The sequence below is a fragment of the Novosphingobium sp. ZW T3_23 genome (assembly GCF_044987305.1).
In the GTDB taxonomy this organism is placed as follows: domain Bacteria; phylum Pseudomonadota; class Alphaproteobacteria; order Sphingomonadales; family Sphingomonadaceae; genus Novosphingobium.
This window is the reverse complement of record NZ_JBJDRF010000039.1, coordinates 1-46983: the sequence shown is the minus strand read 5'-3', so window position 1 is coordinate 46983 and position 46983 is coordinate 1. Positions and strand designations below refer to the sequence as shown.

Annotated in this window: 39 protein-coding genes and 1 pseudogene; 17 read left to right on the top strand and 23 right to left on the bottom strand. The window is 65.2% G+C overall.

The annotated features are described in order from the left end of the window. The 6 genes from glsA to smpB all read right to left on the bottom strand — a co-directional run. Positions 1 to 666, bottom strand: a 666-nt coding sequence (gene glsA, locus ACI3K3_RS18080) for a glutaminase A (RefSeq protein WP_404916149.1), incomplete at its 3' end; no start/stop codon positions are given. Between the two features lie 141 nt (positions 667 to 807). Further along, positions 808 to 3468 carry an alanine--tRNA ligase gene (gene alaS, locus ACI3K3_RS18075; RefSeq protein WP_404916147.1) on the bottom strand — a complete coding sequence of 887 codons (2661 nt, stop codon included), beginning with the start codon at positions 3466 to 3468 and terminating at the stop codon, positions 808 to 810. Between the two features lie 342 nt (positions 3469 to 3810). Beyond that, positions 3811 to 4887 carry a recombinase RecA gene (gene recA / locus ACI3K3_RS18070; protein WP_404916145.1) on the bottom strand — a complete coding sequence of 359 codons (1077 nt, stop codon included), beginning with the start codon at positions 4885 to 4887 and terminating at the stop codon, positions 3811 to 3813. A gap of 96 nt (positions 4888 to 4983) precedes the next feature. Beyond that, the gene (locus ACI3K3_RS18065; RefSeq protein ID WP_404916143.1) at positions 4984 to 7470 is read right to left on the bottom strand and encodes an ATP-binding protein; all 2487 of its coding nucleotides are present in this window, start codon (positions 7468 to 7470) and stop codon (positions 4984 to 4986) included. After that, entirely contained in the window at positions 7467 to 8084 is a 618-nt protein-coding gene (locus ACI3K3_RS18060; protein WP_404916141.1) for a DUF2062 domain-containing protein, read from the bottom strand. Before ACI3K3_RS18060 ends, ACI3K3_RS18065 begins: the two co-directional genes overlap by 4 nt. Continuing rightward, positions 8081 to 8563, bottom strand: coding sequence for an SsrA-binding protein SmpB (gene smpB, locus ACI3K3_RS18055; protein ID WP_313443336.1), 483 nt, complete (start codon positions 8561 to 8563; stop codon positions 8081 to 8083). The genes ACI3K3_RS18060 and smpB overlap by 4 nt, the downstream gene beginning before the upstream one ends. Before the next feature lie 234 nt (positions 8564 to 8797). On the opposite strand from smpB, the gene ACI3K3_RS18050 reads away from it, so the two are divergent. Next, positions 8798 to 10759 (top strand): prolyl oligopeptidase family serine peptidase, encoded by a 1962-nt coding sequence (locus tag ACI3K3_RS18050; RefSeq protein ID WP_404916139.1) that lies wholly within the window; start codon positions 8798 to 8800, stop codon positions 10757 to 10759. Between the two features lie 290 nt (positions 10760 to 11049). Here the strand turns inward: ACI3K3_RS18050 and dapA are convergent, their stop codons facing one another. Next, positions 11050 to 11940, bottom strand: a complete 891-nt coding sequence (dapA, locus tag ACI3K3_RS18045) for a 4-hydroxy-tetrahydrodipicolinate synthase (protein ID WP_404916137.1) — start codon at positions 11938 to 11940, stop codon at positions 11050 to 11052. Positions 11941 to 12020: 80 nt separating this feature from the next. On the opposite strand from dapA, the gene ACI3K3_RS18040 reads away from it, so the two are divergent. Next, positions 12021 to 13997, top strand: coding sequence for a lytic transglycosylase domain-containing protein (locus ACI3K3_RS18040; protein WP_404916135.1), 1977 nt, complete (start codon positions 12021 to 12023; stop codon positions 13995 to 13997). 198 nt (positions 13998 to 14195) lie between these two features. Here the strand turns inward: ACI3K3_RS18040 and ACI3K3_RS18035 are convergent, their stop codons facing one another. Continuing rightward, positions 14196 to 15581 (bottom strand): glycoside hydrolase family 27 protein, encoded by a 1386-nt coding sequence (locus ACI3K3_RS18035; protein ID WP_404916133.1) that lies wholly within the window; start codon positions 15579 to 15581, stop codon positions 14196 to 14198. Positions 15582 to 15705: 124 nt separating this feature from the next. Here ACI3K3_RS18035 and greB point away from each other — a divergent pair, with 124 nt between their 5' ends. Continuing rightward, a complete protein-coding gene (gene greB / locus ACI3K3_RS18030; protein WP_404916159.1) occupies positions 15706 to 16191 on the top strand; it encodes a transcription elongation factor GreB in 486 nt (161 codons plus the stop codon). Then, positions 16155 to 16709 carry a hypothetical protein gene (locus ACI3K3_RS18025; RefSeq protein WP_404916131.1) on the top strand — a complete coding sequence of 185 codons (555 nt, stop codon included), beginning with the start codon at positions 16155 to 16157 and terminating at the stop codon, positions 16707 to 16709. The genes greB and ACI3K3_RS18025 overlap by 37 nt, the downstream gene beginning before the upstream one ends. Before the next feature lie 69 nt (positions 16710 to 16778). On the opposite strand, the gene ACI3K3_RS18020 is transcribed toward ACI3K3_RS18025, so the two are convergent. After that, positions 16779 to 17447, bottom strand: coding sequence for an outer membrane protein (locus ACI3K3_RS18020; protein ID WP_404916129.1), 669 nt, complete (start codon positions 17445 to 17447; stop codon positions 16779 to 16781). Positions 17448 to 17778: 331 nt separating this feature from the next. On the opposite strand from ACI3K3_RS18020, the gene rlmN reads away from it, so the two are divergent. Further along, the gene (rlmN, locus tag ACI3K3_RS18015; RefSeq protein WP_404916157.1) at positions 17779 to 19062 is read left to right on the top strand and encodes a 23S rRNA (adenine(2503)-C(2))-methyltransferase RlmN; all 1284 of its coding nucleotides are present in this window, start codon (positions 17779 to 17781) and stop codon (positions 19060 to 19062) included. A gap of 152 nt (positions 19063 to 19214) precedes the next feature. Continuing rightward, positions 19215 to 20135 carry a formylglycine-generating enzyme family protein gene (locus ACI3K3_RS18010; protein WP_404916155.1) on the top strand — a complete coding sequence of 307 codons (921 nt, stop codon included), beginning with the start codon at positions 19215 to 19217 and terminating at the stop codon, positions 20133 to 20135. 61 nt (positions 20136 to 20196) lie between these two features. Here ACI3K3_RS18010 and ACI3K3_RS18005 read toward each other — a convergent pair whose 3' ends face one another. From ACI3K3_RS18005 to ACI3K3_RS17990, 4 genes are all read right to left on the bottom strand, one after another. Further along, on the bottom strand, positions 20197 to 20937 hold the full coding sequence (locus ACI3K3_RS18005) for a LuxR C-terminal-related transcriptional regulator (protein ID WP_404916127.1): 741 nt from the start codon (positions 20935 to 20937) through the stop codon (positions 20197 to 20199). A 1087-nt stretch (positions 20938 to 22024) separates the two neighbouring features. Continuing rightward, entirely contained in the window at positions 22025 to 22708 is a 684-nt protein-coding gene (locus ACI3K3_RS18000) for a PIG-L deacetylase family protein (protein WP_404916125.1), read from the bottom strand. Positions 22709 to 22710: 2 nt separating this feature from the next. After that, positions 22711 to 23616, bottom strand: a complete 906-nt coding sequence (locus tag ACI3K3_RS17995; RefSeq protein ID WP_404916123.1) for a methionyl-tRNA formyltransferase — start codon at positions 23614 to 23616, stop codon at positions 22711 to 22713. Positions 23617 to 23634: 18 nt separating this feature from the next. Beyond that, positions 23635 to 24879 (bottom strand): glycosyltransferase family 4 protein, encoded by a 1245-nt coding sequence (locus ACI3K3_RS17990; protein ID WP_404916121.1) that lies wholly within the window; start codon positions 24877 to 24879, stop codon positions 23635 to 23637. A 540-nt stretch (positions 24880 to 25419) separates the two neighbouring features. Between ACI3K3_RS17990 and ACI3K3_RS17985 the strand changes: the two genes are divergently transcribed. The 3 genes from ACI3K3_RS17985 to ACI3K3_RS17975 are packed head-to-tail and all read left to right on the top strand — an operon-like array spanning position 25420 to position 29696. Further along, positions 25420 to 27519, top strand: coding sequence for a polysaccharide biosynthesis protein (locus ACI3K3_RS17985; protein WP_404916119.1), 2100 nt, complete (start codon positions 25420 to 25422; stop codon positions 27517 to 27519). A gap of 36 nt (positions 27520 to 27555) precedes the next feature. Beyond that, on the top strand, positions 27556 to 28851 hold the full coding sequence (locus tag ACI3K3_RS17980; protein WP_404916117.1) for a DegT/DnrJ/EryC1/StrS family aminotransferase: 1296 nt from the start codon (positions 27556 to 27558) through the stop codon (positions 28849 to 28851). Continuing rightward, complete coding sequence (locus ACI3K3_RS17975; protein ID WP_404916115.1) at positions 28848 to 29696, top strand: sulfotransferase family protein; 849 nt, start codon at positions 28848 to 28850, stop codon at positions 29694 to 29696. Before ACI3K3_RS17980 ends, ACI3K3_RS17975 begins: the two co-directional genes overlap by 4 nt. A 157-nt stretch (positions 29697 to 29853) precedes the next feature. Here ACI3K3_RS17975 and ACI3K3_RS17970 read toward each other — a convergent pair whose 3' ends face one another. The 3 genes from ACI3K3_RS17970 to ACI3K3_RS17960 form a co-directional block, all read right to left on the bottom strand. Next, positions 29854 to 31224 carry an SRPBCC family protein gene (locus ACI3K3_RS17970; protein WP_404916153.1) on the bottom strand — a complete coding sequence of 457 codons (1371 nt, stop codon included), beginning with the start codon at positions 31222 to 31224 and terminating at the stop codon, positions 29854 to 29856. 251 nt (positions 31225 to 31475) lie between these two features. After that, complete coding sequence (locus ACI3K3_RS17965; RefSeq protein ID WP_404916113.1) at positions 31476 to 33944, bottom strand: alkaline phosphatase PhoX; 2469 nt, start codon at positions 33942 to 33944, stop codon at positions 31476 to 31478. A gap of 306 nt (positions 33945 to 34250) precedes the next feature. After that, the gene (locus ACI3K3_RS17960; protein WP_404916111.1) at positions 34251 to 34979 is read right to left on the bottom strand and encodes a Crp/Fnr family transcriptional regulator; all 729 of its coding nucleotides are present in this window, start codon (positions 34977 to 34979) and stop codon (positions 34251 to 34253) included. Between the two features lie 265 nt (positions 34980 to 35244). On the opposite strand from ACI3K3_RS17960, the gene ACI3K3_RS17955 reads away from it, so the two are divergent. From ACI3K3_RS17955 to ACI3K3_RS17940, 4 genes are all read left to right on the top strand, one after another. Continuing rightward, on the top strand, positions 35245 to 35376 hold the full coding sequence (locus tag ACI3K3_RS17955) for a hypothetical protein (protein WP_404916109.1): 132 nt from the start codon (positions 35245 to 35247) through the stop codon (positions 35374 to 35376). Further along, positions 35373 to 37934 (top strand): HWE histidine kinase domain-containing protein, encoded by a 2562-nt coding sequence (locus ACI3K3_RS17950; protein ID WP_404916107.1) that lies wholly within the window; start codon positions 35373 to 35375, stop codon positions 37932 to 37934. Before ACI3K3_RS17955 ends, ACI3K3_RS17950 begins: the two co-directional genes overlap by 4 nt. A 79-nt stretch (positions 37935 to 38013) precedes the next feature. Then, positions 38014 to 38496, top strand: coding sequence for a hemerythrin domain-containing protein (locus ACI3K3_RS17945; protein WP_404916105.1), 483 nt, complete (start codon positions 38014 to 38016; stop codon positions 38494 to 38496). A gap of 94 nt (positions 38497 to 38590) precedes the next feature. Next, positions 38591 to 39055: a pyridoxamine 5'-phosphate oxidase family protein gene (locus ACI3K3_RS17940; protein ID WP_404916103.1), complete on the top strand. Its 465-nt coding sequence runs from the start codon at positions 38591 to 38593 to the stop codon at positions 39053 to 39055. Positions 39056 to 39149: 94 nt separating this feature from the next. Here ACI3K3_RS17940 and ACI3K3_RS17935 read toward each other — a convergent pair whose 3' ends face one another. From ACI3K3_RS17935 to ACI3K3_RS17925, 3 genes are all read right to left on the bottom strand, one after another. Continuing rightward, on the bottom strand, positions 39150 to 39542 hold the full coding sequence (locus tag ACI3K3_RS17935; protein ID WP_404916101.1) for a DUF2501 domain-containing protein: 393 nt from the start codon (positions 39540 to 39542) through the stop codon (positions 39150 to 39152). Positions 39543 to 39629: 87 nt separating this feature from the next. Then, a complete protein-coding gene (locus tag ACI3K3_RS17930; protein ID WP_404916099.1) occupies positions 39630 to 40034 on the bottom strand; it encodes a response regulator in 405 nt (134 codons plus the stop codon). A gap of 63 nt (positions 40035 to 40097) precedes the next feature. Further along, on the bottom strand, positions 40098 to 40721 hold the full coding sequence (locus tag ACI3K3_RS17925) for a sigma-70 family RNA polymerase sigma factor (RefSeq protein ID WP_404916151.1): 624 nt from the start codon (positions 40719 to 40721) through the stop codon (positions 40098 to 40100). A gap of 524 nt (positions 40722 to 41245) precedes the next feature. Here ACI3K3_RS17925 and ACI3K3_RS17920 point away from each other — a divergent pair. Next, positions 41246 to 42040: a response regulator gene (locus tag ACI3K3_RS17920; RefSeq protein ID WP_404916098.1), complete on the top strand. Its 795-nt coding sequence runs from the start codon at positions 41246 to 41248 to the stop codon at positions 42038 to 42040. 96 nt (positions 42041 to 42136) lie between these two features. Here ACI3K3_RS17920 and ACI3K3_RS17915 read toward each other — a convergent pair whose 3' ends face one another. Next, positions 42137 to 43798, bottom strand: coding sequence for a CHASE domain-containing protein (locus tag ACI3K3_RS17915; protein ID WP_404916096.1), 1662 nt, complete (start codon positions 43796 to 43798; stop codon positions 42137 to 42139). Between the two features lie 271 nt (positions 43799 to 44069). Here ACI3K3_RS17915 and ACI3K3_RS17910 point away from each other — a divergent pair, with 271 nt between their 5' ends. Together ACI3K3_RS17910 and ACI3K3_RS17905 are read left to right on the top strand one after the other, a co-directional pair. Then, positions 44070 to 44282, top strand: a complete 213-nt coding sequence (locus ACI3K3_RS17910) for a NepR family anti-sigma factor (protein ID WP_313439128.1) — start codon at positions 44070 to 44072, stop codon at positions 44280 to 44282. Further along, entirely contained in the window at positions 44275 to 44865 is a 591-nt protein-coding gene (locus tag ACI3K3_RS17905; RefSeq protein ID WP_404916093.1) for a sigma-70 family RNA polymerase sigma factor, read from the top strand. The genes ACI3K3_RS17910 and ACI3K3_RS17905 overlap by 8 nt, the downstream gene beginning before the upstream one ends. Before the next feature lie 123 nt (positions 44866 to 44988). Here the strand turns inward: ACI3K3_RS17905 and ACI3K3_RS17900 are convergent, their stop codons facing one another. The 3 genes from ACI3K3_RS17900 to ACI3K3_RS17890 all read right to left on the bottom strand — a co-directional run bounded on the left by ACI3K3_RS17900 (position 44989) and on the right by ACI3K3_RS17890 (position 46588). Further along, a complete protein-coding gene (locus tag ACI3K3_RS17900) occupies positions 44989 to 45591 on the bottom strand; it encodes a superoxide dismutase (RefSeq protein ID WP_313439122.1) in 603 nt (200 codons plus the stop codon). 241 nt (positions 45592 to 45832) lie between these two features. Continuing rightward, the gene (locus ACI3K3_RS17895; protein ID WP_404916091.1) at positions 45833 to 46264 is read right to left on the bottom strand and encodes a hypothetical protein; all 432 of its coding nucleotides are present in this window, start codon (positions 46262 to 46264) and stop codon (positions 45833 to 45835) included. A 54-nt stretch (positions 46265 to 46318) separates the two neighbouring features. Further along, positions 46319 to 46588 carry a GlsB/YeaQ/YmgE family stress response membrane protein gene (locus ACI3K3_RS17890; RefSeq protein ID WP_313439116.1) on the bottom strand — a complete coding sequence of 90 codons (270 nt, stop codon included), beginning with the start codon at positions 46586 to 46588 and terminating at the stop codon, positions 46319 to 46321. Between the two features lie 210 nt (positions 46589 to 46798). On the opposite strand from ACI3K3_RS17890, the pseudogene ACI3K3_RS17885 reads away from it, so the two are divergent. Next, positions 46799 to 46983 (top strand): annotated as a pseudogene (locus tag ACI3K3_RS17885) (energy transducer TonB); the annotation flags it as partial.

The following is a 46983-nucleotide window of genomic DNA, read 5'->3' as shown; positions in this document are numbered from 1 at the left end:
TGCCCCGCCTCCCCCGGAACGCCCGCCGTCCATCAAATAGCGTCCCGCGAGCGCCAGTTGGCGGCAGCTCATGGCGAGCGCGCAGAAGTGGAAATAAGTGCCCAGCACCAGTTCGACATCGCCGTGGATGGTACCGAAGGCACGCATGTAGTTGGCGAGCGCGCGGTTGCGAAAGCCCGTCTCGCGCTCGGCGGCGGCGACGGTTTCGTCGATTACGATGCTGTCGTCACCCGCCAGTTCGCGCACGAAACGCAGCATCTGCCCGATTGCCTCGCGCGGTTGCAGGCGTCCGAGCAGGACATCGGTCACGACGATGGCGCCGGCGTTGATAAAGGGATTGCGAGGGATCCCGTGCTCGGTTTCCAGCTGGACGATCGAGTTGAACGCGCTTCCCGAAGGCTCGCGCCCCACGCGGGTCCACAACTGGTCGCCCACCGCGCCCAGCGCCAAAGTCAGCGCGAAGACCTTCGAGATCGACTGGATCGAAAACGCTTCGTCCGCGTCACCCGCCGTGTGCACCGCGCCGTCCGCCATGACCACCGCCAGCCCGAACTTGTCGAGCGGCACCTGGGCCAGCGGCGCGATGTAGTCGGCAACCTTGCCCCGGCTGCCGACTTCGCGCATTTCCTCGGCCACTTCGGCGACGATGACGGCAATCGACGACATTGACGGTGCCCCTTCGTCGTCCCGGACTTGATCCGGGACCGCTGGCCGTGAACAGCCCACCTAGCGGCAACGCGCCCTGCCTCAAGCTATCGCCTAAAGAATTGTCAGCGGTCCCGGATCAAGTCCGGGACGACGGACAACTCACCCCGCCAGAACCGCCTTCACCGCCGCGATGGCTTCCGCCGCCTTGTCACCATCAGGACCGCCGCCCTGGGCCATGTCAGCCCGGCCGCCGCCGCCCTTGCCGCCCAGCGTTTCCACGCCCTTGCGAACGAGATCGACGGCGCTGATCGTGCCGGTGAGATCCTCGGTCACGGCCGCCGCGATGGAGGCCTTGCCCTCGTTCACCGCGACGATCGCGGCCACGCCCGAGCCCATCCGCTGCTTGGCCTGATCGAGCAATCCGCGCAGTTCCTTGGGATCGAGCCCCTCGAGAACCTGACCGGAGAACTTCACGCCGTTCACGTCCTCGTCGGCGCTCTCGGCCTTGGCGCCACCGCCGCCGAGGGCAAGCGCCTTCTTGGCTTCGGCCAGTTCGCGTTCCAGCTTGCGGCGCTCTTCGAGCAGCGCGGCAACGCGCGCCTCGACATCTTCCGGGGTGGTGCGCAGCGCGCTGGCCGCACCCTTGAGTGCTTCCTCGCGGGCCACGAGCCACTGGCGCGCACCTTCGCCGGTCAGCGCCTCGATGCGGCGAACGCCCGAGGACACCGCGCTTTCCGAAACGATGCGGAACACGCCGATGTCGCCGGTGGCACGGACGTGGGTGCCGCCGCACAGTTCGACCGAGTAGTTGCGCTCGCCCGCGTCCGTCTTGGCGCTGCGGCCCATCGAGAGCACGCGCACTTCATCGCCGTACTTCTCGCCGAACAGCGCCATGGCGCCCGCTTCGATGGCATCGTCGGGCGTCATCAGGCGGGTAAGCACCGGATCGTTGGCGCGGATTTCCGCGTTAACCTCGGCTTCGATGGCCGCGATGTCCTCGGCGTCGAGCGCCTTGGGATGCGAGAAGTCGAAGCGCAGGCGCTCGGCGGCGACCAGCGAACCCTTCTGGGTGACGTGATCGCCCAGGCGATTGCGCAGCGCCGCGTGCAGCAGGTGCGTGGCCGAGTGGTTGGCGCGAACCGCGTCGCGGCGTTCGACATCGACCGTGAGGTTGACGGCATCGCCGACCTTGATCGTACCGGCTTCGACCGTGCCGCTCATGGCATGAAGGCGGCCAAGCGGCTTGGAGGTGTCGGTGACGACGATCTTCAGGCCGTTGGCGCCGGAAATCGCGCCGCGATCGCCTTCCTGCCCGCCCGATTCGCCGTAGAACGGCGTCTGGTTGGTCAGCACCACGACGTCTTCGCCGGCCGTGGCGGACTCGACTTCCTTGCCGTCCTTCACCAGGGCCACGACCTGGCCTTCGCCGGTGGTCGAGGCATAGCCGGTGAACTCGCTGGCGCCTTCGCGCTCGGCGATGTCGAACCAGACTTCGCTGTCGGCGGCCTGGCCCGAGCCCTTCCACGCGGCGCGCGCGGCTGCCTTCTGCTGGGCCATGGCGGCGTCGAAGCCCGCGCGGTCCACGGCGATGCCGCGCGAACGCAGCGCGTCTTCGGTCAGGTCGTAGGGGAAGCCGAAGGTGTCGTAGAGCTTGAACGCGGTCTCGCCGGGAAGCTCTCCGCCCTCGCCCATGTCGCCCGTCGCTTCGTCGAGCAGCTTGAGGCCATTGGCAAGGGTGCGACGGAACTGCACTTCCTCGCGCTCCAGCGTTTCCTCGATCAGCGGCTGGGCGCGGCCGAGTTCGGGATAGGCCTGGCCCATTTCGGCCACGAGTGCGGGCACCAAGCGGTGCATCAACGGATCGCGCGCGCCCAGCAGATGCGCATGGCGCATGGCGCGGCGCATGATGCGACGCAGGACGTAGCCGCGGCCTTCGTTCGAAGGGAGCACGCCGTCGGCCAGCAGGAAGCTCGTCGAGCGCAAGTGATCCGCGATCACGCGGTGGCTGGCGCGCTGCTCGCCTTCGGCGGCAACGCCGGTCAGGCTTTCAGACGCCGAGATCAGCGCCTTGAAGGTGTCGATATCGTAGTTATCGTGCACGCCCTGCATGACCGCCGAGATGCGCTCGAGGCCCATGCCGGTGTCGATCGAGGGCTTCGGCAGGTTGCCGACGATTTCGCCCGCCGACTGCTCGAACTGCATGAACACGAGGTTCCAGATCTCGATGAAGCGGTCGCCGTCCTCTTCCGGCGATCCCGGAGGGCCGCCCCAGATGTGGTCGCCGTGGTCGAAGAAGATTTCCGAACACGGACCGCAGGGGCCCTCGTCGCCCATGGCCCAGAAGTTGTCCTTCGTGGGGATGCGGATGATCTTCGATTCCGGCAGGCCGGCGATCTTCTTCCAGAGATCGAAGGCCTCGTCATCGGTATGATAGACGGTGACGAGCAGCTTTTCGACCGGAAGGCCCCATTCCTTCGTCAGCAGGGTCCAGGCGTGAGTGATCGCCTGTTCCTTGAAATAATCGCCGAAGGAGAAATTCCCCAGCATTTCGAAGAAGGTGTGGTGCCGCGCGGTGTAGCCGACGTTGTCGAGATCGTTGTGCTTGCCGCCGGCGCGAACGCACTTCTGCGAGGACGTGGCGCGCGGCGCGAAAGGCGTTTCAAGACCGGTGAACACGTTCTTGAACGGCACCATGCCGGCATTCACGAACATCAGCGTCGGGTCGTTGTAAGGAACGAGCGGCGCAGACTGAACGGCCTCGTGACCATTGCTGGCGAAATAGTCGAGGAAGGACCGGCGGATTTCGTTGGTCGTGTGCATAGTCCGCGCCGATAATCCAGCGACGCGGCGGCGGCAAGCGGCTTGCTACAGTCAGACTGTTCGGTTTTCGCGATAAGCGCAGCCGATATGGCTGTGTTGCATGTCTGCCACGGGTTTTGGCTGCGCGCGTCGTCCCGGACTTGATCCGGGACCGCTGGCAGTTCTTTAGGCGCGAACTAGCGGAGGGGGGCCTTGCCTTGAGGTGGGTTGTTCACGGCCAGCGGTCCCGGATCAAGTCCGGGACGACGGGTTTTTCACGTCGCGGCTTGAAACAAAAACCCCGGCGCGATGGCCGGGGTTTTCTTCGTTCTGCGGGGACACGCAGACTTATTCGGCCCAGTCTTACTCTGCGTCGTCTTCCGCCGAGGGGCCGACCATCATTTCTTCGGCAAGGCCAGCGGTCTGCGCGCGGATGGCCTTTTCGAGGCGGTCGGCGATTTCGACGTTTTCCTTCAGGTAGTTCTTGGCGTTCTCGCGGCCCTGACCGATGCGGATCGAATCGTAGCTGAACCAGGCACCGGACTTCTCGACGATGCCGGCCTTGACGCCGAGATCGAGGATTTCACCGATCTTGGAGATACCTTCGCCGTACATGATGTCGAATTCGACCTGCTTGAACGGCGGCGCGACCTTGTTCTTCACCACCTTCACGCGGGTGGCGTTGCCGACGATATCATCGCGGTCCTTGATCTGGCCGGTGCGGCGGATGTCGAGGCGGACCGAGGCGTAGAACTTCAGCGCGTTGCCGCCCGTGGTCGTTTCCGGGTTACCGTACATGACGCCGATCTTCATGCGCAGCTGGTTGATGAAGATCACCATGCAGCGCGAGCGGCTGATCGAGCCGGTCAGCTTGCGGAGCGACTGGCTCATCAGGCGGGCCTGGAGGCCGACGTGGCTGTCGCCCATCTCGCCTTCGATTTCGGCGCGGGGCACCAGCGCGGCGACCGAGTCCACCACCAGCACGTCGATCGCGTTCGACCGTACCAACGTGTCGGTGATCTCGAGCGCCTGCTCGCCGGTATCGGGCTGCGAGACGATCAGTTCATCGATGTTGACGCCCAGCTTCTTGGCATAGACGGGATCGAGCGCGTGTTCGGCGTCGATGAAGGCGGCGGTGCCGCCGGACTTCTGCGCTTCAGCGATGACGTGGAGGGCGAGCGTGGTCTTGCCCGAGCTTTCCGGCCCGTAGACTTCGATCACGCGGCCGCGCGGAAGACCACCGACCCCCAGCGCGATGTCGAGCCCGAGCGAACCGGTGGAGATCGCCTCCACCTGCATCGCTTCCTTGGAACCCAGCTTCATCGCGGAGCCCTTGCCGAACGCCTTGTCGATCTGCGCAAGCGCGGCTTCGAGCGCCTTCTGACGGTCCATGTTGTCCTTTTCCTTGCCTTCCTGGATCAGCTTGAGCTGAGCAGCCATGTCTCTTCCCCTTGCTACCGGCCTGACCGGAAAGGTCAACGTCGCGGGGATCTATGTATCGCCTTTGTTCTTATGGAACAAGAGGGGAACAGTGCTTTATTTCCTATTTTTAACGCCGCTGGCGGTGCGGGCCAGAACATCCCCGACTTTTTCCGAGAGCTGCTGCACCGAAAACGGCTTGGGCATGAACCAGGCGTTGGCGATGCCGATTTCCTTGCGCAGCTGCTCCTCGGCATAGCCGGACATGAACAGCACCGGCAGGTCCGGCGCGATACGGCGGATCTCCCGCGCCATCGCCGGTCCGTCCAGCGACGGCATCACCACGTCGGAGACGACCAGATCGAACCGCCCGCCCTCTTCCACGAGTTCGAGGCCTTCCTCGCCGTCGCGCGCGCAGGTGACGACATAGCCCTGCCGCGTGAGCGCGCGTTCGGCGACGATGCGCACGGGATCCTCGTCCTCCACGAGCAGGATCGCGCCGCCGCCCGCCCACTGGCTGGGCTCGGCCTCGGGCTCCTCGACGGGAGGGGGTTCGGGCGCGCTGCCGGGGGCGACGTGATGGACCGGCAGGTAGACGACGAAGCGCGTACCTTTGCCGGCCTCGCTTTCGGCGAAGATGAAACCGCCGGACTGCTTGACGATGCCGTAGACGGTGGAAAGACCGAGGCCGGTGCCCTTGCCCTGTTCCTTGGTGGTGAAGAACGGCTCGAAGATCTTGCCGAGGTGTTCGGAGGGAATGCCGCCGCCGGTGTCTTCCACGATCAGCGCGGTATAGTCTCCCGCCGGGATGATCTCGCTGCGCATGGCCCGCACGTCGGTATTGCTGATGCGACGGGTGGCGAGCGTGAGAATGCCCGCGCCATCGCCTTTCATCTGCATGGCGTCGCGCGCGTTCACGGCGAGGTTGACGATCACCTGCTCCAACTGCGTCGGGTCGGCGCGGACCGGGCCGAGATCGCGGTCGTGGCTGACCACCAGCTGGATCTTCTCACCGATCAGGCGGCGCAGCATCTGCGAAACGTCAGCCACCACGTCGGGAAGCTGGAGCACTTCGGGCCGCAGCGTCTGCTGGCGCGAGAAGGCCAGAAGCTGGCGGGTCAGCGAGGCCGCGCGGTTGGAATTGGCGCGGATCTGCTGGATGTCGTCATAGTCCGAATCGCCCGGCGTGTGGCGCATCAGCATGAGGTCGCAAGTGCCCAGGATCGCCGTCAGCACATTGTTGAAATCATGCGCGACACCGCCTGCAAGTTGGCCCACGGCCTGCATCTTGGTGGCCTGCGCGACCTGGCGCTTGAGGCGGGTTTCCTCGGAATTGTCGGTGAGGCCCAGCAGCACCGCCGCCTCGCCCAGGCCGCGCACGCCCGCGAGGCTCAGCGAAACCGGATCGTCGGGCTGCGAGGTCAGGCGCACCGCGATATCGCCGGCAGCGGCAGGCCCCTGCGCAAAACGCCGGATCGCCTCGGACAGGGCGCGCTTGTCATCGCGGACCACGAGGTCGGTCGGGTAGCTTGGCGGGTGTTGGCCCTCCTGTCCCGCAGCCCGCATGAAGGCGGGATTGGCGAACAGCAGCCGCCCGTCGCGATCAGCCATGGCGAGGCCGAGCGGCAACTGGCTGAGCAGCGCCTCCAGATGCGGCGCGGCGGTTCCGCCGCCACCACCGGCGCCGATGCCCTGCCCCGCTTCCACCACCAGCATCAGCGAAGGGGTGAGGTTGGGATCGGGCTCAGTAGGCGAATCGGGGTCGGCGATGGGAACGTGATAGAGCACGAGCGGCCCGCCGCGACCGGCGTCACGCGCCCAGCCGATGCGCTCGCCTTCTTCCTGGCTGATCAGCGCCACGAAATCGAGGCCGGTCATATCGGCCAAGCCGTCGCCGGTGGCGCGCTGGGCAAAGCCGGCGCTGGCCGCGCGGATCATGCCGTCGGGATCGACCACCGCGGCCGAAATCCCCGCGCGAGCGAGCCCCTTCCCCAGCTTTCCGTCGACCTGCCGCACCAGTTCCCCGACGATATCGACCGAGTTGACCGGCCGAATTCGCCAGACCAGAAAATCGTCCCCGCGCCCCGAACGCTGGATCTCGACCCGCCAATCCAGCGCCATCTCGCCTTCGGTCCGCACTTCCGCGCGGGCGTGACCGTCGCGCCAGGCAGAGCGGACGGCATCGGTGAGCCGCTCTAGCGCGGCATCGTCCACCGGCAGGCGCGGCGGGGGGCTGGCGGTGCCGAACCACTGTTCGAAACTGCCGTTGGCGCAGGCGAGGCGCCCCGCCCGGTCGGTGACGGCAATGGCGATATCGGTGCGATCGATCGCCGCCACCGTCACGGACCAGTCGGGCTGGGCGAATTCCACGTCAGCGGCTTCGGGGCGGCGGTTGGCGAGCATCCAGGCAAGGCCGCCGAAAACCATCAGCGTGCCCGTGAGTATCGCCACGAGCAGGCCATCGCCGCTCACCAGCCAGACAAGCGCGGCGCTGGCCACGAGGGCGAGCGCGACGATCGTCGTGTCCGAAAGCCCCGCTATGCGAATCTGGCTCTGCGGCCCATCGGCCCCTTTCCCAGCAGCCCCCTGCCCGCCTGCCTTCATGCAATTCCTTCCGTGTCGCCCGTTTTCACTGGAGGCTGCCCGGCCTCGCTTTCGGCATGGCGGAACAGGCTGCGATGACGGCGGGCACGATGCTTGCGGCCGATCCAGTAGCGCCAGAACCACATGGTGAGAAAATAGCTGACGAAGGCCGCGACCACCGACTGGATGAACAGGCCGATCAGCACCGCCGGCGCCGTGTCGGACAGTAGCCAGCCTCGCCACTGCGCCAGGCCCGCGCCTTCGCGCACCATCGCTTCCACGGTGGCGATATCGGCGTGATAGCCGAAGCTGTTGCCGATCGCGACCGCCACGGGAAGGATGATGAGCAGCGTCGTCACCGGATTGCTGATGAAGGTGACGGCGGCAGCCAGCGGAATGTTTCCGCGAAACGGCACGCACATCAGCGCCGCGCCGACGATCTGGACGCCGGGGATCAGCGCGAAGATGCCGATGAACATGCCCACGGCCACGCCGCGCGGCACCGATCGGCGGGTGAAGCGGAACAGTTCCGGCCGCCGCGTGAAAGGCGCGGTGAAGCGATTCGCCTCAAGCTGCGCATGCGTGGGCATCTGGCCGTGCAGCCAGGCGCCCAGGCGGTGCAGCAGGTCGCTCACTTGTGCTCGCGCAGGATGCGGCCCTGCTCCCGCTTCCAGTCGCGTTCCTTGATCGTATGGCGCTTGTCGGCGGCGTTCTTGCCCTTGGCCAGCGCGAGTTCGACTTTGGCGCGGCCCCGGCCGTTGAAGTAGATCGAGAGCGGCACCAGGGTCATGCCCTTGCGCTCCACCGAGCCTTGCAGGCGGGAGAGTTCGCGCTCATGCAGCAGCAGCTTGCGCGGGCGCTTGGGCACATGGTTGTAGCGATTGCCGTGGCTGAATTCCGGGACGTTGGAATTCACCAGCCAGCATTCGCCGTTCTTGATCTCTGCGTAGGATTCCGCGATCGACCCTTCGCCGAACCGCAGCGATTTCACCTCGGTGCCGGTCAGCGCGATGCCGGCCTCGAAGGTTTCCTCGATGTAGTACTCGAAGCGGGCCTTGCGGTTTTCCGCGACGCTTTTGTGCTTGTCGAATGTCGGGTGCTGCGGACGTGCCATGATGACCCGGCATGTAGGGATTCGCGCGCGAAAAGGAAACGTCTCCTTTGCGTGATTTCGTCATCCCGTGATCGACGGACGGTCCGGCCGTGGGAGCGCGCCTTCTGGACGACTTGTCGGGCTGGCGACAACCCGCGTCCGATGAAGGAAAATTAACCGCGCCTGCGCTGAAGATGGCCCTTGCCATCAGCGCCGACAATTTGAATACCCTGGAACAAACGGGGGTAATTCAACGTGCGCACCATATTTCGGTCGGCCCTGCCGGCTGCCTTGCTTATTGCCGGCTCTACATCGTCCCTTGCCCTGGCGGCCGCGCCTCCCGCATCGAACCAGCCCCCTCCGCTCGATGCCTATGGCGAACTGCCGCAAATGGAGGATGCCGCTCTCTCTCCGGACGGCACATCGATCGCCAGCGTGGTGCATACCAACGGCGTCCGCCGGGTCGTCGTGCTCAAGAACGGCGAAGTGCTGTTCAACGGCTCTTCGGGGGACACCAAGGTCCGTTCCATCGAATGGGCTGACAACGACACCATTCTCCTGACCAACAGCGCAACCGTGCCGATGTTCGGCTTCGCCGCCGCCAAGTACGAGATGAGCGGCACGATCATCCTGCCGCTGCGGCCGGGCAACGAATCGGGTTTGGTGTTCGGCAAGACCAAGGGAATCGCGAAGACGACGCGGGGCCGCTACGGCATCCGCACCATCGACGGGCGCACGGTCGGCTATTTCGGCGGCATCGCCCTGGAGGTCGATGGCTTCAACACCCGCTGGCGCCATGGCCGCACGACGCTCTACGCGGTGGACATCGCCACCAACCGCCCCCGCATCGTGGCCCAGCCGGCATCGGAGGACCATTACCGAGACTGGCTGATCGACCGCGCCGGCAACGTGGCGGTCTTCCTCGACGTCTCGAGAAACAATGGAGTCTGGAAGATCACGTCTCCCAAGGGCGCGGAGCTTGCCCGCGGCGTCGATCCCACCGGCGACGTCAGCCTGGTCTCGTTCGCCAAGGATGGCTCGACCGTGGTCTACGCGATCGAGGACGAGGACGGCACCTCGCACTGGTACGAAGCGCCGCTGGCAGGCGGCGAGACCAGGGAAATCATGAACGAGGTCGGCATCGAGCGTCTGTTTGTGGACCGCAACAGCGGTGACATGATCGGCTACCGGACCCAGGGCGAAACGCCCAGGACGATCATGGACAATCCCACCTACCAGAGCGCGATCACCCGCATCTTCAAGGCCTTCGCGGGCCGCGAAGCGCATCTGATCGACTGGACGCCGGACTTCTCGAACGTGCTGGTGCGCACCACCGGCAACAAGGACAGCGGCACCTGGTACCTCGTGGACGTGCGCGCCAAGCGGGCCGATCCGATCGGCAACGAGCGCCCCGCCATCGCGCCGGAACAGGTCGGCGCCATTTCCACCGTGGACTACAAGGCGCAGGACGGCCTCGACATGGACGGCGTCCTCACCCTGCCGCCTGGTCGCGAGGCCCGGAACCTGCCCGTGATCCTGCTGCCGCACGGTGGCCCGGCCGCGCACGACAAGGCCCAGTTCGACTGGTGGGCCCAGGCTTTCGCCTCGCGCGGTTATGCGGTGTTCCAACCCAACTTCCGGGGCTCGACCGGCCGCAGCGATGCCTTCCGCCACGCCGGGAACGGCCAGTGGGGCCGCACGATGCAGACCGACATCTCCGACGGACTGGCCGAACTGGCAAAGCGCGGACTTGTCGATCCCAAGCGGGCCTGCATCGTCGGCGCCAGCTACGGCGGCTATGCGGCGCTTGCGGGCGTCACCCTGCAACAGGGGCTCTATCGCTGCGCCGTGTCGGTGGCGGGCGTCGCCGACCTCAAGCTGATGTATGCCACCGATATCCGCGAGAGCGGCGATTCGAAGATGCTCACCAAATCCCTGCGCGAACAGCTCGGCGATCCCAGGCTCTACGACGAAGTATCACCCCGCCGCTTCGCCGCGCGGGCCGATGCGCCGGTCATGCTGATCCACGGCAAGGACGATACCGTGGTCGGCTACAAGCAGAGCCAGGTCATGGCCGATGCCCTGAAGGATGCAGGAAAGCCCTACGAACTCGTCACCCTGCCGGGCGAAGACCACTGGCTCTCGCGCGAGGAAACGCGCAAGAAAATGCTCTCGGAAGCCGTGCGCTTCGTGCAGAAGCACAATCCGGCGGATTGATGCCTTTGGGCTGAGGGGGAGAGAATCGGCCATAGTGAGGAAGAAAACCTCGTCGTCCCGGACTTGATCCGGGACCGCTGGCCATGAACAGCCCACCTGACGGCGGGGCCCCCTGCCGCCTGGCTGCCACGGCGAGAGCACGCGCCTAAAGAACTGACAGCGGTCCCGGATCAAGTCCGGGACGACGCTACCTTTCTGGCGCTACCTTTCTGGCGCTACCTTTCCGGCGCTACCGTTCCTACACTATCCTCAACGCTATCCGCTGCTTGGCGCCGTCTTCAAAGCGACCCTCAGGCCGCCTTGACGAGCCCCGCATGAACCAGCGCCTCGTCCACGGCCGTGCGGGCCTTGTCGCTGCACGGGACGAGCGGCAGGCGCAGTTCGTTCTCGATCCAGCCATGCACCTGAGCCAGCGCGTACTTGCACGGCCCCGGCGAGCTGTCCTCGAACATGGCGTAGTGCAGCGGATAGAGCAGGTCGTTGAGGCGGCGCGCTTCTTCCAGGTCGTTGGCCGCGCAGGCCGCCTGGAACTCGGCGCAGAGCTTCGGCGCCACGTTCGCCGTCACCGAGATGCAGCCCACGCCGCCCGCAGCGTTGAACGGCAGCGCCAGTTCGTCGTCACCGCAGAGCTGCACGAAGTGCTTGCCGATGCCCATGCGGTGGTCGGTCACGCGGCTGAGATCGCCGCTGGCGTCCTTGATGGCGATGAAGCGATCCGGGAACCGGCGCGCCAGTTCGCAGACGGTTTCCGGCAGCAGATCGGTGACGGTCCGACCGGGCACGTTGTAGAGCACGATCGGCAGGTCGTTGTTTTCCGCCAGATAGGTGAAGTGCGCCAGCAACCCTTCCTGGCTGGGGCGGTTGTAGTACGGCGCCACCAGCAGCGCCGCAGAGGCACCGCACTTCTTGGAGAAATTCATGTGCAGCAGCGCGTTCATCGTATCGTTGCTGCCGCAACCGGCGATCACCGGCACCCGGCCCGCCGCCTGTTCGACGCAAAGCTCGATGACGCGGTGGTGCTCGGCGTTCGAAAGCGTCGAATTTTCGCCGGTCGTGCCGCAGGGAACGAGCGCCGAGGAGCCCGATTCGATCTGCCAGTCCACGAGTCGCCGAAAGGCCTGTTCATCGAACGCTCCGTCGCGAAACGGTGTAACAAGCGCAGGAATGGAACCCGAGAACATGGACTTTACCTCACCTGATGTTCATTGATCGGAACCGACGGACCCGATGTTCAGCGCCTGATAAGGAGCCTTTTCCCAAAATGTCCAGCATGCAGCGTGTCGCCCCCCTCGTCTTGCTTGCTTCGACCGCCCTGTTCGGTATCGCAATCGGCAGCCCCGCCGCCGCGCAGGACGGCCGTGAATGGGATCTCGCCAAGGCCCGCGCGATGCAGTCGCACGACATGGCCGTCCATCAGTCGATCGATCGCTGGCGCCAGCTCGTCGCGTCCGACAGCTTCGACTTCGGCAGCTATTCCTCCTTCCTGCTGACGTATCCGGGCTACCCCCAGGCCGACAAGATTCGCGCCTCGGCGGAACGGGCGCTGGTCAACCAGTCTCCCGACGCCAATTCGCTGGTCGCGTTCTTCACCCGCTATCCGCCGCTGTCGAACCAGGCCGCCGGGCGCTATGCGGTAGCGCTGACCACCCTGCGCCGCCCCGATGCCCAGCAGCGCGCCCTTGCCGCCTGGCGCGGCGGCTCCCTGGCGCAGAGCGACGAGGCGCTGATCCTCGCCACTTATCGCGGCGCGCTGACCACCGCCGATCATGACGCGCGCATGGACCGCCTGCTCTGGCAGAGCGAGACGTCGCAGGCCGAGCGGCAGATCTCCTTCGTCTCCGCCGAGCGCCGCGCCCTGTTCATGGAGCGGCTCACCATGCTGCAAGGCTCGCCCCCCGGTTCGCTGGGGCTGGTGCTGACGCCGCAGATGAACGCCGACGCCGGCTATATCTATGCCCGCGCCGTGCAGGCCCGAAAGAGCGGCAACCTGCCCGGCGAGATCGCCCTGCTGGCCAATCGCCCCACCCTGACGGCCCCGGTGCCGGAGCCTGAAAAATGGGTGCGCGAACTGCTCACCGCCGCAAAGGGCGCGGGCGCGGATTCGGCGGTACGCATCGCCGGCAGCATCGACGACGCCTTCGCACCGGGCACCGACATCAGCCAGCAATCCTACCGCCTGCGCGACGACTACACCTCGCTGGTCTGGCTGGGCGGCACCAAGGCGCTGTGGCAACTGGGCGACGCCCGCCGGGCCGCGCCGCTGTTCTACCGCTACGGCGCCGCTGCGCAGACGCCGGGCACGCGCTCCAAGGGCTTCTACTGGGCAGGCCGCGCACTGGCCCGCGCCGGGGACGCGACCGGCGCCAACCGCTATTTCCAGATGGCCGCCGCCTATCCGCACTACTTCTACGGCCAGCTGGCGCTTGAACGGCTGGGCCGCCCCCTGCCCGATCTCGACAGCCGCCCCCGCGCCGTGCCAACCCAGGCCGAGCGCAGCGCCTTCCTGGCCAAGCCGCTGACCGCCGCCGTGCGCGACGTGGCCCGCGACGCCGACTGGCGCACCGGCGTGCAGTTCTTCCGCGAGATATCGGACCAGGCCCAGAGCGAAGCGGACCACGTGCTCGTCGCCGAACTCGCCCGCGACATCGGCCGCCGCGACCTTGCCGTGATCCTGGGCCAGAGCGCCCATGGCGACGGCTACCAGGACTTCGGCCAGATCGCCTATCCGCTGATCCCGATGCCGCCCGGTGCGAACTTCGCCATGGTCCACGCCCTCACCCGGCAGGAGAGCCAGTTCGCGCAGAACGCGCTCAGCCACGCCGGTGCGCGCGGCCTGATGCAGCTCATGCCCGCCACGGCGCGGGAGCAGGCAGGCAAGCTCGGCATGGCCTACGACCAGAACCAGCTTGTCAGCGACGCCAGCTACAACATCCGCCTTGGCGATGCCTACTTCGCGCGGATGACGGACTACTTCAGCGGCTCGCTGCCGCTGGCTGTCGGAGCCTACAACGCGGGCGCGGGCAACGTGAACAAGTGGCTGCGCGCCAACGGCGACCCCCGCACCGGCGCGGTAGACTGGATCGACTGGCTGGAGCAGATCCCGATCTACGAGACCAAGAACTACATCCAGCGCGTGCTGGAAAACGCGGTGGTCTATGAGTCGATGTACCCGAAGGAGTCGGGCTATCGAGGGAATACGCCGCTTACGCAGCTGATCGGGAAGCGGACGCCGGGGTGAAAGAACAAGGGGAATAAGCAGGGGCCATCGCCCCTGCACCCCACAACTGTCCAGGTCACGCGGGCTAACCTCGTCGTGTGCCCACGGCTGCGTCGGGAGACTTAATGGCTGCGCCGCAGGGGGCGCACTACGGATAAGTGGCGCGCGGCGCCGACATTCCGAGGGTCCGGGGGATCATCCCCCGGGTCTTCCTCTTTCTCAAATGCCCTTAACCCTGAACAACCCCGCCCCGTGCGAAGCAAGCCGCGCCGAAACGCGCGCTTCGACCGCGCCGAGATCCTTGCCCTCCCACAAGTCCTGCACCGAAGCCTTCGCGCCCAAACCAAGCAGCGAAAGCGGCACGCTCACCTCCCGCTCCTTGTCCGACACGTTGAACAGCGCCACGTAGCGATTCTCGCCACCCTCGGCGCGCGCGGTCCAGACCTTGGTACCGTCGTCGAGGAACAGCGGCGTGTTGTCGGTGCTCGCCTGGTTCACCGCCAGCACCTCGCGGTTGGTGAGCAGCGCCAGCGTCGGCGCGTCGAGGTGGCGCAAGTCGCCGCCCATGATCAGCGGCGAGCGGGCGATCGACCAGAGCGTCATCAGTGTGCGCTGCTCGTCGGGCGTAAAGCGGGTGTCGCGGTCGCCCAGGGCGAGGCGGCCGAGCGGCAGCATGTCGGCGTCCGGCCAGGAGCCGGGGCCGCGGAACGGCGTCCAGTTTTCGAGGCGGGTGAACTGCGCGTAGAGCTGCGCCCATTCGTCCCAGAAGTCGTCGGAGATGCGCCACATCTGGGCATGCTGGCGAACGTGGGCGCCGCGCAGGACGGGGGTTTCGCCGGGCGAGAGGCTGAGCACCATGGGGCGGCCGCAGCGGGCGATCGCCTTGGCGGCGGCCTCGATCTCGGGCGCGTGGGCGTCGTAGGGGCGGCTCATGTCGTCCATCTTGACGAAATCGACGCCCCACGAGGCATAGAGCTTGAAAATACTGTCGTAGTATTCCTGGGCGCCGGGCTTGCTCATGTCGACGCCGTACATGTCGGGGTTCCAGGAGCAGATGCTGGAGGTGTCGGCAATGTCCTGCGCGCGCAATTTGGTGCCGAGCACCGGGAGGTTGAGCTTCACGGCGTGGCGCGGGATGCCGCGCATGACGTGGATGCCGAACTTCATGCCCATGGCGTGGACCTTGGCGGCGAGCGGCGCGAAGCCCTTTCCGCCCTTGGACGAGGGGAAGCGGTTGGGTGCGGGGATCATCCGGCCGTTGGCGTCCAGCGCCGGCACCGGGTTGGCGTTGTAGGTGTAGCTCTTGGCATCCGGCTCATACCACTGGATGTCGACGGTGAAGACGTCGTAGCCGAAGGGCAGCAGCTTCTCGCGCATGATCGCGGCGGTTTCGAGGGCCTGGGCCTCGGTGATGGTACCGGCGAAGCTGTTCCAGCTGTTCCAGCCCATCGGCGGGCGCGGGGCGAGCGCGGCGCCGGGCGCGGCAGGCAGCGCTGCGGAATTGGCGCCGACAGGAGCGATCGTCTGGGCACCGGCCCTGGCGGCAAGCCCGGCCAGCGGTGCGGAAGCGGCGGCGAGCAGCGCGGTGCGGCGTGAAATATCCATGATGATCCTCAAATCCCGTTAGATCTTGGCCGCTCTTTTGTCGGACTAATAGGCAGTGCGCAAGCCGGTGACGAAGCGGATCGGGGACTTGGCCGGATCGGCAATGCTTTATAAGGGTCTCGTCATGAAACCCGCCGGTCCTCCGATCTCGCCTTCAGGCATGGCCGCGCTGCGCGCCCGCTACGACCACCTGCTCGGCAAGGAGCGGCCAGAGATCGTCGAGATCGTCTCCTGGGCGGCGGGCAACGGCGACCGCTCGGAAAACGGCGACTACCTCTATGGCCGCAAACGCATGCGCGAGATCGACCGCGAACTCGGCTATCTGGCGCGCCGGATGAAGGCGCTGCGCGTCGTCAATCCGGCGGACCAGACCGAGCGCGGCAAGGTCTTCTTCGGCGCCAAGGTGACGATCGCGGACGAGGACGACAACCACAAGACGCTGACCATCGTCGGGGACGACGAACAGGATGCCGCCAGGGGCCTGATCGGCTGGAGCGCCCCCCTCGCCCGCGCCCTGCGCGGCGCCGCCGTGGGCGACCTCAAGATGGTGCGCCTGCCTTCGGGCGAGAAGGAATGGGAAGTTCTGGAAATCGAGTACCCGGCACCGTGATCCGGCGCCTGTCCGCGACAGGACTGCCACTGGCACTGGCCCTTGCGGGCCTCATCGCGGCCCTGCCCGTCGCGCCCGCGCTCGCTCGCGAAAGTCTCGGCATCTACGCAACCTGGGGTGCGTTTCGCGATCCGGTGATTCCGCGCTGCTATGCCATCGCCATGGCCGAGCCCAATGCGGCGGCGCGCGAGTATCAGCCTTTCGCGACGGTGGGATCCTGGCCACGCCGCGGGGCACGAGGGCAAGTGCATGTCCGGCTTTCGCGCCGCATCGCGCAAGGGGCGCAAGTCACGCTCTCTATCGGCAGGCAGCGCTTTATCCTCGTGGCGGGTGAAGGCGATGCCTGGGCGCGGGACGAGAAGGACAATGCCGCGATCGTCGCGGCCATGCGATCCGCGCCCCGCATGACCGTCACTGCGCGGGACCGGCAGGGCAGGCGCTTCGTCAATGCCTGGGCGCTGCCGGGTGCCGCCTCTGCCATGGACGCCGCGCTGATCGGCTGCGCCAGACTTCAATAGATGACAACCTGCCATGAAAAAGGGCGGGAACTTTCGCTCCCGCCCCTCTCCTTCGATTGAACGCGTGGCTTAGAAACGCACGCCCGCGCCGACCATCACCTGGTGACGGTCGAGGTCGAGGTCGAAGCGCTGGCCGTCCGCGATGTCGCCGGTGTAGTCGAGTTCGCCCTTCTCGTAGTTCGAGTAGCGATATTCGAGCTTCACGAAGGCATTGTTGGTGATCGCCTGCTCGACGCCCGCGCCGATCCGCCATCCGTCGGCGTCGATGTCGCGGTTGGTTTCGACATCGCCGAAGGTGCTGCGCACGTCGAACTTGGCGTTGGTGTAGCCGCCCTTGGCATAGACCATGGTGGTCGGCGTCACGACATAACCGACGCGCGCGCCCACATAGAGGTCGCGGTTGGTCTTGACGTTGCCGAGGCCGAAGCCTTCGAAGTCGCCATCGTCGAACTTGGTCTTGGCGGTCGACCAGGTCACTTCGGCTTCGGGGCCGAACACCAGGTTGCCCGAGCGGAAATCGTAGCCCGCGCCGACGCCGTAAGCGAAGCCGTCGATCGACTGGTCGTTGTCGACATTGACGTCGTCATCGACGCTGCTGCCGGCCTTGGTGACATCGTAGCCGGCAAGCGCCTCGACGTGGAAGCCCGAGAAGGGCTGAACCGGGCCGGTGTCCTGTGCCATGGCGGGCGCGGCGACGGCAGCGGTTCCGAGGGCGAGGCAGACGAGAATCTTCTTCATGGGATGCTCCATTCGTTGTTTTTTCCGACGGGCATCCGTTGGCGGCGACCGGCCCGTCTGGACTGGTCAAATGATCGTTATACGGGTGGAGTTTCCTGAACCTAACACAACGAAAAGGCTGATGTTTTTCGGTCACAGTCAATCGACGGGGCGCCTTGGGCAAGCGCTGAACGAAAGGAACCGGGAATCCTTTGCGAACGTTCGCGCGGGCTCGTCTGCGCGCGCATCTTCCGTTTTTGCTCCGGATGCACTATATGCCCGCCCAATCATGACAGACGCGACCAACACTCTTTCCGGCGCCACCGGCGCTGCTCCCCATTCCGGCGCCCCGATGACAATCCCCGGTCATATCGATCCCGTGCCGGTGCCCCGCCCCGGCCTGGTGGAGGGCGTGACCCCTCGCGAGGATGGCCGCATCGACTTGCTGGGCCTGCCCAAGAAGCGCATCGCGGAACTGTTCGAAAGCGCCGGTCTCGACGCCAAGGCCGCCAAGCTGCGCGCCAAGCAGGTCTACCACTGGCTCTACCATCGCGGCGTTACCGAGTTCGAGGCGATGACCGACATCGCCAAGACCATGCGCCCCTGGCTCACGGAACGCTTCGTGATCGGCCGCCCGGAAATCGTCGAGGCCCAGCATTCCAGCGACGGCACCCGCAAGTGGCTGCTGCGTACGGCGGACGCGCACGATTTCGAGATGGTGTTCATTCCCGATGCGGATCGCGGCACGCTCTGCGTGTCCTCGCAGGTCGGCTGCACGCTCAACTGCCGCTTCTGCCACACCGGCACCATGCGCCTGGTGCGCAACCTGACGGTGGGCGAGATCGTCGGCCAGGTCATGCTGGCGCGCGACACCCTGGGCGAATGGCCCAAGGGCCGCATGGACTTCGCCTTCGGTGACGGCGTGGATGGCGCTGAAACAGGGGGGGGCGAAAGCGACGACGAGGAAGGCGGCTATTCGTCGGACGGCCGCCTGCTCACCAACATCGTGATGATGGGCATGGGCGAGCCGCTCTACAATTTCGACAATGTGCGCGACGCGTTGAAGCTGGTGATGGACGGTGACGGCCTTGCCTTGTCGAAGCGCCGCATCACCCTCTCCACTTCCGGCGTGATCCCGCAGATGGCGCGCTGCGGCGAGGAGATCGGCGTGAACCTGGCCGTCTCGCTCCACGCGGTGACCAAGGAAGTCCGCGACGAGATCGTGCCGGTCAACAAGAAGTACGGCATCGAAGACCTGCTCCAGGCCTGCGCCGACTATCCCGGCGCGTCCAACGCGCGCCGCATCACTTTCGAATACGTGATGCTGAAGGACAAGAACGACAGCGACGCGGACGCGCACGAACTGGTCCGCCTGCTGAAGAAGTATAACCTTCCCGCCAAGGTGAACCTGATCCCGTTCAACCCCTGGCCCGGCGCGCAGTACGAATGCTCGACGCCGGAGCGGATCAAGGCCTTCTCGGAAATCGTGTTCCGGGGCGGCATCTCTGCCCCGGTGCGCACCCCGCGCGGGCGCGACATCGATGCGGCCTGCGGCCAGCTCAAGACCGCCGCCGAGAAGAAGAGCCGCGCCGAACTGGAGCGTCTCTACGCCGAGAAGGAAAAGGAACTCGGCTGACCTTTCGCGATTCCCGGCTCTTTCGGCTGCATTGGCATTACGCGTTTGGCGCCATGCCAAAGCAGCCCTAGGGTCAGAGCCGAGATCGACCGAAAGGACTTTGGATGACCGAGACCCTGCCCCCGACTGCCGGTGACGCGCGCCTGCGCGGCATGATCCATCTGCCCGGCGGCACCTTCACGATGGGCTCGGAAACCTTCTACCCAGAGGAAGCGCCTCTGCGCCGGGTCTCGGTCGATGCCTTCTGGATCGACGAAGCGCCCGTCACCAATCGCGAGTTCGCCCGCTTCGTCGAGGCGACCGGCCATGTCACGGTCGCCGAAGTCGCCCCCGATCCCAAGGACTACCCCGGAATGCCGGCGGAGATGGCGCACGCCGGCTCGCTGGTCTTCCGCAAGACGGCCAAGCCGGTGGATACGTCCAACCCGGGAAACTGGTGGAATTTCGAATTCGGCGCCTTGTGGCGTCATCCGCTGGGGCCGGACAGCGATATCGATGCGCTCGACTTATGGGACCATCCCGTAGTCCATGTGGCCTATGCCGATGCCCAGGCCTATGCGGAATGGGCGGGCAAGGATCTGCCGACCGAGGCCGAGTTCGAATTTGCCGCCAAGGGCGGGCTTGAAGACGCCGACTATGCCTGGGGTGACGAACTCGCGCCGGAGGGCCGGATGATGGCCAATTACTGGCAGGGCCTGTTCCCGTTCGCCAACCAGTGCCTCGACGGATGGGAACGCACGTCTCCGGTCCGCAGCTTCCCCGCCAATGGCTACGGCCTCTACGACATGATCGGCAATACCTGGGAATGGACGCGGGACTGGTGGTCGGAACGACCGCAGAGCGGCACCAAGCCGGGCGGCTCATGCTGCGCGATCAGCAATCCCAAAGGCGCGAAGCTCAGGGAAAGTTTCGATCCCGCGCAGCCGCAAGTAAAGATCGGCCGCAAGGTGATCAAGGGCGGCTCGCACCTTTGCGCTGCGAACTACTGCCAGCGCTATCGCCCGGCGGCGCGCCACCCCGAAATGATCGACACCGCGACCACGCATATCGGATTCCGCTGCGTGGTCCGCTAAGGCGGAAGGGGGCGACCGGGAGAAACCCGGCCACCCCTTTGACGATGTCGTTACGGCCTGATCAACGCGCCAGCGCGAGAGCTACCGGAGCGCGGCTCACTTCCTCGACGGGAACGAAGTCCACCGTCTCGCGGAATTCGCCGCCATGGGTGATGAGCCCCTGGTTCACCGCCCAGATCGCAGCCTGGGTACGGTTCTGCACCATCAGCTTGCGCAGGATCGCCTTGACGTGGACCTTCACGGTCGCCTCGCTGATATCCAGGCGATAGGCGATCACCTTGTTGGGATAGCCCATGACCAGGCAGCGCAGCGTATCGATCTCGCGTTCGGACAGCAGTTCGCTCAGCTGCACCTGCACTTCGGCCTTGCCTTCGGCGATGACCTGCTTCTGCGGGAGATGCTGAAGCAGCGCGCTGGGCAATACCTTTTCACCCTGGTTAACCAATCGCAGAGACTCGATCAGCGGTTCGGAACCGATCTCCTTCAACAGGAAGGCATGGGCGCCGAGCTGGAACGCTTCCACCATCTGGCCGAATTCGAATTCGTCGGTCAGCAGCACCGCGCGCATCTGGGGATGGCGCTCCTTCATGGCGGGAAGGCATTCGAGCAGGTCGCCGCAGGTTCCCATGTCGAAAACCGTCAGCCCCACCGGTGGCATATTGCTGTCGCTGAGCACCGCGTCGCAGTCCTTGAAGAACTGAGTGCACTTGAATTCGCACTTGTCGAGGATCTTGCAGATCCCCTCCCTCACGAGGGAGTTGAAACCGACAATGCTCACGGATACTTCATCAAAAGTCGACATCGTCTTTCTCTCCTGAATAACGGAAATACGGACGACCCAATACATGTTATAATATTGTTTTAGGACTGTTCCTTACACACCCAAGCGCAGGAAAGAACAGTCAAAGAACCGCCCTTTCGGACAGATCCCGAATTAGAAATTATCGACAATCGCCGGATGAGATAGCCAGAATGGCCTGCCCCCCTTTGTATGCCCCCTATTTCCACCCACACCTTAGGTAGATCACCTTAGATCATATCCTCGTCTTTAAGTCGAGGGGGTGGTTGTGTTCTATTCGAGCCCCCCATCTACATTCCGGATGGTACCGAATTCCCCCTATGATCAGCGGGATACCCACCCCTTGCCAAAAGTTCATTCTGCCTCGCAGGGAGTCAGATGTATAATTCTGGTACAGGCTACCCCAAAAGGAGTAGCTATCGAATAAGTTCAGCCTTTTTCAATGCGTTAGCTTACATAGCCTAACGCAAGGCGGAATTTCCCCGCCCGGTCGGCAGCTTCGGCATCACGTCGCGCATGCAGCAAAGCTTTGCTCGACCCACGCAAAACCGCCATTTCTTCTGCCCGCGACTCGCGCTGCACCGGCTATCGCTGCGGTCAGGCCCAGGGCAGCGCCATTCTGCGGTTGCCCAATGAAAATTGTGACCCGATTCGCAAGCGAGCCCGCCATGCCTTCGCGCTTGCACCAACCACGTAATGCGCCGCAGCATTCGTGAGCGCCCATTTGCACTTTCGGTTGTACGGTAAGCTAACTTGCCGAATCGATCGCAGCTCGTCGTGGAGCCTCATCACGCCCGATGAGCTTATCCTTTCGCATAGCGCCGTGATCCGCTCGCGACCCTCGCCGAAAGACTGCGGCGAAGTATTCATGATCTATACATATGGGTTTTGAGTTCAGTCGACGAAAAGCAGGATAGGAGTTCTATCTCGCAACTTCGCCACCGACATCTGCCTGGGCTCCATGCCCAACCTGTGCCATCGGGGCTGAAACCTCCGCACCTCGTCATTACGAGCGCCCGGAGGTCGCGCGGCAATCCGGGAGCGGTTTACGCCACTCGGGATCCGGATGACAAACGGAGGGGAATGGGCGTCAGCGCTCTATGGCGCGAACGAGAACGAAGCCTTCGGCCGCTTCGGAAAATACCGTCGAGCCCCGCAGGCGCGCCAGGGCCTCGATCGTGATCAGCGAACGCTCGTCCGGAAAATCGCGGACCTGGCTTTCGAACATCGCGAAAGCTTCGAGCTTTCGTTGCAGGGTGCCGGCGATGTCGATGTGGACATTGGGCACGAAAGGCGGCGTCAAGGGCGCGGCGTACCAGTTGGTTTCGGACAAGGTCTCGTAGGCGAGAACGCGCGTCGGCACCGTGCGGTCGCGCGGCCGGGCCGCCACCATCGCCGCCAGGAAGGCAAGCTGGTGATCCTGGTGGATGTCGCCCAGGAACGGCACGAGAAGCGTGTCCGGCCGTACCGCGCGCACCACGCGCCCCAGTTCGGCGTTCAGCTCGGCGGCAGGAACGATGTCGAGCGAAGCTGCCGGAAAATCGAGCATGTGCACCTGGCTCACGCCGATATGGGCATGGGCCCGCCGCATCTCGGCCTGGACCCGTGCCACCCCTTCTTCGGAGAAGGCCGGCGGCCGTCCGCTGGTGACCACCACCACCTGCACGTCCATCCCCGCCTGCGCCATGCGCGCCATCGTGCCGCCGCAACCGAGGATCTCGTCATCGGGATGCGGCGCGACGACCAGGACCGTTCCGTAGTGATCGAGTGGCACTGTTATCCTTTCAGCACGGCATGCAGGGCCGGCGGCTTGCCCTCGGCAAGTTCCCAGTCGGTCAGTTCCAGCAGCCCCTCGCCGGTCTGGACTGTCAGCACCCCGTCGCGGCTGGCCATGATCTGTCCAGGAATGGCGTGGTGCCGCTCGCCGCCGTGCACCGGCCGGGTCGACCAGACCGTCAGCTTGCGCCCGGACACATGCGTGAAAGCCCCCGGATAGGGCCTCCCCACCGCGCGGACGAGGCGATCGATCGCAGGCGCGGGCTCGCGCCAGTCGATCAGCCCATCCGCAGGGGTGCGCTTGGTGGCCCAGGTGGCATAGCGTTCGTCCTGCGTCTGTCGCGGCTGCTCTCCGGCCGCCAGCCGGGGCAGGACACTGCGCAACATCGCGCGCAAGGCGTCCATGTGCTTGTCGTAGAGCCCCTGTGCCGTCTCATCCCGCGCGAGGTGGAAATAGTGCTGCGCCAGGATGTCGCCGTCGTCCGTCCCCTCGGCGATCCAGAACAGGCTGGAGGCGGAGATCGGCTCGTCCAGCAGGATCGTCCAGGGAATCGCGGCGCGTCCGCGCAGGCGCGGCAGCGGCGCCGGATGGTAGCCGATCGCGCCCTTCGCGGCGATCGACAGGAACTCCGGGCCGACGATCTGCGACCAGCCGACCACGAAGACATAGTCCGGCCGCTCGGCGCGAACCATCTCCAGCACCTCGGCATCGTTGGTGCGCGCGATATGCGCCAGCCTCGCCCCGGCCCTCTCCGCGAAAGGCGCCATGTCGACGAGATCCGAATGGCGCCCATGCAATTCGGGCGGCAGCGTGCCCACCAGGGTCAGATCCCACTCGGCCGCCTCGGCCAGTTCCTCGACGAGAACCTGGGTACTGCCCACGGCCCCGATCACGACAGCACGCATCGCCCCTCTCCCCCGATCTCAGCCCGCCACCGCCCGTGAGGCGCCCGTGGCGCCTTGCACTTGCGGCCCCATGCTGGCGGGCGCGGGATCGACGCCGGGCGCCGGGTCGGAGCGGATCGTGGCGGGTTCGTTCCAAGGTTCGCGCAGGAGGTCCATCTCGTCCAGAAGCTGGTGGTTCACCTTGCGGACGTCGTAGATCTTCTCGGCCAGATCGCGCGATCGGGCGGCCATGCTGGTCACCAGCGTCGGAGCCTCGATGAAGCGCTGCATCGCGGCCTTGAGCGCCCCCGCATCGCGCGGCGCCACCAGGAAGCCGTTCTCGCCCTCGATGATCGGTTCGCGGCAGCCGGGCATGTCGGTGGTGATGATCGGACGGCCCGTCGCCATCGCCTCCAGGATCGTGCGAGGCAGCCCCTCGCGATAGTAGGAAGGCAGCACGAAGACCGAGCAGCTCGCCAGATAGGGCCGAACGTCGCTGGTGCCGGGAATGAACTGCACCGGATACTGGCGCGCCAGCCGGGTGCATTCCACTTCGTCGATCCCGGTGGGATTGTCGCGCTCGTAGTGGCCGAGCACGCAGAACTCCACGTCGGGGTGATCGCGCTTGAGCTGCCGCGCCGCCTCGACGAACTCGTAGATGCCCTTATCGCGCATCAGGCGTCCCACCAGCAGGAAACGCAGCCGATTGCGCGGCAACGGTTCCAGGCGGAAGCGTTCGAGGTCGATGCCCGAACCGGGCACCTGGATCACGTTCTGGCGCGGCGTGACGATGCCGAGGTCGATCATGTCCTGCCGGTCGTCGGCATTGAACACGAAGACACCGCGCGCCCGGCGCACCGCTTCCCGGTAGAGCCGCGTCACGGCCCAGCGCAGGCCCTTGCGCGCCCCGCTGTCCTCGCTGAAGACATAGCCGAGGCCCGACATCAGCGCGAAGAAGCGCGGCACGCAGAGCATGCGCGCGGCGATCCCGCCGTAGATGATCGGCTTCTGCGTATAGGCCAGGACCAGGTCCGGCTTCTCGGCCATCATCAGCTTGACGTAGGCGGAGAGCAGGGCCGCGTCCTTGATCGGATTCGTGCCCGTGCGCGCCATCGGCACGACCCGGAACCCGATCCCCCATGCGGCCAGATCCCTTTCCACCGCGGCATTGCCATCCGGCGCCACGGCGACGACCTCATGCCCGTTCGCCTTCAATTCGCGAAGCAGCGCGCCCCGGAAGTTGGTGAGCGAATAGGCAAGGCTGGACAGGACAAGTATCTTCATTGCGTGATCGAGCCCCAGGCTGGACGGGGTGGCGTCGCAAACGCGGCCCACGCGAGGCTCACGCCCCCGCGTGTTCGCCTCATCCCGTTTCGTCCTGAATGATGGCCCTCGAACCGCCGATCGCAAGCGACTAATCGGCTGATAGCCCTTCGAGATACCCGGCGGCGATTAAGGGATGGGTTTCCTCCGCCCGGCTCGCTCCCTTTGGATCAGCCCCATGTCCGACAGTCGAAGGCGCGACCTATTCGCAAGAGTATCGGCAATTACGGTTGATGGCTTCATGCACAAGTGCGTGTGCCGGAAATGGTCAATAGATCATGAAGGGACAAGGCCGAACGCGGCCAGCCTGCTTTTTTCCGGCCCCCGTGAATGGGTTCCGACGAGACGGTCCAGAGGGACTGACCAAACGGATGGACCGGAAAGAGTGCTGGGACAATGCCGCTCCGAATTATCAGGACCGACCGACGGATCCGATGGGAGCGGCACTCTGGGATGCTTGGTCCAGGAAGCTGAAAAGCGAGAGCTGAGAAGGTCGACGCAATGAGCCATACCGCGACAGGAAGCAGTGCCTCGGCCATCCCGGTCGATGCTGCGAACAGGTTCCTCAAAGTGCGCAAGTTCGGGGCGGCGGGCCCTCGCTCCCGTTCGTCCGCCGCGCAGTTCAGCCTGCGCCGCACCTTCCGCAACACGGTGCTGATGACGATCGACTTCTTCGTCCTGGCGCTGACCCTGGGGCTGGCTTTCGAACTGATCGGCAAGACCGGGTTTCCCAAGTCCGACGGGCATCTTGGCGCGATTGTGTCCTTCGCGCTGGTGGTGATCGGCATCTTCTACACCGCGGGCATTTATCGCCGCAGCTGGCGCTATTTCAGCTTCGCCCATGCGATCCAGCTGGCGATGCTGACCCTGCCCGCCTTCGCGCTGGCCTGGGTTGCGATCATGATCGTGCCGGGGGTGCGCGCCGAACGCTCGCAACTGGTGGAGATCGCGCTGGCGCAGTGGCTGTTCGCCATGACCGCGCTGTTCTTCGTGCGGGGCGCCCGCCGCGCCCTTCGCGAGAAAATGAGCCAACCCGCCAAGGCCCTTCCCACCCATGTGGACGGCAAGAACCTGCGCGGCGCGCTGCTGGTCGGCTCGCCGGACTGGGCGCTGTCGATCATCGAGATGGTCAAGCGCGAAAGTTCGCCCAGCTTCACGGTCACCGGCGTCCTGCTGCCCGTCGCCAACGATACGCTGCAACAGATCGCCAATGTCCCCGTGCTGGGCAGCCATGACGACCTTGCCCACGCGGTGGAGACGCTGGAACTCCAGGGCCGGCGCCCGGCGCTGGCGATCGCCTGCGACGACGGCACCGACTTGTCCAACCGCGAGATGGCGCGGCTTACCTCGCGCGCACGCAACCTCGGCCTCGAACTCTCGCGCATCCGCGACGGCTGGAGCCATATCCTCCAACGCAACCACGGCGCCTCGCCCGACGAGCTGTCGGTGAAGGACTTGCTCGGCCGCAGCGAATTCACGCTCGAAGGAGAGCAGATCACCAGCCAGATCACCGGCAAGTGCGTGCTGGTGACCGGCGCGGGCGGCACGATCGGCGGCGAACTGTGCTGGCAGCTCGCCAGCTTCCGTCCCTCGCGCCTGGTGCTGGTAGAGCACAGCGAATACCACCTCTACGCCATCGAGATGAAGCTGCGCGAGCAGTATCCCGACCTCGACGTCCAGCCCGAGCTTTGCAACATCCGCGAACGTGACGAAGTGCGCCGCGTGTTCGAACGCCACCGGCCGGTGATCGTCTACCACGCCGCCGCGCTCAAGCATGTGCCGATCGTCGAGGCCAGCCCTTGCGCCGGCGTGCACACCAACATCCTCGGCACGCGGATCGTGGCCGACGCGGTCTGCGAGTTTTCGGCCAAGGCCATGGTCCAGGTTTCCACCGACAAGGCGGTGAACCCGGTGGGCATGATGGGCGCCACCAAGCGCGTGGGCGAACTCTACAGCCAGGCGCTGGACATGTGCGGCGTGGACGATCCCGATGCTCCGCGCTTTATGACCGTGCGCTTCGGCAACGTGCTGGGGTCGAGCGGCTCGATCGTCCCGCTGTTCCACCGCCAGCTTCGCGAAGGCCGTGCGCTAACGGTGACCCACCCGGACATCGAGCGCTTCTTCATGACCGTGCGCGAGGCGGTGCAGCTGATCCTCCAGAGCAGCTCGGCCGCGCTCAGCCAGAACTCCCAGCGCGGCACGATCTTCGTGCTCGACATGGGCAAGGCGGTGCGCATCGTCGATCTCGCCTATCGCATGATCCGGCTCTACGGGCTCCAGCCCGAGATCGACGTGCCGGTGGAATTCGTGGGCCTGCGCCCCGGCGAGAAGCTCTACGAGGAACTGTTCGACATCTGCGAGGAGCAGCTTCCCTCGGGCATCAAGGGCATTTTCGAAGCGCAGTCCAAGCCGATCCCGCTGCCCTTCATCTCGCGCAGCATCGACCGGCTGGCCCGCGCGGTGGAGCTGGGCGACCATACCGAGGCCCGGCGGATCACCCATACCCTGGTCAAGGTGCCCAGCGGCAGCGCCGGGTTCGGAGTGGTCGAGAACCCCGGCATGAACCGCCCGCAGGACGCCGGCGAGCCGGTGAAGGCCTGACCTTCTTCCCTTATCCCTTCGAAGGAGAATACATCCGTGAACCTGGCATCCCCGCCCGCGGTCGAGGATTTTTCCCCGACGTCGGAAACGCTCGAACCCGCGCCGCCGCAGCCGGTCCGCAGCCACTGGCCGCGCCACGAACCGGATGAGATAGAGGCCGTCGCCCATGTCCTGCGCTCGGGCAAGGTCAACGCGCTTGTCCATGGCGAGCAGAACCGGGAGTTCGCGGCGGAATTCGCCCGCTTCGTCGGCATGCCCGAAGGCATGTGCCTCGCCAACGGCACGCTGACTCTGGAAGTGGCGCTGCGCGCGCTGGGCGTGGGGCCCGGCCACGAGGTGATCGTGCCGGCCCGCAGCTTCTTCGCAACGGCCAGCTGCGTGCTGGCGGTCGGCGCCCTGCCGGTCTTCGCCGACATCGATCCGGTGAGCCAGAACATCGATCCCGCCTCGGTGGAACGGCTGGTGACGCCCGCGACGCGGGCGGTGATCTGCGTCCACCTGGCAGGCTGGCCCTGCGACATGGATGCGCTTGGCCGGATCTGCGGCGAGCACGGGCTGCATCTGATCGAGGACTGCGCGCAGGCCCACGGCGCCACCTGGCGCGGCCGCCAGGTCGGCTCTTTCGGCGCGGCCTCGTCCTTCTCGTTCTGTACCGACAAGATCATGTCCACCGGCGGCGAAGGCGGGCTGCTGCTGTTCCGGGATCACCAGGCCTGGCTGCGCGGATGGGCTTTCAAGGACCACGGCAAGAGCTTCGCCAAAGTCATGGAAGGCAAGAACACGGGGGCCCAGAACACGGGAGTCAGGAACACAGGAAGCGCCGGTACGCCCGGCGCCTTCCGCTATATCCACGACACCCCCGGCTCGAACTATCGCATGACCGAGATGCAGGCCGCGCTCGGCCGCTGCCAGCTTGCTAAGCTGCCGCGCTGGCTTGCCGCGCGTCGGCGCAATGCAGAGACGCTGCTTGACGCGCTGGCTGACGTGCCGGGGCTGATCCTGCCCGAACCGCCCGCCGAAGTCGGCCACGCCTGGTACAAGTTCCATGTCCGGCTGAGCGGTGACGCGGAACAGGCGGAGCAACGCCGCCGCGCGGTGCTGGCGACGCTGGTGGCGCGGGGAATCCCGGCGGGCAGCGGTTCCTGTCCCGACATGAGCCGGGAACACGCCCTGTCCGGCCTGCCGATCCGTCGCGATGGGCAGCTGGCCAATGCCGTGGACCTGGGACGCCGGACGCTGATGTTCCCGGTCGACCATACACTCGAAAGCGCCGACATGCTGCGCATGGCCGAGGAGATCGGAACGGCAATGAGGGAGCCGAGTACGCGATGAAGCCCAAGGATTGGCAGCCCAGCTTTCTAGTCATCGGCGCGGTCAAGGCGGCCACGACCTGGATACAGGCCCGCCTCCAGGATAATCCCGCGATCTTCATGCCCGATCCCGAGCCGCACTACTTCAGCGCCGGATACGATCGCGGCGCCTCATGGTACCGCAACTTCTTCGCGGACCGCCCGAAAGATGCCCTGGCGATCGGCGAGAAATCGGCAGACTATCTGGCCCATCCGCTGGCCGCGCAGCGGATCGCCCGCGACCTGCCCCATGCCCGCCTGGTCCTGCAACTGCGCAATCCCATCGACCGCGCCTATTCGGACTACAAGATGTTCTACCGGCGCGGCACCATCACCGGCGCCCCGGAAGAATACCTGCGTTCGCTCGACAATCCTTATCCGCGCTTTCTGCAGGACGGGCTCTACGCACGCCATCTCGCACGCTGGTATGACCTTTTCCCGCGCGAGCAGATTCTCATCTACCTCTACGACGACGTGACCGTTCAACCGCAGCGAATCGTCGAAGCGGTGTCCGGCCATATCGGCGTGCCGCCAGTGTTCCGGTCGGAACGGGCCTGTGCGCAGGAAAACAGCAGCCGCTCCGCCATCCTGCCCCTGTCGCTGCGCAAGGCGCTGGCCCCGCTCAAGGACACCGTGCGCCCGCTGCGCGGCACATCGGTGTTCGAGAATGTCCGCTCGCTACTCGCCCGCGAGATGGTCTACCCGCCCCTGGTGCCGGGGCTGCGCGAACACTTGCGCGATTTCTACGCCCGCGATGTGGAGACGCTGGAGGCGATCTGCGGGCTGGACCTCACGCGCTGGAAGACAGCCGCCCGCAGCGCCGCCTGAAAAGGTGGAAGACACCCGTCGTCCCGGACTTGATCCGGGACCGCTGTCAGTTCTTTAGGCGCAGCCTTTCGACGAGCCCCAGCCACGTTCGAAAGGTGGCGCGGCCTTGACAGCGGTCCCGGATCAAGTCCGGGACGACGGTTCTTTCAAGCGCTGATCAGTCCACTTCCAGCAGGGTCGGCGCGCCCATGCCGTTCATGAAATTTGCCAGGTTGCGGTGGAGATTGATCACCTTCTGCTCCTGGTGCGGATTGGGCAGCGGGCCGCGGAAGCCCCTGGACTTCATGCCCTTCTGCACGAACTGCATGTTCGAGAAGTCCTGCGCCAGCACCGAGCCCCAGTTCTCGCCGATCGGATCGGCATAGACCCATTCCGTTTCCGGTGCCTCGCCATCAGGAAAGCGTTCGAGGGCGTAGCTTTCGAACACGCACTTGTCCGGATCGTCGCCATAGGGGCGCACGCGGTAGCAGAGAGCGAACGTCTCGCCGTGGAGGATGTTCTGGTTGGGGAACAGGCCCCAGGCGAGGCCGCCCTCCTTCTTGATCTCCGGCGGGACTTCCGGCCAGATCACCCCGCGCGCGGCATCGTCCGCCCGGGCGGACTTGAGCCAGTGGGCGATGATCTCTCCCGGCGTGGCGGTTTCGGGAAGCTCGTCCACCAGGCGGCTGGCGGCGTTCACCAGCGTTTCGGTGGAGGCGGAGTAGTTCACCGTCTCGTAGTTTTCGCGGATGAGTTCGTAGGTCGAAACGCGGGCGTCGTCACCCTTGCCGGCGCGGGTGGTGCCGGCGCTTTCGCTCATCTGGAACTTGCTGTCGCGGGTGTCGTAGCTGGAGACGGAGTGCAGCCCGTACTGCTTCGACAGCGCATAGTAGTCGCCATAGGCCAGTAGCTGGGTATGCGTGCCGGCAACGTGATAGGGTTCCAGGAAGGCCTCGATCGCCGTCTTCCAGTTGCAGTCGTAGATCGCCCACTGGCGCCACTTGTAGTGCATCCCGGCCAGGTCGAAATGGTCGAGGATCTCGCCCGCGCGGCCCATCCATTCCTTCAGCGGAACCGCATCGGGGTCCATCGAGATATAGATGTAGCCGCCCCAGGTATCGACCTGAACCTCGGACAGGCAGGTCATCTCCGGCGTCAGCTTGTTCTGCCAGTCCTGCGGGTCGAGGATGTAGGTGTTCTGGCCTTCGAGGTCGAAGGTCCAGCCGTGGAAGCCGCAGATGAAATTGCGCCGGTTGCTGCCGCGCACGGAATGGACCTTCCCCGGCAGCATGTCGGGCACCGAAACCAGCTGTCGGCCGCGATGGGGGCAGACATTGTGGAAAGCGCGCAGCGAGCCGTCGTCCTTGCGCAGAACAATGATCGATTCGTCGGCAACGTTGTAGGTCAGCCAGTCGCCCGGATTGGGCAGATCGCTTTCGCGCTCCACCATTTGCCAGATCTTCGGCCAGAGCAACGCCTTCTCGGCCTGAAGGTAGTCCTTCGACAGGAAGGCGGTGGTGGGATAGGTGGCGAGGCGTTCCTCGTCCATGTCCCGCGCAGTCAGAGTGTCGTTCCGACCTGTACCGGTTTGCAGCTTGCCCGTTTCTTGCACGTGGCCTCTCCCGTTATCAACAGGACTGTTCATTAAGCCATCGCGCCCGCTGATTCCAGCGGCAGCACGCCTCCAGCGCAACGCCGGGGCGATACGACGAAAAAGGGAGGAAGCGCCGCGGCGCCCCCTCCCCTTCGTGATCTCAGCGGATCGGCTCTGGATTACAGACCGATAACGCCCCCTATCGCTCACAGAGCGATAACGCCACCATCATCCTTGGTGATTGCCACGATCGCCGAACGCGGACGTACGGTCGCGCCCGCCGATCCGGCCTGGCTGTCGGGCCAGTGGCTCGAAGGCGCCGCCGGGGTGCCGTCCTCGCCGGGATGCTGGATGCCGACGAACATCGTGCGGCCATCCGGCGTGGTGTCGATGCCGGTGATCTCGCACTGGACCGGGCCGACCAGGAAGCGACGCAGGTTGGCTGCCGTGGCCGCAGCGCCGATGATGGTCGCCTGGGTGGCGGTGGCGCCGCCCGAGCCGGTGTTGGTGATCGTCTTCGCGCCGCCGTCTCCCACGCGGCCGGGGATGGCCGCCAGCAGCATGCAGTTCGTGCGATCGGTCAGCGCGCCGTCGTCGGTCTCGATCCAGAGCACCGGATTGAACTGCCCCGCCGGGTTGGTGCTGCGCGAGAAGAACGCGCCGTCAGGGCTGGAGAAGTCGTTGTCGGCAGTCAGGCCCGAGAGGTTGACGTTGGCACCGGCATCGGCCGCGTCGGCGCCGAACAGGTAGATGTCCCACTTGAAGGTGAGCGCGGCGGTATTGTCGCCGTCCTCGCGCAGGCGGACGATGTGGCCGTTCGGGTTGCCGTACTGCGCCGAGTTCGATGCGCCCTTCGGGTCGTTGTAGTGACGCGGGTTGGCGGCATCGGTGCCGGTGAGCGGGCGCCCTGCGGCATTGTTGTTGGTGAGCGTGAGGTAGATTTCGCCGGTCACCGGGTTGCCGGTGGTCCATTCCGGGCGGTCCATCGGCGTTGCGCCCACGGCATCGGCGGCAAGGCGCGGATTGACGAGGATGTCGGCCTGGTCGGCGAAGACGTATTCCGGCGTGGAGCCGGTCGCAGGACGGTTCGGCACCGATCCGAACACCAGCGGCAGCCACTGGCCCGAACCGTCGGCATTGAACTTGGCGACGTAGAGCGTGCCGGCGTCGAGGTACTTGTCGCCCATGGCAAGGCGGCTGGTCGAGGCGGCGTCGGCAGCGGCGTAAGTGGCCGAGGACACGAACTTGTAGAGGTATTCGCGGCGCGAGTCGTCGCCCATGTAGACGCCCAGCTTCTGGCCGTCCACGGCGCGAACGAAGGCGCCTTCATGACCGAAGCGACCCAGTGCGGTACGCTTGCGCGGCGTGGACCTGGCGTCGAACGGATCGATCTCGACCACCCAGCCGTACTGGTTGGGCTCGTTGCGGTAATCTTCGGCAGCGGTGGCGCCGATGATCGTCGCGTTCCACTTGGTGTAGATCGAGTCGGTCGAATTGGCGAAGGACCAGGCATAGTTGCCGGTGCGGCTGGTGACGCCGTAGCGCGACAGCGCGGTCAGTTCGCGGGCGCTGCGCTTGGCGTCGTCGGCCGCGTCGCGGCGGAAGTAACCGGCCCAGTTTTCCTCGCAGGTGAGGTTGGATGCCCAAGGGGTGTGGCCGTTGGCGCAGTTGTTGATGGTGCCGCGACCGGTGGTGCCGTTGGTGGAATAGGCGGTGGCGAGCATGGCCGAACCGGCGGCCGGACCGTGGAAGGTCATCGGCGTGTTCGGGGTGATGCGCCGGTTGAAGCCGCTGGTGGCGACGTAGGACCACTTGCGATTGCCGGCATCGACATATTCCGACACCGAAACGCCGTGCGCCTCGATCTCCTTGAGCGCTTCGGCGGCAGGGCGCGGGCCGGTGGAGACGTTGGTCGGGCCGTTCGGGTGCAGGTACTGCACGTTCAGGTTCTCGTGGTTCTGCACCATGAGGCCGCGCGTCGAGCTGTTGTCGTCACGACCGCCCGCTGCCGACAGGCCGTAGAACTGGAGCGCGTCGCCATGGTCGCCGATGCGCTGGGCGAAGTTGCCGTCCGAACCGTCGTTGGCATAGGCCGATACGCCGGTGGCCAGCGGATCGCCCAGGCGGGTCATCACGGTGACCGAGTAGCCGGTGGGCACCTTGACCACATCAGCAAGGCTGTGGGCGACGGCGGTGAAGCCGAGCACCGCAGGCGACACGCGCACCGTGGTGGTGGCAGTGCGCACTTCGCCGGTCACGCTGGTGGCCGAGAAGGTGAAGACCAGGTCGCTCGCGGCGCTGACGGCCGGGGCGATGAAGCTGACCGAAGAGCCGGTCCCGGTAAGCTGCACGGTCGTGCCCGAAGTCTGGGCCCAAGCCGTGGCGAAACCGCCGAAGCCGTTCTCGGGGCTGCCGGTGAGCGTGACGACGCGGCCGGCGCTGGTGGCGGCATTGGCGCCCGCGCTTACCGAAACCGTGTCCTCGTTGTCGTCGTCGCCGCAAGCCGCCAGCAGCCCGGTGCCCATGAAGGCCATGGTGGTGGCGCCGGCGCCGCGGAACAGTGCCTGGCGACGGGAATAGCGTTCCGCTGCCATGCTCTCCAGCGAGCGCTCGGCAGTGGGATTGGTATCGACATCGCCATCGGTATAGCCGTTGGCGGGAAGCCCTTCAGTCATGGTTGTGCCCTGTTTCCTGTGACAATCGCACAGGGGTAGCTAGGGGCGCTTCATGGCAATTGAACGCAAGATCGATGGCAGTTCGATGTCTGTTTCACGACAACCGCACCACTTCGGTTCAACCGGCCCATCGACCCGGCCATTGCGGGCTCTTAGAGGCTTTTGAAAAATGCCTGTCGGCATTTTCGATGCGGCACCGGCCCTCTCCCCCACCCTGCCACCCGACGGTAGTATTCTGCGGGTGGCAGGGTGGGGGAGAGGGCCGGTGCCGCAAAATTCGCGTTTCGCGAATTTTCAAACAATCCCTCAACCCTCGCCGGGATAGACCCCGCCAAGCACTTTGCCGAAGTGGGCGGCCACGTGATCGTTGCAGGAGCAGGACTTCTCGCGCAGGCTGTCGCGGTCGGACACGCTGATGCCGCCGCGCCGGGTCCGCACCAGGCCCTCGCGCTTGAAGCGCTGGAGCACGCGGCTGGCATAGCTGCGGCCGATGCCCATCATCGAGGCGAGCTGCTCCTGCGTCATCGTCACGTCGTTGCGCCCGATCCGGTCCACGGCGGCGAGCAGCCACTTGGCCGCCCTCTCCTCGATCGTATGCACGGCGTTGCAGGCGATCGACTGGAAGACTTGCGCCATCATGCAGTCGGCATAGCGCGTGAAGAGGTCCGCGACCGGCGGAGAAGTAACCTTCAGCTCGTCCACCTGGCGGATCGGGATGCGCCAGAACAGCCCCCCGTGCAGCACGCTGGCCCTGGCATAAGCGGGAAGGTTGCCATGGCTCACCACGCCTCCCAGCGCCCCTTCCCGGCCTACGAGGATAGTCTCCACGGAAATCCCGCTGTCGAGTTCCACGAAGTAGGAACAGACCGAGGCGCCGCGCGGCAGATAGCAGTATTCCACGCTGTCGCCGGGTTGGTAGATGACTTCCCCGGCGCGCATCTGCACTTCCGAAAGATGCGGTGCCAGACGCTCGAAATCGCCGGGCCGCAGCGCCCCGAGAAGATCGCTCTGCTCGTGGCTTGCAAGTGACGCCATTTTAGCCGGCTCCCTGATAGATCCATTGCCGTTTTGCGGCCAGGACACGCCGCAAGGCAGACAATGCGGGAGGCCGCTCGCGGTTCCCTTCCAATCTGTACAGAAATGAACAGACGTGCCCCTGCCGGATTGCTAACGTTCTTCAGGAACATTTCCTATACGGCCGTGTTCTTGTGCCCTGAGCGGGGGGCTCGCGCGCAGCGCCGTGCGCCATTCTCCCTGTTCGCCAAGCGCTTGTACGTACTAATTTCTAGGCCTACCGACTATGCAGACCGAGGATCAAACCCCTTTCGATATCGACCAGTTCCCGGCGCTGCGGGTGACCTTCGGCAAAGAACGGCCGGCCCGGGAAGAGCCAGATCGGCAGACCGGCGATACGGGAAATCAAGGCCTGTGACGGACGCGCCGCACCAGGTAGACCTTTCCACCTGCGATCTCGAACCGATCCACATCATCGGCCGGATCCAGAGCTTCGGCTGGCTGCTGTCGTTCTCCAGCGACTGGATCATCAACCACGTCTCGCTGAACTGCGAGGCGCTGTTCGGTGCCCCGGCGAGCGACATGGTGGGCCTGCCGGCCATGCAGTTCCTCTCCGCCGACGCCATGCACGAGGTGCGCACGCGGCTTCAGGTGCTGAGCGGCACCGGCGCCGTGGAGCGGCTGTTCGAAGTGGACCTGCTGGGCGACGGGCGCCTGTTCGACATGGCGGTGCACATTTCCGGGCGTTCCTATGTCCTGGAGATGGAACCCCACGAAGGCGGCCGCCGCCGCGACTTCGTGAGCTATGTGCGGCCGATGATCGACCGGCTGCGCCAGTCCACCTCGATCGAGCAGCTTTGCGCCAGCGCCGCCCGTCACTTGCGCGGGCTGACCGGCTTCGACCGCGTGATGATCTACCGTTTCGAAGGCGACGGCGCCGGCGAAGTCGTGGCCGAGAGCCTCAACGGCATGGTCGACAGCTTCAAGGGGCTGCACTTCCCCGCCTCGGACATCCCGGCCCAGGCGCGGCGGCTCTACACCCGCAACATGCTGCGCATCATCAGCGACGTGAACGATCCCACCGTGGCGATCCACCCCGCCGCCGATCCGAACGGCGATCCGCTCGACCTGTCGATGTCGGGCCTGCGCGCGGTTTCCCCGATCCATGTCGAGTACTTGCGCAACATGGGGGTGAAGGCCTCGATGTCGGTATCGATCATGCGGCGGGGCAAGCTCTGGGGCCTGATGGCCTGCCATCATTATTCGCCGCTGACGCTGTCCTACTCCGTGCGCACGGCCAGCGAGCTGTTCGGTGAATTCTTCGCCTATCTGCTGGAGCAGAAGGAAACCGACTTCGCGCTGGAGCAGCGCTCCGCCTCGATGCGCCTTCACGACGAGATGATGGCCCGCGTCGCGGCGGGGGGATCGATGCTGGAAGGGTTCGAGGACTTCTCCGAATCGATCCGCCGGGTCATTCCCTTCGACGGCATCATCGGCTGGGTGGACGGGCGCTTCGTCAGCCACGGGGCCACCCCCGGCGAGGCGGAGTTCTCGGAACTCGCACGCTTCCTCAATACCGCCGGTGCCAGCACGGTATGGTCCACCGATGCGATCGGCACCGTCTTCGCCCCCGCGCAGGCCTGGGGCGACCGGGCGACGGGGCTGCTCGCCCTGCCCGTCAGCCGCAGCCCGCGCGACTACATCGTGCTGTTCCGGCGCGAGCAGCTGCGCGAGGTCAACTGGGCGGGCAATCCCGAAAAGGCGATCGAGCTGGGCCCCAACGGCGCCCGCCTGACGCCGCGCAAGAGCTTCGAATTGTGGAAGGAAGAGCGACGCGGCCATTCGCGCCCCTGGACCGAAGAGGAACGCCTCGCCGCCGACGCGCTGCGTGTCACCCTGCTGGAAGTGGTCCTGCGCCTGGCCGACGCCGCGCATGAGGAGCGCGAACAGGCCACCCGCCAGCAGGACATGCTGATCGCGGAACTGAACCACCGCGTGCGCAATATCCTGAACCTGATCCGGGGCCTCGTCACCCAGAGCAAGGAAGGCGCGAGCACGATCGACGAATTCGCCGAGATCGTCGGCAGCCGCATCCATGCCCTCGCCCGCGCGCACGACCAGGTGACGCAGAAGGACTGGACGCCTTCCTCGCTCTACGACCTGATCCGCACCGAGGCCGCCGCCTATGCCAGCCACAGCGCCGACCGCGTGGTGATCGACGGCCCCGACGCGCTCGTCGCGCCCAGCGCCTTCACCACGCTGGCGCTGGTGTTCCACGAACTGATGACGAACTCCTGCAAGTACGGCGCCCTGGCGGATTCGCGCGGCACGGTGACGATAACGCTCAATCGCGGCGACGACGGCTCGCTGGAGATCGACTGGCGCGAGGCGGACGGTCCGCCGGTCAAGCCTCCCACCCGGCGCGGCTTCGGCTCCACCATCATCGAGCGCACGATCCCGCACGAACTGGGCGGCTCGGCCTCGGTGATCTACCCGCCCGAAGGCATGAAGGCGCTGTTCCTGCTGCCTGCGGACCATATCGCCAGCTTCGAAACGCCCAGCCCTTCCGAGAACAAGCCCCCGGTCGAAGTGCCCTCGGCGGCCGATCTCGCCGGGGCCTTGCAGGACGGCATCGCCCTGATCGTCGAGGACAACGTGATCATCGCGATGGAAGCCGAAGACGTGCTGCGCGGGCTGGGCTTCAACGATTGCCGCATCGCCGGCTCGGTGCGGACGGCGCTGGAGATCGTCGAGGGCGGACAGGTCTCCTTCGCCATGCTGGACATCAACCTGGGCAAGGACACCAGCGAGCCGGTGGCACACGTGCTGCTGGAACGCGGCGTGCCGTTCATCTTCGCCAGCGGCTATGGCGAACGCTCGCTCACCACGGGTCCGTTCAAGGCGATGCCGGTCGTCACCAAGCCCTATGGCGAGCGCGAGGTACGCGCCGCGATCGGCAGGCTGCATCGCCGTTGATCGGCCGGGGCGCCGGAACCCTGGTCTCCGGCGCCCGTTCTTTCCTGTACAGAACATGCCCCAGGAAGGAGCACAGACCATGGCCGACGCACAAATCTTCAAGGATCTCAAGGCGGATCACGACCGCCATCGCGACATGCTGGCCCGCTTGGGCGAGACGCAGGGCGACAGCCCCGAGCGGCGCGAGCTGTTCGAAGCCCTGCGCCGCGAACTCCAGGCCCATGCGGCGGCGGAGGAAGAATCGCTTTACGCCACCATGCTGGCCTGTCCGGAACTGCGGGACGAGGCGCGCCATTCGGTTTCGGAGCACAAGGAGATCGACGATTTCCTCGGCGAGCTTCTGGACATCGACATGGCATCGGGCGCCTGGCTGACCAAGTTCAAGGACATGCGCCATCGCTACCTGCACCATATCGACGAGGAGGAAGAAGAGATGTTCCCCTCCGCCGCCGATACGCTCTCCAAGGAAGCGGAGCGGAAGATGGCCAAGACCTTCGAGAGCCGCAAGCCAGCGGAACTGGCCCTGGCCGCCGAGCAGAAGCCCGGCGACGAACGCGAGTGACCGGCCCGGCCCCCCTGAAACGCCTTTCCGGACCCCCGGGAACATCCGGGGGTTCGGAGACGTTGCTTCGTTAACAACCAGGAGGAGACCTGCCATGGAAAGCCACGTTCGCGAGAGGTTCTGGAAAGCCTTTTCCGCCAGCCCGTTCATCATGATGAAGCTCGATGCCGCGCATGGCCATGCCGAGCCGATGACCGCCCTGCTCGACAAGGAAGCACATCACGCGATCTGGTTCTTCTGCAAGCGGGACAATCGCATCGGCGCGGGCGGCCGGGCGATGGGCCAGGTCATGACCAAGGGCCACGACGTTTTCGCCTGTCTGGCGGGTACCCTCGTCGAGGAAACCGACCGGGCGGTGCGCGAGCATCACTGGAGCAACGCCGTCGAGGCCTGGTTCCCCAAGGGCAAGGACGATCCATCGATCGTCATGCTGCGTTTCGAGATCGACGATGCCGAAGTCTGGACGTCCGACGTGGGCATCACCGGGCTGTTCAAGCTGGCGACCGGCGGCACCATCGATCCGTCAAAGGCTGGCGAGCACGAAGTAGGCGCGGTCTGAATCCCTCGTCGACCGTCTGAACCGTGCTCCCGGGGGGCGCGAAGGCCAGCCCCTTCGCGCCCCTTCTTCTTTAAAACTGAAGTAGGAATGCCGATCAGAGAAAGGAGCGGGACTGCTTGAGCACCATGTTGCACACCGTCTTGCGGACGGATTTCGGCATCTTGTCGAGCGAAGTGGTTACGTTGTTGCCGCTGATCAGGGTGCCGGAAGCACCCGCCTTGTAGGCATCGGACTGTTCGGCCACGTCCGGCTTCTTGGCAAGCAGCCCATAAACCGAATTGCCCTCCACCGCATCGACCAGTTTTTGCTTCATGCAATAGCTGAGCACGCCGGTGGCATTTCCCACGCCGGTACTGGCGACGTCGGGAAGCGCCGAAGAGGCGATGTTTCCGGGGATCTGGGCCTGCGCGGCGGTGGTCGCGACACCCATGGAAATGAGGAACGAGCACGAGGCGAAGAGCGAAAGCGAGACGGGGGGACGATGCATTCGGCGGCTCCCTGCAAGCGACGGCCCGGAACGGTGCCGTGCCTCCGCACCATAGCATCCCGGCCTCGGCCCGTCAGGTCCGAAGCGTCAGGCCCGCGCCAGGGGCGCCAGTTCAAGCGGCCGATTGTTTTCCGGACAATCGGCAAGGGCATAGGCGATCGCGGAAAGGATCGCCTGCCGTGAAAACGGCTTCTGCACGATGCCCACGGCAGTGGGCGCCGGCGTATCGATCTGTCCGGGATTGGCCGTCACGTAGATGACCCGCGACCCGAAACGCGCCGCAAGGTCGCGCGCCACCGAGGGCCCGGTCAGGCCGTCGCGCAAGTTCAGGTCGACAAGCGCGATATCGGGCGCTTCTCCCCATGCCGCCACCGAGGCGGCATCGGGAAAAGTACCCAGGACGGCATGGCCGCCATCGGCCAGGATATCCTCAAGTTGCAGCGCGACCAGAAATTCATCTTCGACGATGAGGATCTTGGCGCTGCGGGCCATCATCGGGTCCAAGACACGGACATCCCTGAAATTGAGACCGCAAGCGGCGTTCCAGACGCGATCTCAGGCCGCGATGGCATCCTGTTCGTCCGCATTGGCGATCTTGACCAGCTCTGCGAAGAAAGCGTCGATCGCCTCGCCCTTGAGCACGAAGTTGTGGCGGAAGTCCGGAAGCTGGCCGGATTCGATGACCTTCGACAGCATCGCGCGGGCGCGGCAGATGCGGCTCTTCACGGTGCCGAGGGCAATGCCGCAGATGCGGGCGATTTCCTCATAGGAAAGATTGCCGGCAGCCACCAGGATCAGCGCTTCGCGATAGGTTTCCGGAATTGCCGTCAGTGCGCGCAGCACGTCGGCCAGTTCGATGGCGCTTTCCTGGCTGGCTTCGGCGCGCAGGATGCGCTCGGCCGCCAGTTCGTCGTACTCGCCATGGAAGCGGGCGCGGCGGGCCTCGCTATAGAAATGGTTGCGCAGGATCGTGAAGGTCCAGGCCTTGAAGTTGGTGCCGGCCGCATAGCGTTCGCGCGCTGCCCATGCGCGAAGCATGGCTTCCTGGGCGAGATCGTCGGCCCTGTCGCGGCAACCGCAAAGGCCGCGTGCGAAAGCGCGAAGGTGCGGCGCCACTTCGGCAAGCGCGCGCTTGAAATCACGATCGCTGAGGGCTGCGACGGGCGCGGCTACGGCCATGACTTCTGCGTTTTCGGCGCCGGCGCTGGTTTCGGTTGCTGCGGACATTGCGTTCCCTCCTTGGCTGGCCACATTTCGTGACCGGTCGAATTGGCAAACGCGACTAATGCACACAAAGTTCCTGAAGCGACCAAACGGAGAACGGTTCCATGCCGTTTTCCTCGTCTTTTCCGGGATGAAGCGAGGCGGAGGCGCGATTTGCGGTGAAACCCTTCCGCATTTTTTCGTTCATCCTGGGAACATCCCGGCGCCGTAAACTTTGAGGCCTCCGTTCACTGATGTGAACGGAGGCCTCCGGGATCGGGTCACCACCGGTTTGCGGGGGGTGGGGGAGCCAGTGGTGACATCGATCAAACGAGCGATCGTCCTATTGGTTCCCGCCCACCCGGGCTTTGTGAGAAAAATTTTGAGGTTGCCCTGCCACCGATGCGACGTCAGAAATCGATGTCAGTTCGGGAGGGGAAGCGGGCCACCGATGCGACGAAAACACGGGAAGAAGACTTCCCACGAGCCGAGGAATTTCGATGTCCGTCTCTGACCAGATCGCCATCCAGCTACCCTATCTGCGCCGCTATGCGCGCGCGCTGACCGGATCGCAGCATTCGGGCGACACTTATGTCCGCGCCACCCTTGAAGCCGCCCTGGCCGACAAGGTGCTGCGCGAGGATATCGCCCGCAGCCGCGCCGCACTTTATGGTGCCTTCACCCGGATCTGGGCCACCGGCCATGTCGAGGAGCCGGGCCTGGAAGGCGAAGGCGGCCAGCATGAGCAGGCGGCGCAGACCCGCCTCGCCACCATCGCGCCCACGCATCGCCAGGCCCTGCTGCTGACGACCGTCGAGGAATTCTCGCGGGAAGATACGGCCCGCATCCTGGCGGTATCCCCGGAAGAGGTCGACGCCCTCGTCGCGCAGGCCATCACCGAGATCGAAAGCGAAAGCACGACCGACGTTCTCATCATCGAGGACGAGCCGTTGATCTCGATGCAGTTGGAAGGTCTCGTCAGCGATCTCGGCCATCGGGTCGTCGGCACTGCCGCCACCCACGCCCAGGCCCTCGACATCTTCGAGCGTTCGCCGGCCGGACTGGTGCTGGCGGATATCCAGCTCGCCGACGGTAGCTCGGGTATCGAGGCCGTGGAAGACCTCCTGAAATTCGGCGACGTGCCGGTGATCTTCATCACCGCCTATCCCGAACGCCTGCTCACCGGCGAACGGCCCGAGCCGACCTATCTGGTGACCAAGCCCTTCCAGGAAGCCACCGTGCGCGCCGCCATCAGCCAGGCGCTGTTCTTCGGATCGAGCAAGCCGCTGGGTTAAGCGCTCCGATCGAAGCCGAAACAATAAAAACCCCGCCGGAGCACCGGCGGGGTTTTTTGGTATGCAGAGTGAAGTGGAAGCCGGGTATGGCGAAAGCTACTTGCGGTCGTTCCTCAGCGCGAATTCGCGGCTTGCCCGCACCGGTACCTTGAGGCGGCATTCCACGCCTTCCGGCTTGAACCGGAGATCGACTTCGGACTTGAGTTCGTGCGCAACGATCTTCTCGATGAGATCGCGACCGAAACCGCGCTTGGCCGGCTCGCGAACCAGCGGACCGCCTTCCTCGCGCCAATCCAGCGCGGCCAGCTCCGGGGTTTCGAGCATCCAGTTGACATGGATACGCCCGCCACTGGCGCTGAGCGCACCGTATTTCGCGGCATTGGTGGCCAGCTCGTGGATCGCCAGCCCCAGCGACATGGCATCGTTGGGAGCCAGCAATATCTCCGGCCCCGACAGTTCGACGTGGCTCTCGTTGCCCTCCATATAGGGCGCGAGTTCCGAGCGCACCACGTCGCCCAGCGCGGCATGGGTCCAGTCCGATTGCGACAGCAGATCGTGCGTGGCGGATAGCGCGCGGATGCGGGCGGTGAGGCTTTCGGTGAAATCGTCGATATCGGTGGCCCGGCGGCGGGTCAGGGCCGCGATCGAAAGCACGTTGGCCAGCGTATTCTTGACGCGGTGGTTCAGTTCGCGGGTCAGCGAGTTGCGGATCGCCGCCTGGCTTTGCAGCCACTCCAGCACCATGCGGTCCTCTGCGGCGCGGCGGGTGATCAATCGGCCGATCGCCATGACCATCAGCGAGGCCAGCGCCCCGAAGAACAGCGTGATCCGCGATGCGGTGGACAGCACGCCGCTCTTGCGGTCGCTGATCACGACCACCCAGGTATGGCTGCCCAGGTCGATCCGGCGCTCCATCTGCGGCCCGGCAGAGCCTTCGGCATGACGCTCGGCCAGAAGCTTCTCCGGCTCCACCGCCGCGTCGTAGACGGCGACGTCGATATTGTTGTTGCGATAAAGCTCGCTGGCCGATTCCAGGAAAGTCTCGGCGCGGAACGGGCTGAACACGAAGCCCTTTACCTGCCCGCCGGACCGCGGCGCGATCACCGGCATGTAGATCAGGAAGCCCGGCGTCTGCTGCTTGCTGCTGACGTCCTGCACCAGGTGGACTTTGCCCGATGCGACCGGCTTGCCCAGCTTCATCGCCCGCTCCATCGCGGTACGGCGGATGTCTTCCGACAGCATGTCGTAGCCGATCGCCGCGCGATTGGTGCCGTCGTCCGGTTCGAGGAAGACGATCGGCGCGGCGTTGCGCCGGGACAGGTCGGGGCGCGGATAGACCAGGAAATCGGGACGTTCGGTGCGCTGGACCGACAGTTCCAGATCGGAGAGCCGGTTCACCGGCACCAGCGGCGCCCAGCCCATCCCCAGCGAGCCGTAAAGGTCGCCTTTGCCCTGGAGATCCTCGGCAAAGGAGCGGAACTGCGCCGCGCTGACGGTTTCCTGTGTGGCGAAAAGGGCAGCGCCGGCTCTCAGCAGAGCGATGTTTTCGGTCGCGCGGCGCTGCAACGCGGAAGAAATCTCGGTGAGATTGCGGTCCAGCTCGACCCGACGGGTCTGCCGGTCGGCACGCTCGATCGCCATGACCGAGACGGCCGTGGTGATCGACGCAATGATGAACAGAAGAAAGGGCCAGCCGCGCGGATACCTGTGGAACCACGCCTGCTTCTGCACCCTGTCGAGCAAGGCTTGGTCAATCACCGGAAATCCACGCCATTTGAGCCGCGCCGCATCGTTCCTCAAGAGCATCGCCATGCTCCGGAACATTCGCAAGCGAGCCCAGGACAAGACTTTGTAGCAAAGGGAACCAAGACCGACCTCGATTGTTCCAACGAAAACGACGTTCGGTTGCCTTGCCGGCGATAGGACAGCGGACAAGCCTGCCATCGACGGCACCGCAACGCGGTTGCAGCATGACTCTTGACCCGCTCCCGGCCAGCAAGCAAGTGTCCAGGTTGCGATGGAGTCAAAGTTGAATCAATCCGAAGGAAAAGGCGCTGAACACCGAAGCGCCCCGCAAGGGGGCGAATCGGTGACGCCGGGCCTGCCGCCGGAAACCCGCAGGGACGGCGAACCCGGCTGGGCCGGAGGGTTGAGGAAGCTTTATAACTCCGTGGTGGACGAACCGCTTCCGGACAGCTTCAAGGATCTCCTCAAGAAGCTGGACGGGGCGGACGATGCCTGACGGCGCCAAGGCTTCTCCTTCCGGTTCTGATCCCCAGCGCCCCGATCCCAGCATTCCACGCTCTGGTGACGAGGAATTCCGCAAGGAACTTCTGACCGTACTGCCGCATTTGCGCGCTTTCGCCAGAGGTCTGTCCGGACGGCCGGATTTCGCCGACGACCTCGTGCAGGAAGCGGCGATCAAGGCCTGGACGGCGCGGGATCGCTACACCGCCGGCACCAACATGCGCGCCTGGACCTTCGCGATCCTGCGCAACCATTACTTGTCCGAGCTGCGCAAGAGCAAGCGGCAGACCGACCTCGACGAGGGCGCAGTGGAACGCATGCTGGTGATGGAGGCGGACCAGGAAGGCCCCCTGCATCTGGGCGACATGGAGGCGGCCTTGCAGAAACTGGCGGCGGAGCGGCGCGAGGCCGTGCTACTCGTCGGCGCATCGGGGTTCAGCTACGAGGAAGCGGCGGAAATCGCCGGCTGCCCGATCGGGACCATGAAAAGCCGCGTGGCACGCGCCAGGGCCGACCTTGCGCGCATGCTGAACGGCGAACCCGAACTGCTGGAGATCGGTGGACGGCGCCCGGGTTGAAAAGCCGCCCGTTTTTAACAACAGGTGCCGGGGTTAGCCGCGCTGGCCTCGAAAAAGCGTCCTGAAAAGCAAAAGGCCTCCGCTCTGGTAGAGCGGAGGCCTTTTTCATCGATGCCGTTCGGCTCAGCCCGGATAGGTCCAGGGCGTGCCGCGGTCGAAGTTCTCCGATGCGAACTGCCAGTTGAGCAGGTTCTCCAGAACCGCCTTAACATAGGCCGGACGCTTGTTCATCTGGTCGATGTAGTAGGCGTGCTCCCACACGTCGACGGTCAGCAGCGGGTTCACGCCCTTGACCAGCGCGCTGTCGGCGTCATGGGTGGAGATGACCTTCAGCTTGCCGCCTTCGACAACCAGCCATGCCCAGCCGTTGGAGAAGTGGTTCACGGCCTCGTTCGAGAGGGCTTCGAGCAGCGCGTCCAGCGAACCGAAGTCGCTCTCGATCGCGGCTAGGAGGGCTTCGCTGGGGGCGGTCTTCTCGCCGGTCAGCGAGTGCCAGTAGAAACCGTGGTTCCAGGTCTGGGCGGCGTTGTTGAACAGCGGGCCCGAGGCCGACTTGGTGATTTCCTCGACCGACTTGCCCGCGTTGTCGGTGCCGTCGATCGCTGCGTTCAGCTTGTCGACGTAGGCCTTGTGGTGTGCGCCGTGGTGGATTTCGAGCGTCTTGGCCGAGACGTGGGGTTCGAGCGCATCCTGCGCATAGGGCAGCGGCATCAGCGAAATGGTCATGGCTGTCTTCCTGTTTCAGGTTATCAAAGGCTTGGCCGTCAACGCCTCCGCAGGAACGGGCGGCGCATCGAACGTATCGGACTTTCCGGGGCTATGTCTGCCCTCTTGCCCGACAATTCAAGCACCTATTGGCGGCATTTTTTAGGGAAGCGCGGGCTTCAAACGAAAGAAGGATGGCGAAGCCGCCATCCTTCCTGTTTCGCTGCCCTGCTTTTCAGCAAGGGCGGGGATTCGCGGCGGGTCAGTTCTGCTTTCTGATCTCGTCCGCCTTGTTTTCCAGCGCATCCGACTTGGCTTCGCCGGCCGCCTCGACCGCATCGGCCTTTTCCTGCACGGCTTCGGAAGCGGCGCCGGTCATCGTGTCGGCCTGATTCTCCAGCGCGTCGGCTGCGGCATCCGACGATTGCTCGACCGCATCGGCCTGCTGCTCGGTGGCGTCGTCGGCCTTGTTGTTGCAGGCCGCAAGACCCAGCGATCCGGCGGCAACCACAGCAATCATGGCGAGACGCGAAGTGTTCATGGCTTTCATCTCAGGCTTCCTTATCCCTGTTGAAAAGGGCGCGTTTCGTTTGGAGGACGCGCCAGCCTCCTTGAACAAATGATCCGATTGCATCGGATCATCTGCTCCAAACTTCTGTTTTAACGCATTTTCCGAGTCATCAGATGATTCCATCTGATTGGAAAATGCTCCTTTGGCGACCCGGAAAACCGCGCCGCGACAATCAGTTTAACGGATCGAGCCGCGACGGAAAAGGTTCACGATCGCCAGAAGGACGATGGCACCCAGGAACGAAGCGAACAGCGACATGATGTCGAACGAACCGCTGGTGATCGGCGCGCCGCCGATCAGGGGCGTCACGATCAGACCGGCGATCAACGCGCCGACGACGCCGACGACCACGTTCAGGAACACGCCCTGCTGCGCATCGGTGCGCATGACGATCGAAGCGAGCCAGCCGATGACGCCACCGACCAGGAGAATGAGAAGTAGAGTCATAGTCGTTTCTCCGAAATTGTGTCGTTGGCGGAATAACGATGTTGCGGGATCAAGGTTCCGCACGCTTCGTCACCATTGTGATCGCGCCTCTCCCACAACCCGTTCCGGGGCCTCCCGTTTCGGCCTCTCGCCCGCCCTGACGGACCTTTCACGCCGCGCGCCGGTTTCCCCTGAAGATGCATTCCAACCGCCATGCAGGAAGGAGCCGCCATGCAGGCAATTCGACGGGACCAGCTGCTTTCCGCCGCAGCCTCTGCTGCGATCGTCGGCGGCGGTCTTGCCGGTCTGGTCCTTGGGCTTGGCGTCGACCTCCCGCTCATACCGGCGCGGGCGGCGCTGACCGCGATCACCACCGTGCCGGCCAAACCGCCCCCACCCCCGCCCCCGGCAGAACC

Bases quoted from the DNA above. Each gene is read 5' to 3' on its own strand.
- alaS (WP_404916147.1), bottom strand. From the start codon at position 3,468: ATGCACACGACCAACGAAATCCGCCGGTCCTTCCTCGACTATTTCGCC.
- recA (WP_404916145.1), bottom strand. From the start codon at position 4,887: ATGGCTGCTCAGCTCAAGCTGATCCAGGAAGGCAAGGAAAAGGACAAC.
- ACI3K3_RS18065 (WP_404916143.1), bottom strand. From the start codon at position 7,470: ATGAAGGCAGGCGGGCAGGGGGCTGCTGGGAAAGGGGCCGATGGGCCG.
- smpB (WP_313443336.1), bottom strand. From the start codon at position 8,563: ATGGCACGTCCGCAGCACCCGACATTCGACAAGCACAAAAGCGTCGCG.
- dapA (WP_404916137.1), bottom strand. From the start codon at position 11,940: ATGTTCTCGGGTTCCATTCCTGCGCTTGTTACACCGTTTCGCGACGGA.
- ACI3K3_RS18040 (WP_404916135.1), top strand. From the start codon at position 12,021: ATGTCCAGCATGCAGCGTGTCGCCCCCCTCGTCTTGCTTGCTTCGACC.
- ACI3K3_RS18035 (WP_404916133.1), bottom strand. From the start codon at position 15,581: ATGGATATTTCACGCCGCACCGCGCTGCTCGCCGCCGCTTCCGCACCG.
- greB (WP_404916159.1), top strand. From the start codon at position 15,706: ATGAAACCCGCCGGTCCTCCGATCTCGCCTTCAGGCATGGCCGCGCTG.
- ACI3K3_RS18025 (WP_404916131.1), top strand. From the start codon at position 16,155: ATGGGAAGTTCTGGAAATCGAGTACCCGGCACCGTGATCCGGCGCCTG.
- ACI3K3_RS18020 (WP_404916129.1), bottom strand. From the start codon at position 17,447: ATGAAGAAGATTCTCGTCTGCCTCGCCCTCGGAACCGCTGCCGTCGCC.
- rlmN (WP_404916157.1), top strand. From the start codon at position 17,779: ATGACAATCCCCGGTCATATCGATCCCGTGCCGGTGCCCCGCCCCGGC.
- ACI3K3_RS18010 (WP_404916155.1), top strand. From the start codon at position 19,215: ATGATCCATCTGCCCGGCGGCACCTTCACGATGGGCTCGGAAACCTTC.
- ACI3K3_RS18005 (WP_404916127.1), bottom strand. From the start codon at position 20,937: ATGTCGACTTTTGATGAAGTATCCGTGAGCATTGTCGGTTTCAACTCC.
- ACI3K3_RS17995 (WP_404916123.1), bottom strand. From the start codon at position 23,616: ATGCGTGCTGTCGTGATCGGGGCCGTGGGCAGTACCCAGGTTCTCGTC.
- ACI3K3_RS17990 (WP_404916121.1), bottom strand. From the start codon at position 24,879: ATGAAGATACTTGTCCTGTCCAGCCTTGCCTATTCGCTCACCAACTTC.
- ACI3K3_RS17985 (WP_404916119.1), top strand. From the start codon at position 25,420: ATGAGCCATACCGCGACAGGAAGCAGTGCCTCGGCCATCCCGGTCGAT.
- ACI3K3_RS17975 (WP_404916115.1), top strand. From the start codon at position 28,848: ATGAAGCCCAAGGATTGGCAGCCCAGCTTTCTAGTCATCGGCGCGGTC.
- ACI3K3_RS17970 (WP_404916153.1), bottom strand. From the start codon at position 31,224: ATGGACGAGGAACGCCTCGCCACCTATCCCACCACCGCCTTCCTGTCG.
- ACI3K3_RS17965 (WP_404916113.1), bottom strand. From the start codon at position 33,944: ATGACTGAAGGGCTTCCCGCCAACGGCTATACCGATGGCGATGTCGAT.
- ACI3K3_RS17960 (WP_404916111.1), bottom strand. From the start codon at position 34,979: ATGGCGTCACTTGCAAGCCACGAGCAGAGCGATCTTCTCGGGGCGCTG.
- ACI3K3_RS17955 (WP_404916109.1), top strand. From the start codon at position 35,245: ATGCAGACCGAGGATCAAACCCCTTTCGATATCGACCAGTTCCCGGCG.
- ACI3K3_RS17945 (WP_404916105.1), top strand. From the start codon at position 38,014: ATGGCCGACGCACAAATCTTCAAGGATCTCAAGGCGGATCACGACCGC.
- ACI3K3_RS17940 (WP_404916103.1), top strand. From the start codon at position 38,591: ATGGAAAGCCACGTTCGCGAGAGGTTCTGGAAAGCCTTTTCCGCCAGC.
- ACI3K3_RS17935 (WP_404916101.1), bottom strand. From the start codon at position 39,542: ATGCATCGTCCCCCCGTCTCGCTTTCGCTCTTCGCCTCGTGCTCGTTC.
- ACI3K3_RS17930 (WP_404916099.1), bottom strand. From the start codon at position 40,034: ATGGCCCGCAGCGCCAAGATCCTCATCGTCGAAGATGAATTTCTGGTC.
- ACI3K3_RS17925 (WP_404916151.1), bottom strand. From the start codon at position 40,721: ATGGCCGTAGCCGCGCCCGTCGCAGCCCTCAGCGATCGTGATTTCAAG.
- ACI3K3_RS17920 (WP_404916098.1), top strand. From the start codon at position 41,246: ATGTCCGTCTCTGACCAGATCGCCATCCAGCTACCCTATCTGCGCCGC.
- ACI3K3_RS17905 (WP_404916093.1), top strand. From the start codon at position 44,275: ATGCCTGACGGCGCCAAGGCTTCTCCTTCCGGTTCTGATCCCCAGCGC.
- ACI3K3_RS17900 (WP_313439122.1), bottom strand. From the start codon at position 45,591: ATGACCATTTCGCTGATGCCGCTGCCCTATGCGCAGGATGCGCTCGAA.
- ACI3K3_RS17895 (WP_404916091.1), bottom strand. From the start codon at position 46,264: ATGGAATCATCTGATGACTCGGAAAATGCGTTAAAACAGAAGTTTGGA.
- ACI3K3_RS17890 (WP_313439116.1), bottom strand. From the start codon at position 46,588: ATGACTCTACTTCTCATTCTCCTGGTCGGTGGCGTCATCGGCTGGCTC.